Raw genomic sequence first — 56,027 nt, forward strand, 5'->3', positions numbered from 1 at the left:
CACGAACACTCAACCAGCCGCGCAATGCCGAACCTTCGGCGTGACCGACCATCAACCAGGCCTCAGACGTCCTCCAGGCGGGTGGCGTTGGTTCGCGGTCCCAGCACCGCGACGCTGAGGCTCATTGCGATGATCAGTGCGGCGCACAGCAGGTAGAGGATGCCGGGTCCCAGGGCGGTCAGCACGGTGAGCGCGCCGAGCGGGAGGATCGCGGCGACGAGACGGGACAGGGCGTAGGTCCGCCCGAGTATCGTGCTGCGTACGGCCGTGGGGAACAGTTCGGCGCTGTAGGTGCGGGACACCGTCGCCTGGATGACGCTGAGCAGGCTCGTCGCGATGCCGGCGGTGACAACGAGCCATGTCGTGCCGGCGAGTCCGAACACGACACCGAAACCGGCCACGCCGAGCGAGGCCGCGATGGTGAGGGTGCGTCGCTGGACGCGGTCGACGACCAGGGTGAGCAATGCCGCCCCTGCCGGGTAGCCCAACGCGGTCACCGCTGTGTAGCCCAGCGATTCGACTACCGTGAAGCCCTTGTGCAGCAGGGCGAGCGGGGCGATCGAGGCGAAGCCGTAGAACCCGACCGGGCCCAGGGTCTCCAGGAGACAGGTCAGCACCGTGCGGCCGAGCAGCGGAGGTCGAAGAAGGCGGGGAGCCGGCTCTGTCTCCGCAGCAACGGGCACGGACGTGGTGACCGGCGCACCGCTCGCTCCGGTGGCGCGCACCTCGATCGCCGACAGCGCCAGTTCGGCTTCGTCGGCGCGTCCCCGGCTGAGCAGCCATCGCGGTGACTCGGGCAGCCGGCGTCGCAGCAGCCAGATGATCACCGCGCCCGGCGAGCTGAACAACAGTAGCCAGCGCCAGCTCGCCAGGCCGGCCATCGTGTGCGGGAGCAAGGTGGCCAGTGCCCCGGCGGCGGGGACGGCCAGCATCCCGAAGGCGTAGGCGCGGGTGGCCAGGCGGCCGCGGTGCGACGGCGGGAGGAGTTCGGCGAGGTAGGCGTCGGCGAGTGCCAGTTCGGCTCCGAGCCCGACGCCGAGCGCGAAGCGCAGTGCGATCAGCATCGTGGCGTCGGTGGAGAACGCGCACACCACGGCCAGAGCCGCGTAGCCGACGAGGTTGATCTGGAACATCCGGCGCCGGCCGAAGCGGTCCGCGAGCGGGGTGAGCGCAAGCGCCCCCACGAGTTCACCGGCGAAGGTCGAGCCGATGATCAGCGACGTCTTCCACGTCGTGGCCACCCAGCCGGCCGGCAGCAGGGGCACCATGAGGGTGCCGATCGCGACCTCGAAGAAGTTGAAGAAACAGCCGAGTCCCACCACCGCGACCAGTGCGCGGTGCCAGCGCCCCACCGGAAGGCGGTCCAGGCGCGCGGCGATCGTCTGCGCGGAGCCGGTGTGCGAGTCAGATGACGTCTTTGTCATACCAATGTCGCTTCCTCGATCAGGGTGCGGTACAGCGCGCTGCGGTCGCCGGCGCCCAACGGACGGAAGCCGCCGGCATGTGTGTCGAACAACCCGACCAGCACCAGGTCGTGGCCGGGGATGACGGTGACGAACGATCCGCCCATCCCGAGGGCGGAGAAGCTGCCGCGGGGAAGAGCGCCGCTGCCGTCGCTGACCCACCACAGGTGCCCGTGGTGGGAGTGGTCTGGTTCGGCCGGGGTGGGCGAGACGGGCTGCGTACTGGCGGCGGCCCAGCCGGCGGGCACGACCTGCACGCCTGCCCGCCGGCCGTCACGCAGGTACAGGGTGCCGAACCGGTCGAGATCGCGTGCGGAGAAGGCGAGCTGGTAGTTCGGGTAGCGGGTGGTGCCGCCGAGCGGGTCGGCGCGGTATTCGTAGCGGCCGTGCCGGTAGGGGTCCCAGTCGGTCATCCCCAGCGGCCGGGCGAGTTCCCGGTCGAGGCCGAGGAACACGCTGGTGTGGGTGACCCGTTCGTAGATGTTGCCCAGGACGTTGAAGTCCCAGTTGTTGTAGCACCAGTGCGTGCCGGGCGGGTGGGCGCCGCGGACCGGTCTCGGGGGGAGGAGGTGTGCCGCCCCGGGTGGCGGTTCGACGGCCGGCGGGAGGTACACACCGGAGCGGGCCTGCAGCAGATCCTGCACGGTCGCGGACCGTTCCACGGCGGTCAGGGTTGGCGTGTCGTCGATGTCCAGCTCGGCCAGCGTCGTGTCGAGTGCAACCAGCCCGCGTTCGAGGATCTGCCCGAACAGGGCGCCGGCGAAGGACTTGCGGATGGAGTGGACCACGACCGGCCGGGCCTGGTCTCCACAGGCCAGGATCGGTTCGCCGGCACGTGACACCCGCACCGCGTGCATCCCGAACCGCCGGGCGAGCGCGCGAACCCGGTTCATCGGGGCGGCTCGGTGGCGGTCGCCATCCGGGCCAACACTGCGTGGTAGCGGTCGAGCGCGGCGCCCCGCACGGGGTTTCCGTGGGCGAGGCCGACGGCCGTGACATCTCGCGGGAGCCGGGCCAGGCTCGACGGGCGTTGCGCCGGGTCGGCGGCGAGCGCGGCCGGACCGAGGCTCAGGTCGGCGCCCCGGTCGAACAGCGCGTCACCGGCCAGCAGCGTGTTGCCGGGCTCGTAGTGCAGCACGATGTGCCCGGGGGTGTGGCCGGGAGTGTGGATCACCCGCAGGCCACCTGCTCCGGCCACGCTGTCCCCGTCGTGGAGCAGGACATCGGCGGTCACCGGCGTCCAGTGCAGCAGCGGGATCCGGTCGAGCAGGCGACCGGCGGCACCGGAGCGGCCGGCGGGCGGCACCCGTCCGCTCGCGAGCCAACTGGCGTCGGCTTCGTGGACGAACAGGTGCGCACCGGTGCGGGCCACCAGCTCGGCGGCACCCTTCACGTGGTCGGGGTGGGCGTGGGTGAGCACGATGCGGCGGATGTCGGACAGGCGCAGGCGCCGCTGCGCGAGCGCCGCTTCGATCCGGTCGGGTGCCGACGCCCAGCCCACGTCGACCAGGGTGTAGCCGTCGTCGCCGTCGAGCAGGAACGCGTTGTCCCGGCGGGTCGTCGCCACGCACCGGACGCCGGGCGCGATCTCGGTGCTCATGCGCTGGTCCCGCTGTCCACCGGCAGCGCCCCGGATTTGAGGACGTCGAGGAGTTCGATCGGCAGGTATCCCTGTTCGGCCAGCCGGGCCAGCACGCCGCCGCTGGCGAGGATCTCCAGAACGAGCGGCGGCAGCGGAGCGGTGGTGCCGGTGGTGCCGCTCGTTTCGTTGGCGTAGTCGCCGGTGGTGATGTCGAAGCGGCCGTGGTCGCCGTCGGAGAAGAGCGCCGTCGCACCGGGCACGGTGAGCGCTGGGAGCCCGGCGTTGATGGCGTTGCGCAGGAACAGGGAGTTGAACTCTTCCGCGACGAGGGCCGCGATTTTCAACTGCCGGAACAGCGTGGCCACCGGGCGGGAGGAGCCGACGCCGAAGTTCTTGCCCGCTATCACGATGTCGCCCGGCCGTACCTGGTCGGTCCAACCTGGACGGACTTCGTGGAAGACGTGCTTGGCGGCCTCCGGGATCGCCAGCTTCATCGCGAACGCGGGATACATCGCGTCGGTGTCGAGCGAGTCGCCGAAGACCCAGACGCGGCCGCTGATCAGCGTGCTCATGCGGTGACCTCCCGTGGGTCGGTGATGACGCCGGTGACGGCGGACGCGGCGACCGTGGCCGGCGAGGCCATGTAGATTTCGGCTTCGGTGCTGCCCATCCGGCCGGTGAAGTTGCGGGTCGAGGAGGTCAGGCAGACCTCGCCCGGGCCGACGACACCCATGTGGTAGCCGAAGCAGGCGCCGCAGGTCGAGTTGGTCACGACCCCTCCGGCGTCGGCGATGTCCTGCAGGTAGCCCAGGCGCATCGCCTCCCGGTACACCTCCTGCGAAGCCGGGGTGACCAGCAGCCTGACCCCGGCTGCCACCGACTTGCCGCGCAGCACGGACGCCGCAATCCGCAGGTCCTCCAGCTGCCCGTTGGCGCACGAGCCGATGAACGCCTGGTCGATTCGCCGTGCTTCGACCCGCGACACCGGCACTCCGTTGTGGCTGACCGTTCCCGGCCGTGCGACGTAGGGCTCCAGCGCGGACAGCTCGATCTGGCGGACGTCCACATAGGACGCGTCCGGATCGGGATCGGCGGCCGTGTAACCGGTGACGCCACGGTCGCCGAGGAAGTTGTGGAGCACGTCGTCGGCGGCGAAGGTCGCGAAGTCCGCCGACACCTCGGCGGCCTGGGTGGCGATCGTGCGGCGGTCGTTCATCGGGATGCTCGCCAACCCCGGCCCGCCGAACTCGAGGTTCTGGTTGGTGGCGTTCCCGTACTTGTCGGCCAGGTACAGGAACACGTCCTTTCCGCTGACGCCCGCGGGCTTGGTGCCGTTCAGTTCGTAGCGGACCGTGGGCGCGACCTGGAACCAGGTGCTGCCGGTGCACATGATCGAGTACACCTCGGCCGGGCCCAGGCCACGGGCCGCGGTGTTGTAGGCCCCCGCCGCGCAGGTGTGGGAATCGGTGCACGCCAGGACCTCTCCCGGCCGCGCCAGCCCGTTCTCCGCGATCACCTGGTGGCAGATGCCGTGCCGCCCGACATCGAAGAAGCGCGAGATGCCGAAGTCGGCGGCGAACCTGCGGGCTCGCGACCCGCCTTCGGCGTCCTTCAGCGACGGTGCCGGCACGGCGTGATCCATGATCACCGCCAGACGGTCCGGGTCGTGAATGCGTGACGGCGGCAGCCACAAGGTGGCGAACTGCAGGTCGATCAGCACGCACATGTCGACCTCGACGGTCACGGTGTCGCCCGCGCGCACCGACGGCAGTCCCGCCTTCCGCGCCAGCAGTTTCTCGATCATCGTCATGCCCATGGTGTTCACTCCGCGTACTTCTCGCCGATCGCCGACCATTCGGCGAGCCCGACCAGGGTGAAGAACTCCGCCGGGTTGCTGGGCGCGAGTTCCTGTGGGTCCCGTCCGGCCAGGTGCGCCAGGGCGCTCAACATGGCCCAGGCGGCGGCCCCCAACGCCGACGACGGGTGGATTGCGATCGCGAAGCCGAGTTCCTGCAGCCGCTGCGACGACTCGAGCGGTGTCAAGCCGCCGATCACCAGGTTGAGCAGCAGGGGCGCCTTGACCTCGGCGGCGATTCGCTCGATTTCCTCGGTACCTTGTGGAGCTTCGACGAAAAGGACGTCCGCTCCGGCTTCGGCGTAGGCGTTCGCCCGCTCGATCGCCGCGTCCAGCCCCAGTGGCGCCCGCGCGTCGGTGCGCGCGATGAGGACCAGATCCGGGTCGGTGCGGGCGTCCACCGCTGCCCGTAGCTTGCGCACGAAGTCGGCGGTGCCGATCAGCTCCTTGTCCGGCAGGTGCCCGCAGCGCTTGGGGAAAGCCTGGTCTTCCAGCTGGATCGCGGCCACCCCGGCTGCCTCGTACTCCTGCACGGTGCGCACCACGTTCATGGCCGCGCCGTACCCGGTGTCGGCGTCGGCGATCAACGGCACCTCGCCGAGCACGCGGGAGATCATCCGTGCCCGTTCGGTCATCTCGGTTTGCGTGACCAGCCCGATGTCGGGCAGGCCGAAACCCGACGCGGCCACCCCCGCCCCGGTCAGGTATCCCGCGGTGAACCCCAGCTGCCGCACCAGATGTGCCGATATCCCGTCGAACACTCCGGGTGCGACGATCAGCTCGCCGCTGTTCAGTCGCGCGCGTAGGGCCGCGCGCGCCGGTGTCGTGGTCATGGTCGCCTTTCAGTCGAGTACCCGCGCCACCGGCGGCGCGAGCAGGTCAGTCAGCTCATCCAGGTTGTCGAGGGCGTCGAGGCCCAGCACCGCGTCCTCGATCCCCTTCATGCGCGCCGGTGGTACGAGCGGGCCGGCCAGCGTCCGGTACTTGGCGACCAGTTCGTCGTTGGTCACCGGGTCCGCGGGTCCGCCGTGGGGCTGGGCGATCCGCCGGTGCAGCACGGAGCCGTCGGCGAGGGAGATCGTCACCTCGGTGGCGAACCGCTCCTGCGCGGGACCGTTCTGGATGCTCTCGTCCAGCTGGACGTCGACCCGATCCAGCAGCTCCCACACGTCGTCGGCGACCAGCCGCTCATCGGTGAACTGCGGTGGCATGACCGTGCCGTCCAGCAGCGCCACCACGGCCGCGTAGCCGAGGTTCATCTGCGCGCCGATCGAGGTCAGCGGCCGCTCCGGCTGCCACCACCCGTGGTGGTACACCGCGTGCCCCACCCGGATCTCGATGCGCGTCACCGCGGCCGGCTCGATGCCGTGCTCGGCGCGGAGCTCGAGGACCGCCTGGATGGTGCCGTGCAACCCGCCCTGCGCCGCGTAGGACTTCACCATGATGACGTCGGTGTGCCACCACTTGCCCAGCCCGGCCACGACCTGGCCCGGGTCCGGATCGTGGCCTTCGCCGAACACCGCGAGGAACCCACCGTAGGGCCGGTCGAACACCTGCTTGATCCCCGTGTAGCCGGCGGCGGCCAGCCCTGCGGCGTAGAAGCCGTTGCGGGCGGCGAAACCGTGCTGCATGCGCTTGGACATCGCCTCGTACTGCGCGGCCATCAGCCCACCGGACTGCGTGCCGGCCATCCCCAGCGCGTCCTCCAGCGCCGCGGCGTCCAGCCCGCGCAGCTTGCCCGCGGCCATCGCCGCGGTGTGCGTGCCGAACACCGGACCGGAGTGCCAGCCGCGCGAGAGCATCTCCGCCCCGTGCAACGCCAGCCCGACCCGCGGTCCCACCTCGAATCCGGCCACGACGGCCGTCAGTGCGTCGGCGCCCGTGCCGCCGGTGGCCAGCAGGGTCGGCAGGATCAGTGAATTGCTGTGCAGGGGCGCCAGAGGGTGGAAGTCGTCCAGCTCGAATCCCTGGATGAACGTGCTGTTCAGCAGGACGGCGGCGGGTGCGCTGGTCGTCCGGCCCGTGCCGATCACGGCGGTGTCGCCGGTTCCCTCGAGCCCGAGCACCGCCCCGGTGGCCACCCGTGACCAAGGCAGCTGAGCCCCCACGAGCGCGCACCCCACGCCATCGAGCAACAGGTGCTTGGCCCGCGTCCGCGTCGGTCCGGGAATGTCGTCGGCGTGGAGCCCGGCGACCCACCGGGCCAGTGGCACGGTGACGCCGGCACTGGTAGTCGTCATGGTCGCAGTGAAGACCCGGGCACCACCTCGCCCGCCGAACTGCGGGAAACAGACTCCCTAACCCGAACCGATGCGGGAAACCGACAGATCAGCAGTTCTCAGTGAGGTTCACGTGGGTGATCGGGGTCCACGGGTCGGCCGGCACGAGCCCGGTCATGTGCCCGTCACGGTCCAGCAGCCGGCCCCAGGACTTCACCGGCCGCAGGATCACCCGCTCGTCCACGACGGTGACGCTCGGCAACGAAGACCGCAGCCGGACCTGCAGATCGCAGAGTTCCGCCAGCCGGTGCAGCTGCACCATGACGAACAGGTTGGCCACCCCCACCACCGACAGGCAGATCCGCGTCTCCCGCCAGGCCCCGATGGCCAGCCCCGTCTCGTGCAATCCCTCGCCGGGCACCGACAGCCAGAGGACCACCTGCGCGGGCCAGCCGCCCTTCGACCGCGCGAAGTCGGTCCGGAACGCGAGCATGTCCCGTCGCACGAGCCCGGCCAGCCGCCGCCGCACCAGGTGCTCCGGGACTCCCAGCCGCTCCGCCAGATCCCGGTACCGCGCCCGGCCGTCCGGTTGCAACGCCAGGTACAGGGCGTGGTCTTCCGCGCTGTACTCCTGGCCGCGCGACAGCGACGGCCGGACCGGCGTCTCACCGTCCCGGACGGTGCGCTCCTCGCCGACGCTGAGCGCGCCCAGCCGCCAGTGAACGTCGCTGTACCAGGCGAGCCCGACGTGGGTGCGCACGCGAGCCGCGTGCGGGAGCGATCCCGGTATGCCGATCAGCAACGCCGAAAGGTCCGCCATTTCGGCGGCGAACACCAGCGCGACCAAGTCATGCTCGCCGCTGGTCAAGTACACGGACACCACGTGCGGGAGCTCGGTCAGTGCGCGCGCGACGGCTTCCGCCCGTCCCGGCACGGCCCCGATCTCCACCACCGCGCCCACCACCGCGACCTGCGGTCCCGGCACCGACGACACCCACGCCCGCCCCGAGGCCGCCAGCCGCTGCCACCGCCGCGACACCGTCGCCGGCGACAGCCCGAGCGCCGGCCCCAGCTTTTCGAAACTCACCCGCGGGTTGACGTGCATCGCGTCCAAAATCGACACATCGACCTCGTCAAACCCGGACTCGTTCTCCACCCGCACCATCATCGCCCACGAGGGCTGGATCAGCAGAAGTGGTCGAACCAGCCACAGCGTGAACGTCGGCAAGGACGCATACGATTGTTGACCCGCTCGAAACCATGTCCGCATGTTCCGTTGTCGGGTCGTTCGGCGACGTAGCCGGTCCGGTCTCGACACGTGTAGATGACTCAGCGGACAGCGGTGTCTAGATGGAGGCCGACGAGATCGGCGGATTTCGGGTCGTATTCGCGGCGAGTCCGGATTGTTGTGAATGCTGCCCGAACAATCCCGTCCACGCTTCCGCAGTCCACCAAGCGGTCGGCTTTCTCCCCAGCGAGCAGTACAGCGTGGAGCGGCTCCAGCTCGCCGCGCCGGTCGGGACTCACCTGCGACTTCACCCACGACACCGGACGCGGCGACGACTGCCTCGCCGCCTACGTCGAGGCCGCCCGCGACGTCTGCTCGACTGTCCATGCGGGACAGCCATCTCGATCACTTTCCTGCCATCGGCTACATGATCAGCCGCGGCTTGGCCAAGTCAGGTGCGCCAGCGCAGCCACAATCGTTACTGACCGGTCCGCGAGCACGCCGCCCAGACGAGCAGGGCGGGCGGCAAGGACGACAGATGCTGGGCGTCACCGGCTGTGGTGTACTCGCGATTGGCGTCGCAATCGGTGTGCCTGACCGGGCCGGGTGCTCGACGACGATGCCCCCGCAGCGCCACGTCGTGAGCAATCCCTTCGTTCAGTCTTCCGGGGTGGCCGGAGCGGTTTCTGTGCTTGTTCGATCTCGGCGATCGTCGTGGCAGGCGTCCGTCCCGGCACCACGCCTGAGAAGGCCTGGCCGGCTCGACCAGCCGGATCTGCCGGGTGAGGCGCTCGGCAGAACAAGCGCGGGACCGGACCGGGTCAGGGGCCCGACGGAGCAAACGGGGATTGCCCGGGCCGAGGAGGCCCGTGACGTGCATGATGACGAGGTGTCGCATCGTGTCCTGCTCGCTGATGACGACCGGGCCATCCGGGAGTCGCTCGTGCGAGCCCTCGACCTCGAGGGCTACGAGGTGGTGGAGGTGGCCGATGGCGTGGCCGCGCTGGCCACGGCCCGGCGTGAGCGGTTCGATGTGCTGATCGTCGATGTGATGATGCCCGGGGTCGACGGCCTGGGCGTCTGCCGGGTGTTGCGCGCGGACGGGGACGCCACCCCGATCCTGATGCTGACCGCCCGGGTGGAAACCCCCGACCGGGTGGCGGGGCTGGACGCCGGCGCCGACGACTACTTGCCGAAACCGTTCGAACTCGACGAACTGCTCGCCCGGCTGCGGGCGTTGCTGCGGCGTACCTCCGTCGACGCCGGGCCGGTCGCGCAGCGGACGCTCCGGCTGGCCGAACTGTCCCTCGACCCAGCCGCGCGGCGGGTGTGGTGGGGCGGTACGGAGATCGACTTGTCGAAGACCGAGTTCGACCTGCTGGAGCTGCTGGTCCGCAATGCGGGGATCGTGCTCGACCGGACGACGATCTACCATCGGATCTGGGGGTATGAGTTCGGTTCCGACTCGAAGAACCTCGCGGTCTACATCGGGTACCTGCGCCGCAAGCTGGAGAAGGTCGGGGCTGCGGACCTGATCCACACGGTCCGCGGGGTCGGTTACTCGGTGCGGACCTCGTGAACCTGCGCAGCAAGCTCGCTCTCGCGTTCTTCGCCGTCGGGGCCGCGGTATCCGTTCTGGTCGGCTTGTTCAGCTACCGGACCGCGTCCGAGCGGATCAGCGAAGAGCTCGACCGCTCGCTGCTGACGACGTCCGCCGAAGTCGCTGCCGGTGCGACCCAGGTGCTGGCCCCGAACCCGGTTCTGCAGGACTCCGATGACGACCACGACGAGGCCCAGCCCCTGGTGGCGCAGGCGATCGCGGCGGATGGGACGGTGCGGCACATCGGCGGGCGGCGGATTCAGCTCGCGGTCGAGGCGACCGACCGGGACCTCGCCGCCGAAGCCGGTCCGGGTGGGCATCGATTCGACGACCAGACCGTCGCGCCCGACGACTACCGCGTCATCACCGTCGCGCTCGGCAGCGGTCGTGGCGCACTCCAGCTCGGCATCGACGTGGACGAGTCGCGGCACGTCCTCGGCGAGCTCGCGAGGCGCATCACCGGCGTCAGCGCGGTGGTGCTGGTTGCGTCCGCGCTGGCCGGCTGGCTGATCGCGCGTCAGATCACCCGGCGGCTCGTCCGCCTGACCCGGGTGACCGAGCAGGTCAGCGACGGTGGACGGCTGGAGGTCGAGGTCCCGACCGGCGGCCGGGACGAGGTCGGCCGGCTCGCCACCTCGTTCGACCGGATGCTCGGGCGGCTGGCCGGCGCGCGCGAGGACCAGGAACGCCTCGTCCAGGACGCCGCGCACGAGCTGCGGACGCCGTTGACCAGCCTGCGCACCAACGCCAGCGTGCTGCGCCGGATCGAGGAGCTCTCGCCATCGTCCCGCGCCCGGCTGCTCGACGACGTCGACGGCGAGGCTCGCGAGCTGACACACCTGATCGACGAGCTCGTCGACCTCGCCACCAACCGCCACGCCGCCGAGGAGCCGGTCGCGGTGGAGCTGGGCGCGGTCGCCGAGCGCGCCGCCGACCGGGTCCGCCGCCGGTCGGGACGCGTCATCCGGGTCGAGGCCGACGCCACCGTCCTGCACGGACGGGCGAGGGGCCTCGAGCGGGCCGTGGCGAACCTGCTGGAGAACGCCGTGAAGTTCGACGTCGGCGGCGCTGAACCGATCGACGTCGTCGTCCGCGCCGGACGGGTCGAGGTGCTCGACCGCGGCCCCGGGATCGGGCCGCAGGACGCCGCGCACGTCTTCGACCGCTTCCACCGCGCCGACGCAGCCCGCGGCTTGCCGGGATCGGGCCTCGGCCTGGCGATCGTCCGGGAGATCGCCCTCGCCCACGGTGGTGAGGTGTTCGCCGGGCCCCGGCCGGGCGGCGGTGCCTCCGTCGGGTTTGTTGTCGGCGCCGATCTTCTCTTACCGGATTCTCAACCCGGTCAAGCCGGCGCTTAACCGGGCCCGGCCAGAGTGAGGACCGGAACGATCGTCCGTTCCGGACCGCACTCCCAGAAGGACTTCATGACCACCCTCAACGGCCTACCCGCCCATGTCCTGCTCGTGCACGCCATCGTCGTGCTGCTGCCGCTGGCCGCATTGCTGCTGGTGCTGAGCGCGCTCTGGCCCGCCGCGCGCCGCAGGCTGGCCGTGTCCAACGCCCTGCTGTCGGTGGTCGTGGTGATCCTCGTCCCGATCACGACGAACGCGGGGGAATGGCTCGAACGCCGGGTCGCCTCGACGCCCCTCGTGCGCGCGCACACCCAGCTCGGCGACACCGCCCTGTGGGTCGCGATCCCGGTGGCCGTACTCGCGCTCGTCGTGTGGTGGCGCGAACGGGAAAGCGTCCGAGCCGACGAGGAGGCCCTTGCCCGGCGGAGATTTCTCGCCCCGGCGTCGACCGCGGTGACCGCCGTGCTCGCGGTGCTCGCCGTGGTGGCTGCCGGCGCGGCGGTCTACGACGTCTACCGCATCGGCGACTCCGGCGCTCAAGCCAGCTGGCAGGGGCAGTTCAGCGCCACCCCGGCGCCGCGCGGACCCGGCCGCTGACTCGATCGCCGAGACGGAGAAAGGTGATGATCACCCCTACGCGCGCCGATCGGCTGCGGGTACGCCGGCCGAGCCGGGTGCCGGCGTGGTGGCGCGACCTGCAGGGACTGGGCGTGTGGGCGACCACTCTGGTCGTCGTTGCGTTGTGGGTCTCCGGAGGAGGACTGCGGGAGCTGGACACGACCGCCGCGCTGCTCACCTCGACGGGCAGGCTGACCGGCTTGGTCGCGACGGACCTGCTGCTGGTCCAGGTTCTGCTGATGGCGCGTGTTCCCTGGGTGGAGCGCAGCGTCGGACGTGACGAGCTGGTCCGCGGCCACCGGCTCGCCGGGTTCGCGTCGTTCGTGCTGATGATCGCGCACGCCGTGCTGATCAGCGTGGGTTACGCGATGACGGATCGCACCGGCCTCCTGCGTGAGGTATGGGACCTCGTGACCACCTACCCGGGCATGCTTCCGGCCACAGCGGGGACAGCGGCCCTCGCATTGGTGGTGATCACCTCGGTCCGGCTGGCCCGACGCCGGTTCCGTTACGAGGCCTGGCATCTGCTGCACCTTTACGCCTACCTCGGGGTGGGCTCGGCCTTGCCGCACCAGCTGTGGACCGGTGCGGATTTCACGAGCTCGACGGCGGCAACAGTGTTCTGGTGGAGCGCCTACGCGGGGGCGCTCGGCGCGTTGCTGGTCTTCCGGGTGGGCTGGCCGTTGTGGCGCAGCCTGCGGCACCGGCTGGTCGTGGACCACGTCCGTGCCGAGGGACCGGGTGTGGTTTCGGTGGTCCTGCGAGGCCGGCGGCTCGACCGGCTGCCGGTCGCCGCCGGCCAGTTCTTCGTCTGGCGGTTCCTCGACGGTCCGGGCTGGACCCGCGGTCATCCGTTCTCCCTGTCCGCCGCGCCCGATGGCCGGCGGCTGCGGATCACCGCCAAGGACCTCGGTGCGGGGAGCCTGCGGCTCGCGGCGGTGCCGGCCGGCACCCGCGTGCTGATTGAAGGACCGTACGGGGCTATCACCGATTCGGTCCGAAAGGCACCGAAGGTCGCAATGTTCGCCTCCGGCATCGGGATCACACCGTTGCGTGCGCTGCTGGAGGAAATGCCGTACCGGCCCGGAGACGCCGTCCTGTGCTACCGGGCGAGCACGCCGGCGCAGCTGGTGCTTCGCCGGGAGCTCGACACGCTGGCCGCGCGACGCGGAGCCCGGGTGCTGTACCTGCCCGGCCGCAGAGCCTGGGACCGCGCGTCGTGGCTGCCGGCGGGCTACGGCACCACAACGGACGAAGTTGCGCTGCGGCAGTTCGTCCCGGACATCGCCGAGCACGAGGTGTTCGTCTGCGGCCCCGGTGCCTGGACGGACGCGGTGATCGCGTGCGTGCGCCGGGCGGGCGTGCCCGCAGCCCAGGTCCATTCGGAACGGTTCGGCTGGTAGGAGGACGTCCCCTTGCGCAAGATCGCCATCATCGGCGCCGCCACGGTCTCAGTCGTGGTGCTGTTGTTCAGCTACCACACCAGCCGTGGCCCGGATCCGCTCGCCGGCGCCCTGCCGGCCGTCCGCCCGGCGCCGGGCGGCGGAACGCCACCCCCCTTCCCGAACTCGGCGGCACCGCCCGGGCCGGGCTCGGGTGAGGGCACGTTCACCGGCACGGCGGCGGATACCCGGTACGGGCCCGTCCAGGTGCGGATCACCGTCTCCGGCAGCCGGATCATCGCCGCCGACGCGGTCCAGGTGCCGCAAGAGAGCAGCCGTGACGTCCGGATCAACTCGGCCGCCGTGCCGATCCTCGACGATGAGACCGTCTGGGCTCAGAGCGCGCAGATCGACACGGTCAGCGGAGCCACTTACACGTCCGAGGGCTACGCGCAGTCCCTGCAGTCCGCGATCGATGCGGCCCACCGGTGACGCCCGGCGGCGGCATCGATGACGGCTGGTACCTCGACATTGCGGGTTTAGCCCGGGCGACCCCGTGGCTGCACGGGTTCTTCCTGGTCTTCACCGATCTCGGACTCGTCCTGCTCGCGTGCCTGTCGGTCGTGGCGTGGTGGCGGGCGCGCGGCGGGGATGCCGGGCGAATGGCGGCGGCGCTGTGCGTACCGCTCTCCGTCACCGTCGGCGCCGGTCTGAGCAACCTCGTCAAGATCGCGGTCCGGGAGCCGCGGCCCTGCATCCGGTTTCCGGCGGTGCCGACGGTGGCTCCTTGCGACTTCGCGACGGACTACGGCTTCCCGAGCAACCACGTCACGCTCGCGATGGCCGCCGCGGTGGCGCTGCTCCTGGCCGATCGGCGGATCGGGAGCGGCGCGCTCGCCGTGGCCGCGCTCATCGGCTTTTCCCGCGTCTACCTCGGGGCGCACTACGTCCACGACGTGCTGGCAGGCGCCGTGCTCGGGACGCTCGTGGCGCTGGCCGGCCTGCTGGTGAACGGGCCGCTGACCGCGGTCGTCGGCCGGGCGCGAACCGGGCGGTGGCGGCCGTTTCTCGGGCCGGAGTCCGGGCGCTGAGCTCCCGCTTGTCAGGGCCGGCCATCATCGAGGAGCGTTTCGGCCAGCGCTGCCGCGGCGGAGGACGGCGGGAACCGCGCCGGCGTGGCGAGGGCCAGCGTCCAGGTCATCGCCGGTGTGACGGCGACGGCGCGGAGGTCGGGATAGCGGCCGGCCGGGGTGGCGGGGAGGAGGACGACGCCCAGCCGGTTGCGGACGAGCCCGGCCGCGGTGTCGTAGTCGGCCACTTCGTACGGCGTGTCCGAAGTGATACCCGCGGCGATGAAGGCGTCGTCGGCCTGGCGGCGAATGCCCCAGCCCGCGGCGAAGCGGATGACGGTCTCGGTGGCGAGGTCGGGCACGCCCACCCGGTCGCGGGCACCGAGCCGGTGATCGGAACGGCAAAGGAGGACCAGCGGTTCCCGGGCGATCGTGCGCAGGGTGACGTTCGGCGGTGGTGCGGAGGCGGCCACCAAGGCCAGGTCGAGGGTTCCCTCGGCGATGGCGTGGAGGTGCCCGGCGGTACCGGCGACGCTTTGTCGCAGCCGGACCGAAACCAGCGGATACCGGGTGTGGAAGCGGCCGAGCGCGGCCGGCAGATCCAGAGGCCCCGATGACATGAGGGTGCCCAGGTCGACACGGCCGGAGAGCTGTTCGCGGTAGGGCGCCACCACGTTCTTCGCGCGCCGGGCCGCGGTGAGTGTGGTCCGCGCTTCGGCCAGGAACGCGGCACCGGCCGGGGTGAGCGCCACCGGGTACGCGGCTCGGTCGAGGAGCTGGATGTCGAGTTCGCGTTCGAGCTTGGCGACCGCGGTCGAGACGGCCGACTGGACGACGTGGACTCGCTCGGCGCCGCGGGAGAAGCTGCGTTCCTCGGCGACCGCGACGAAGTACTCGAGCTGGCGCAGGTCCATGACCCACTATCTCATATCAAGATGCTGAGTATCGAAACTCTTCGTTAGACGAGATGAGCAGCGTGCGTGATGCTCGGTGCTGAGCCGAACGAAGGAGTCGAACGATGTCGATCGACCTGACCGAGGAAACGATCACCGCCGCGGTGCGGAAGACCTTCGACGACGCCGCGGAACCGCGGGTCCGCGAGATCTTCGTGAGCCTGGTGCAGCACCTGCACGACTTCGCCCGCGAAGTCCGCCTCACGAGCGAAGAATGGTTCGCCGCGGTGGACTTCCTGGAGCGCGTGGGCCGCATTTCCAGCCCGACCCGGCAGGAGTTCGTGTTGCTGTCGGACATTCTCGGATTGAGCGTCCTGGTCGATCAGATCGACCACGGTGCCGGCTCGGCCACCGACTCCACCCTGCTCGGACCGTTCTTCGTGGAGGGCCGCCCACGCGTCGCCGACGGTGCCGACATCTCCGGCGACGTCAGCGGTATGCCGTTGTTCTTCACCGGCCGGGTCGTGGACACCGACGGCCGGCCGATCGACGGTGTCGACGTCGACACCTGGCACAGCGACAGCGAAGGCTTCTACGACGTGCAGCAGGCCGACAAGCTGCACGGCGAACCAGCGATGCGCGCCCTGCTGCGCACCAGCTCCGACGGCCGCTTCTCCTTCCGCTCGATCGTCCCGCGGTACTACCCGGTGCCCACCGACGGCCCGTGCGGAGAGATCCTCCGCGCAGCCGGGCGGTCCCCGATGCGGCCCGAGCACATCCACTTCTGGTTCCACGCACCCGGGCACGAGCCGCTGGTGACCATGCTCTTCCGCGCCGGGGACCCGTACCTGGAAAGCGACGCGGTGTTCGGCGCCAAGCGTTCCCTGGTCGCCGAATTCGTCCAGCACGACGCCGGGGAGACCGCGCCGGACGGCACCGTCATGACCGAGCCGTTCCAGACGGTCGAGTGGATCTTCGTCCTCGCCTGACCCGACCCATCCCGAAAGGACACGTTTGTGCGCGCGCTTCGCTTCGACCGGTTCGGCGGCCCCGACGTCCTGCAGGTGACCGAGGTGCCCGAGCCGGTCGCCGGTGACGGCGCCGCCGTGGTCGCCGTACGCGCCGCCTCGGTCAACCCCTCCGATCTGAAGAACGTTGCCGGCGTGATGGAGGGCACCGTGCTGCCGCGGGTGCCCGGCCGCGACTTCGCCGGCGTCGTCGTCGACGGCCCGGCCGAGTGGCGCGGCGCCGAAGTGTGGGGAACCGGCGGTGACGTGGGGTTCACCCTGGACGGCTCGCACGCGGAGTACCTCCGGGTTCCGGTGACCGCCCTCGCCCGCAAGCCCGCGCGGTTGAGCTTCGAGGAGGCTTCGGCGGTCGGGGTCAACTTCGTGATCGGCTGGCTCGGTGCCGTCGAAATCGCCCAGCTGGACCGCGGCGAAACCGTCGTCGTCTTCGGCGTCTCCGGCGGCGTGGGCGGCGCCGTCGCCCAGATCGCCCGCGCCCGCGGCGCCCGGGTGCTCGGGGTCGACCGGGTCGCGCCGGCCGGCGGAACCCCGGCGGCGGAGATCGTCGACGAGTTCGTGCCGTTCACCGGAGACACCGCCGAGACCGCCGACGGGCTGCTGAAGCACACCGGCGGCCGCGGCGCCGAGGTGGTGTACGACGCGGTCGGGGGCGTCACGACGGCGGCCGCGTTCGCCGCGCTCGCCCAGCGCGGCCGGTGGGTGGTGATCAGCGCCGTCGGCACGCCGGTGGTGGAGCTCAACCTGCCGGACTTCTACCACCGCGAGGCCCGGTTGCTGGGTGCCGACAGCCGCAAGCTCGACGTCACCGAGTCCGCCGAGCGGCTGACCCTGCTCACCCCCTACTTCGAGCGCGGCGAGTTCCGGCCCCTGCCGGTCGCGCACCGGTTCGCCCTCGACGAGGGCCGCGACGCCTACGCCGCGGTGGCGGCCCAGGTGCCCGGCCGCGTCGTCCTCACCCCCGCCCCCCGCTCGTGACCGACCAGAAAGGCGAGACCATGACGCGCTGCGCCGGTGTCCGCATCACCGTCCTCGACGAGAACTTCATCGACATCCTGCTCCCGTCCACCCCCCGCCTGCGCCGGTACAACATGGACCAGCACTTCAGTTCCCGCTACGGCGAGCTGCTCGCCGAGAACGGGCTGTGCTTCCTCGTCGAGACGTTCACCCCGACGGCGTCGACGAAGGTTCTCTTCGACGCCGGGCTGACGGCCCCGGTGGTGCTGCACAACGCGCGGCGTCTCGGCGTGGACCTGTCCGAAGTGGACGCTGTGGTGCTCAGTCACGGCCATCCCGACCACTTCGGCGGGATCAACGGTGTCCTCGAGGCCATCGGCCACCCCACGCCGGTGGTGGTGCACCCCGACGCCTTCGACCCGCGGATGATCGTCAAGCCGCACGTCACGCTGCCCATGATCAACATCGGGCTGACCCGGGACGGGATCCGGCAGGCCGGCGGCCACCTGATCGAGGCGCGCGACCCGGTACCGCTGGGCCCCGGACTGCTGACCTCCGGCGAAATGAAGACCAGCGCCGAATTCGAGTTCGAAGCCCCCACCGGACGGCTGTGCGTGCACGCCGGCGGGCACGTCGAAGCCGACGACATCAACGACCACCAGGTCCTCGGCATCGACGTCGAAGGCCACGGACTGATCGTCATCGACCCGTGCGGGCACCGCGGGGTGGTCAGCTCGATCGAGCACATGCGGACGCTCACCGGCACCGAAACCCTGCACGGGGTCCTCGGCGGCTTCCACACCGGGCACCCCGGCATCAGCGCCAACCGCATCGGCAACACCGCGAAAGCGCTGGCCGCCTGGGAACCCCGGCTGGTGGCCCCCATGCACTGCAGTGGCTTCCCCCTCAAGAAGGCCGTCGCGGACCTGATCCCGGACGCCTTCGAGATCGTCACCGCGGGCACCGTGATCACCGTCGGCGACGTCCCGCCCGACACGCGCACCTGGCGCTGAGAACACCCATCACCGGAGGTCAACGATGACACGTACGCTCATCCGGGGTGGCGCGATCTACAGCGTCGACCCCGGCATCGGTGAATTGCCGCGTGGGGACGTCCTGGTCGACGGGGACACGATTGCGGCGGTGGGCGAGAACCTGCCCGCCGACGGGGCCCGGATCATCGACGCGACCGGCATGATCGTGCTGCCCGGGCTGATCGACACCCACCGTCACCTCTGGCAGGCCTCACTGCGGCAGATCGCGGCCGACTGGACCCTCGACCAGTACGTCGACCGCATGCTGTTCGCCCTCGGGCCCCGTTTCCGTCCGGCCGACGTCTATGCCGCCGAGCTGCTCGGCGCGCTCGAAGCCCTGGACGCCGGCATCACCACGGTCATGGACTGGGCCCACATCATGCGCAGCCCCGACCACGCCGACGAGGCGGTCCGTGGGCTGGCGGACTCCGGGATACGCGCGGTGTTCGGCTACGGCAGCCCCGGCGGGCCACCCGCCGATTGGTACGCTCGCGACGTTTCCCGGATCGCCGAACACTGCCACGGCACCGGGTTGACCGGCTTCGCGCTGGCGAGCATGGGCCCGGAGTTCGGGCCCATCGAGGACACCATCACCGACCTGCGCCTGGCCCGCGAACTCGGCGTCCGCGTCTCCCTGCACGTCGGCGTCGGCCTGCTCGGCCGGCAACGGTCGATCACCGAACTGCACCGGCGGGGCCTGCTCGGTCCCGACCTGATCTACGTCCACTGCAACACCTGCACCGACGCCGAGCTTCGCCTGATCTCCCAAAGCGGCGGGCACGCCTCGATCTCACCGCGGGTGGAGATGCAGATGGGGCACGGCTACCCGGCGACCGGCCGGCTCCGCGCGGCCGGGGTGGACCCCAGCCTCAGCGTCGACGTCGTGTCCGGAGTGGGCGGCAGCCTCTTCGCCGAGATGCGCGGAACCCTCGAAGCCGAACGCGGCTGGCAGAACCACAGCGCTCTCGCCCGCGGGGAAGTGCTGCCGGAGCTGACGATCACCACCCGCGACGTCGTCCGGATGGCGACGATCGAGGGGGCCCGCACGCTCGGCCTCGACGACCGGATCGGGTCGCTCACCCCCGGCAAGCAGGCCGACATCGTCCTGCTGGACACCAACCGCCCGAACTTAGCACCCGTGAACCACCTGCCGGCGGCCATCACCTTGGCGGACAACGAGAACGTCCACACCGTGCTGATCGCCGGGCGCGTGGTCAAGGAAAGCGGGCGGCTGCGGCGACACGACTTGGCAGCCGTGCGGGAGGGGGCCCGTGCCTCCCGGGATCGCCTCCTGGCGTCGTGGCCCGCTCCGGCAGCGGTGTGAAGGGGTGAGTGCGACGAACGCCGACCGCATCTTCGTCAACGGCCTGGTCTGGCCGGGGCGCACCCGCCCGCCGGGTCTGGAGCCGACCGCGCTGCTGGTCCGGAACGGCCGGATCGGCGCCTGCGGCACCGACGCGGAGATCCGGGCGCTCGCGGGGCCCGGCGCGGTGGTGACCGATCTCGGTGGCCGCCGCGTGATCCCCGGACTCATCGACGGCCACATGCACGCCGTGCGAGCCGGTTCGACCTGGGCCGGCGAACTGCGGTGGACCGGCGTCCCCGACCTGCCTGCCGCGCTCGGCGGGATCCGCGCCGCCGCCGGCCGGACGCCCCCGGGCACTTGGCTGCGCGTCGTCGGCGGCTGGCACCCGTCCCAGTTCGCCGAAGGGCGCGAGCCCACCCGTGCCGAACTGGACGCCGCCGCCCCGGAGCACCCGGTCTACGTGCAGGCCCTGTACGAGGTCGCGGTGCTCAACTCGGTGGCGTTGCACGTGACCGGAATCGACGCAACGGCCGCGGACCCACCGGGCGGGCAGATCGACCGGGACCCGGCGACCGGCGAGCCGACGGGACGGATCTTCGGCATGGGCGCGTTCGACCGGGTCCTGAGCGCGGTGCCGCCGGCGACGCCGGAAGAGGAACGCCGCTCGACCGCGGCGATGTGCACCGACCTGCACGCCCTCGGGCTGACCGGGATCGTCGACGCGGGCGGCTTCGGCATGTCGCCGCAGCGGTACGAACCCCTGTTCGCGTTGTGGCGCGACGGCGGCCTTTCCCTGCGGATGCGGCTGTTCCTCTCGGCGACCGACCCCGGGCAGGAGTACGCCCAGCTGGCCACGTGGATGCGGCACACCCCGCCCCGGTTCGGTGACCCGATGCTGCAGTTCCTCGGCATCGGCGAGGTGGTGCACTTCGGCTGTCACGACTTCGAAGGGCTCGAGGACTTCGCCATTTCCGACGACGCCGTGAGCGATCTGTACGACATCTGCCGCCGCGCGGCCGAACGCGGCTGGCCGGTGAACATCCACGCCGTCCTCGACGAGTCCATCGACCGGATCCTCACCTGCTGGGAAGCGATCGACAAGCACGTCCCGCTCCGGCAGCTGCGGTTCACACTGTCGCATGCCGACCGGATCAGCATCCGCAACCTGCGGCGGCTGAAGGCGCTGGGCGCGGGCGTGGTGCTCGACGATCATCACGTGTTCAAGGCCGCGCACGCCGAGCGCGCCTGGGGCAGCGGGTCCATGGCGGACGTACCGCCGATCGCCGATCTGCTGGCCGCCGACATCCCGCTGGCGGCGGGTACGGACGCGACCCGCGCGTGCTCGCACGACCCGTGGCTGGCGCTGTGGTGGCTGATCACCGGCCGCTCCGCAGACGGCCTCACCCGGCGCGCCGGCCGCCACCGGATGACACGGGAGCAGGCACTGGAGTGCTACACCGCCGGCAGTGCCTGGTTGAGCTTCGAAGAGACCACCCGCGGCCGGCTCGTACCCGGCGCCTGGGCGGACTTCGTCGTGCTCAGCGAGGACTACTTCACGGTCCCGGAGCAACGCCTACCGGCGATTCGCTCGAAACTCACCGTGGTGGGCGGGGAACCGGTCCACGACGCGAGGTGAGCCCCCAAGACCATTCCGCCTACCGGTGACGCGACTCGGACGTGCCTGATGATGCCGCCCACGACGTCGTGGTACGACGGGAGGAAGCCGATCATGACGTTCTTCGCCTCGGTCGAGCCGACGTCAGATGCAACGACAACGGAAACCGGATCGGCGCCGGGTTGACCTCACACAGACGCCGATCGAATTGACTCCGTTTGCTGGCGGCGCCGGGCTAGTACTCGGGTTTCTTCATCTGCTCAAGATGAGCGCATCCTGATCTGACATGACAGTCGGTGCCAGGGACTTGTGATGGCGGAGCGTGGTGCGTGGAAGCGGTGTGGGTGTGTCGATCCGGAGACGGGACGTCCGTATGGGCCTCGCTGTCCTCGGCTGGCTGCGCGGGGGCACGGCAGTTGGTACTTGATGGTGGAATTGCCGGGGCAGCGCGACGGCGGGCGGTGCCGGCTGCGGTGTGGTGGGTTTTCGTCTCGGGCGGCGGCGGTGCAGGCTCAGCGATACTGGCGGGGTGAGGATGTCGATCCTGATCTGAGTTTGGTGACGGTGGGGCAGTGGCTGGATATCTGGCTGGCCACTCGTCACGCGATTCGTCCCGCAACGCGGAGGATCTACACCCAGCTCGTGCGGGACTACGTGCAGCCGGGCCTCGGGAACGTCGCGCTGGGGAAGTTGACGATCGGCCGGGTGCAGGCGATGTTCACGGGCCTGCTGCGAGCGAATGCCGCCCGGGTCCGGCCGTTGTCGGCGACGACCTTGCAGCGGATACGTGAGGTGCTGCGTGCGGCGCTGAACGGGGCGATCCGGCGTGGGTTGATCACCAGCAACCCGGCGCGGTGGGTGGAGCTGCCGTCGCTGCGGCGGCCGGGCGCTTGGCTATCCGTGGTGAACTCCGAGTCTTCCGAAGGCGGCGCATGATCGCAACGGGAGCGACTCGACGATATTGTGCGCAACCTCGGCGCCCGCTTCACCGAAGCACGGATCAACGGCTGGCTCTGCGAGGTGGACGGCCCCACTGTCAGCCTGGACGCCGCCACCGCCAAGCTCACCGACCTCGACCGCACGATCGCCCGCGCCAGCGGCCTGGTCAGCATCACTGCTTCGCGCCTGGGCGGTAGGCGGTGTTGCGGCGGTCGATCAGGCGATGATCGACATCGCCATGCCGCTGTTCGAGTCAGAGGACGTCCGGGGAGCCCTGATGTCAGCCGTGAAAGCTCACCAGGCGGGTCAGCCGCGTCCGGTGCTCGACTTCCGGGGGCAGTGACCGGCATGTACCTGCGCCGCCGCAGGCGCCGAGAGGTCGATTTTTGCGACGTTGGCCGGCTGGTGCGGCCGCCCTCGCGCGCTGCCGGCTCAGGTGACCGGGTCGCGCAGGATGGTCCGGAAGCCGTCCTGTGGTGTGGTGCGGTCGAAGGAGTCGAGGTGGATCTCGTGATGTGGTCCGCGGCGGCGGAGGCCGCGCTCTTCGGCGAACGCGCCGAGCCGTTTCAGCGTCTGGTCCTCTCCGGCGAACGGTCCGTGGTGCATGACCTGGACGACGTCACCTTCGGTGTAGGAGAACAGGAACAGCTCCGCGGCGGCGAGCCCGGCGGCGAGCTCGGCGGGGAGGTCGATGTCGTCGGGGACGCGGACGAGCATCCGCCAGCGCAGGTGCCGGAGGGGGATGGTCCAGTAAAGGCCCGGGCTTCCTGGGTGCGCCGCACCCAGGAACCGCGAGTCAGGCGGCTTTCCGGTAGTCGTAGAAGCCGCGGCCCGACTTGCGCCCGTACAGGCCGGCGTCGACCATGCGCAGCAACAACGGCGGCGGAGCGTAGAGCGGCTCCTTGAACTCGGCGTACATCGACTCGGCGACCGCCTTGGTCGTGTCCACCCGATCAGGTCGACCAGGCGCAGCGGGCCCATCGGGTGCGCGCAGCCGTGCACCATCCCGGCGTCGATGTCCTCGGCCGCGGCGAACCCGGACTCCAGCATGCGGATCGCCGACAGCAGGTAGGGGACCAGTAGCGCGTTGACCACAAACCCCGCCCGGTCCTGCGCGTGCACCACCGTCTTGCCCAGCGTGGTCTCCGCGAACGCCGTCACCCGCTCGCGCGTTTCCGGCGAGGTGAGCAGCGACGGGAACCCGGAGTCACCGCTATCACTCGAAGGGAGATATTCGATAGAGGTAGGTGTCCTGCCTGGGGTGCTCGAACGAGCAGGGCTCTCGCCGGCGGAATCACTCGGCTCGGGCATTGTGGCGCGACGGCGGTACTGAGATCGTTCGAAGTCGCGAACCCGGTATTTTGCGCTCGGCTGCGGAGGGAACTTTGGACGACGGCGAGCTCGGTCGCCCGGGCCGGTCGGTGACGAACGGTGCAGCGTCACCCGACTTGTGTCCTGGTACGGGCGTCACCTACACCGCGGGCGGGCGCCGGGACGACGGGCCGGCGCGTCGGCATGGGACGGTCGCGGGCCGGGTGCTCCACGATCGGTTCTTGAACACGAGCTGGGTACCGGTCCGGCCGGATCGCAGCGCCGAAGATATTCCGCCCCAGTGGGTACGCAGTCGTGACATCGTCGCGGTCGACCAGAGACCCGATACCTGAGGCACGACGTCGGCCTTCGGGATTCGGTTCGCGCTGCTCGCTCGTGGGACCGCGACGGGACCACGAAACTCGCGCCAGAGCCAAAAAGTGGCCGCGGCCAGGTATCACCCCTGGTCAGGATCAGTCTGATTCCAGCGAGGTGGCTGAGTGCCCGTTCAAGACCGGCCACCTGGCAGTGAGCCGGGGCGGCCGGGAGGATCTCGACGTGCGCGCGTGTGAGGAGATCCAGGCCGAGCAGGCGGTGCGGGCGTTGCTCCCGGCTCCCGTCGCCGATCAGGATCGTTGCTGACAACCTGTTCGGCCGCTGGCGTGGCAGCTCCCCCTCGCCGAGTTGGACGGCATCGACCCGGTGGACGCCGCCTCCTTCATCGGCTACCCGCTCGATGCCGTTCGGGTCATAGACCATCGGGTTGTGGTCGTCGATCGTCGGCGGCCATCTCGATCTCGTTGTGCAGCGGCACGACGTGCCGCACGCGCGGCACGACACGGTCCGCAATGACTGGGCAATTGCTCGACCACCCAGTTCCTGGCAACTATCGGAAGAAGCCGGTTCCAGTGCTGACTGTGCGAGGTCGCGGCAGTGTTCTTCTTCATCGATTCGGCCGTTGCCCACCCGCACGCTCCGGACGTGAGTGCGCTCATCCGGCAGTGCTGCGTCCACGACGTGCCCCTGGCACTCAATCGACCTACCGCGGAGGCCGTCGTGACCCAGCTCGCGCATGCGGAACGAGGCCGGGTGCCGACGCCGCGCGCGGGTACGAACACGCGGTCAGCTCGTGACGACTATTCCGTGAAGTGCCGAAGAACGACCTGAATACACGAATTCGAGAAGCTGAGATGTTTATCGTGACGAAGACGCCGGTGGCGATCGTCGGGCCCGGAAACGTCGGGACCGACCTGATGTACAAGCTGATGCGCTCGTAAACGTTGGAGCCCCGGTTCGTGATCGGCAGGAATCCCGCACCGGCAGGAATCCCGCACCGGCGGGGCTCAACCACGCGCACGCGGAAGGATTGCAGGTCAGCGCGGAGGACATCGAATGGCTCCTGGACCGCCAGGAGGCTGGTGTTCGAAGCGGCTTCCGCGGTCGTCTACGTGGCCCACGCCCCGCGCTACGCCGATGCCGGGATCACCGCGATCGACCTGACCCCGCCGGGCGTGCCACGGCCGCCCTCGCTGCCGACGACACCGAACCACCGACACCCACGCGGGTCGTCGTCTCCTGCGTCACGGACCCGTCATCAGGTGCCGACATTTCCGCCTTCGTGGCCACGATCGTCGCGGACGTCGCCCGCTACGTCCCCGATTACCCGGCTCACCCGCCCACTTCCACGTCCAGGGCCTTCCTGGCGGTCGGCAGCGGGTCACCGTCGCGCTGGAGATCGAAGGAACCGGCGACTACCTCCCGCGCTACGCCGGCAACCTCGACATCATCAGAGCCGCCGCGGTCGAGACCGGCGAGGTCGTCACCGCGCAAGTCGCCGGATCCATGACCCCGGTCGAACGGCTTACCAGTCGAGTGCGACAGTGCACTACGCCCGCCGGCGATGGGTCCGGTCGGGCGGGGCTGACAGCGAGGCAAGAGGTCATGCTTGACCGGTGATCGCTGAGCGGTGCCGGTGTTCGGCAAAGACGCCACGAAACGGTGATTTCACGACCATGCGCGTGGCTTGGGCTGTTCCGGCACACGCGGATGCGCGATGTTCTTGGCGCGCGGGATCCATCGGGGACCTGTCACCCGCGCCAGTGGGTATCCGGGGCGGGTCGCCGGCGGGGGCATGAACCCGGCCTCGGATACCCGGCTCTCACGATTGTCTCGGTCGTCTTCATCGGTGACCCTGCGACAGCAACGCGATGACGAGTGTTCGGCGCCAGGCACTGGCGTCGCTTCGGGCTACGAGTGCGACGATGCCGTCTCAGGGTTGATGTCCGTGCCCGGCTTCGGACGGACGCGGTGCTGCTGCACCGGGAGGAACCGGCGGCTCGAGCCGGTGGCGGACTGCCCCAACGCGCGGCGAAGTACTTCGAAGAGCAGGTGCGTCGGCCGTTTCGGTCTTCACCGGGCGCGGTCCCGAGCAGGTGCGAGCGAAGCCGGTGGCCTCCGCTGTCGGGACCGAGGGCCGCCGACGGGCCAGGGTCAGGGCGCGGGCGCCCTGCGCTGTGGCCGACGTGATTGACGAGGGCCGCGGCCGCTTCCATGCCGAAGTAGTCCACATTGGTGAGGTCGAGCATTACGGTGGTAGCTCCACTGCGGGTGGCCTCGGCGAGGACAGCGGCGAACAGGCTCGCGTCGAGCGGGCCCCACCCCCGCAGCGTCACCGATTGGCCGGTCAGGGAGGGCTCGCAGCGGGTACCCGCGCCGTGCGCGGACATGCGAGCGACTTCGCTTAACGCGATCATCCGGAACCGCACGAGGTAGTCAGCGGGGGTCTCGTTCGTTCGTGGCGGCGCTGCCGGCTCTCGTCGTCGGCCTGCGAGGCGGCTTTTCACAGTTCCCGCAGGCACCTCGGCCGTGTGCTGAGCCGGTGCGGGTGGACATTCGAGCGAATCAGGGCGCGGCGACCCGACGTCGGCACTTTCGCGGCGGACATCGGCCAGAGCGTCGCCCACCACCTCGGCAAGCTCAAGTTGGCCGACCTGGTCCGGGCTCACCGGGAAGGCAGCCGCCCGGTCCACTACGTCGACGGCCCGCACGCCGCGAAACGGCGGCTCGCCGTCGAACACCAGTGGGCACTCTGGCCGCCGATCCGGCGCACAGGAGCTCGGTGGTGACCGGTGCATGAGAAGCCCGCCGGTTGGGTACCTCTCAGCCCGGCCGACGTGGACACGGAAAAGGAGCGGTCATGGGATTGCTGATCGGGTTGCTGGTCGTCTGGGCGGTATTGGTGGTTTTGGGCGCCGTCGTCAAGGGCCTGTTCTGGCTGATCATCGTGGGGGCCGTGCTGTTCGTGGCCACCGGGGTGATCGGGTTCGTCAAGCGGAAGGCGCTGAGCGGCCGCGGGTGATGTGAGGCTCGCGATCCGCCGTCCGCGGCGGTCGAACGAAACGTGTCACGGCGGGTGCGGTGGTGTGGGCAGGCAGGCGCCGGCACCAGGATGTGCCGGCGGCTCGCGCTACGACGCGTGTGACCGACTTCGACCGCCGTCACTGCCGACCGCAAAGGTGTCCAGCTCCCTGCGTAAGTCTTCGACGCTGCGTCCGGTGAGGACCGACAGTGGCTCAAGTGCTTCTTCGTGGAGTTCGCGGTACGCAGGGCCACCCTGCCGGACCAGGAACCGCGCCCATTGCCGCAACCCCCGGAGAGCCGGTGATCGGTCTGTGCTGACGGCACGCAGGTCGAGGGTGACCGTCCACGCGACTGCCGAGGCCATCCGCCGGCTCACGCGAGCCAGCAGGGTGGGTACATCCTCGCCGAGCGCACCGCAGACTTGGGCGAGCCGGACCACCGAACAATGGCGAGTGCCCAGCTCGTAGGTCGCCAAGGTCTGGACGGCGATCAGCGAGCCGAGCCGATCGACCAGCTGCTGCCGGGTGCAACCACGGCTCCTGCGCAGCAGCCGCAGCTCGTTGCCCAGGCAGCGTCGGTAGGCCTGGTCGAAACCGTCACCGCCGACATCGGCGACGGATCGCGGGACCGGATAGGGGACGGGCATATGGCGAAGACTTCGCCACGTGCCTCCTGTGACGCCATACGGTTTTGATCACCCGAGCGGACTACCCGGCTTCGCCGGGCCGTCCGGCGAAGTTTCCCCTGCCTGGTGATCACACTGGGGCGTTCAGCGTGGCAGGATGTGCCGGATGAGCATGCGGACCAGGAACAACGTCGTCGTCACCGGGCGGGAAGACGGGCCGGTGCTGTTGCTCGCGCACGGGTTCGGCTGTGACCAGAACCTGTGGCGCCTCGTCGTCCCCGCCCTCGCCGAGCAGTACCGCGTGGTGCTGTTCGACCACACCGGCGCCGGGCGCTCGGACCTCTCGGCCTGGACTCCCGAGCGCTACGGCACCCTCGACGGCTACGCCGACGACATCCTCGCCCTGTGCCGCGAACTGGACCTGACCGACGTCGTGCTCGTCGGGCACTCGGTCAGCGCGATGATCGCCGTGCTGGCCGCCAACCACGAGCCGGACCGGTTCGCGAAGCTGGTGCTGCTCACGCCGTCCCCGTGCTACATCGACGACGACGGCTACCGGGGCGGGTTCAGCCGCGAAGACATCGACGAGCTCCTCGAGGCACTGGAGTCGAACTACCTCGGCTGGTCGGCGACGATGGCGCCGGTCATCATGGGCAACCCGGACCGCCCGGAGCTGGGCGAAGAGCTGACGAACAGCTTCTGCCGCACCGACCCCGCGATCGCGCGCGTCTTCGCCCGGGCGACGTTCCTCTCCGACAACCGCGCCGACCTGGCCAAAGTCAGCGTGCCGACGCTCATCCTCCAATGCTCCAACGACGCCATTGCGCCGCCGGAGGTCGGACAATTCACCCACGAGCAGATCAGCGGCAGCGCGCTGGTGACGCTCGACGCGACCGGGCACTGCCCGCAGCTCAGCGCGCCCGAAGCCACTACCGCCGCGATCACCGAGTTCGTGGACAGCCCGTGATCCGCGAGGCGGGAGAGAGCGCCGACCGCGGAAGTGACGCCGATCCCGCGTTCTCGGCTCTGCTCGAAGACAGCGCCGAGGACCTCTACGAGAACGCCCCCTGCGGTTTCGTCTCGACCCTGCTGGACGGCACGATCGCCAAGATCAACGCCACGCTGCTGGGCTGGCTGGGGTGCACCCGCGAGGAGCTGGTCGGCCGGCGGCGGTTTTCCGACCTGTTGACCGTCGGCGGCCGCCTGTACCACGAGACGCACTTCGCGCCGCTGCTGCGCATGCAGGGCGATCTCGGCGGCATCGCCGTCGAGATGAAGACAGCGGACGGCGCGCGGCTGCCTGTGCTGGTGACCTCGAAGGTCAAGACCAGCCCGGACGGCGAGGCCCAGCTGATTCGCACCACGGTGTTCGACGCACGCGACCGGCGTGCCTACGAGCAGGAGCTGCTCCGGGCCCGCAACGAGGCCGAGCGCGAACGCGACCGGGTGGACCGGCTGGCGAAGACCCTGCAGCGCACATTGCTGCCGCCGACGTTGCCGGACGTGCCCGGCATGCAGGTCGCGGCCTACTACCACCCGGCCTCGGAAGACCAGGTCGGCGGCGACTTCTACGACCTGTTCCCGCTGACCGGCGACACGTGGGGCGTCTTCCTCGGCGACGTGTCCGGCAAGGGCGCCGGGGCCGCCGTGGTGACGTCGCTGGCGCGCTACACGCTGCGGGCGGCCGCGGTGCACGACCCGGACCCGGTCACCGCGTTGCAGACGCTCAACGCCGTCCTGCACCAGGAATTCCACGGCCCCGAGCCGCGGTTCTGCACCGTCCTGCACGGCCACGTCCGGCCGCACGACGGCACTGGCGCCACGGTGACCCTGGCCGGCGGCGGCCACCCGCCCGCCTTGCTCATCCGCGCCGACGGGACGACCTCCTTCCTGGAAGCCCGGGGCGGGCAGCTGGTGGGTGCCCTGCCCGTCGCCCGGTTCGCCGCGGTCACCGCCGTGCTACAGCCCGGTGACACCGTGCTTCTGTACACCGACGGGCTGACGGAAGCTCGCACCCTTGGCCGTCGCCGCTACAGCGAAGAACAGCTGCGGGCAGACCTCACCGGCCTGGCACCGACCACCGCGTCCGCGGTGATCCATGCGGTCACCAAGCTCTTGGCCGGCTTCGGGGACGGCGTCGAAGACGACACCGCACTGCTCGCGATGAGCGTCCCGCTTCAACCGTGACCCGCGGCGATCAGCGCTGCCGCAGGTAGACGCGGACGGTGGTGCCGCCGTCGCCGGTGTGGGTGGCACCAAGTCGGCGAAGGCGTGGACTAGCAGTAGCCCGCGGCCTCCCAGCTGACCGGGATCGGCCGGGCGACGGCCCGCCAGCGGGTCGGCCAACCGGCCGGTGTCGGACGGCGTCGGCCGATCCGCGCGATCCTACGACCGTGGAGAACCGCACGAATACGGGTCGCTTTCGATTGATCTCTTTCGAGTGAAAGATGTCGGCCACAAGCACGATTAATCTGCGTCATTCCTGGCGTGACCTGCGAACAAAAGGATGCGGAAGAGGGTCAAAAGAAGCAGGTCGAGAAGGAGGAGCGGAGTGGGAGAAAATGTCGCCAAGGGAGAGGTGGAAGCGCCAGTATGACGAGGCAAAGAAGATCTGTGACTTTGAAATTCGCTTTCCTCTATAGCCACTTCTGACTACGAATAGAGCACGCAGGAACCATCGACGGCCTGATCTCACCGACTTTCAGTTCAGTCGGCCGTGTTCGATGTGGATGAGTACGAGTGCAGCGTTGACGATGGTGCCGATCTTGCGGGGGCTGGTGGTGATGTGGCGGAGTGCGCGCCAGCGGCCGACGAGGAGCGCGAAGGCGCGTTCGCCGAGGCAGCGCAGGCCGCGGAGCAGGGCTTTGTAGGTGCGGTTGTCGGCATCCAGTGCTTGGTTGCCGGCAGGTTGCTTGACCGGGGTGTGCACGCCGATTCCGGTGCCGGCGTAGCCGCCGTCGGCCGACGTGGGCAGGTCGAGATGGGAGTAGGCCCAGTACAGGGCGCTGAGTACATGCTCTCGGGCTGCGGTGATGTCGTGTGCGGAGCCCGGTTCGACCTCCGAGCACCACAGTGGGAACCCGTCGGGCTTCGACGACCACCGGCACGGTGTGGTCATGGCGGTGATCCGGGCTCGCAGCGGACCGCCGCCGTGGAGGTCGGCGTTGGCGGCCGGCTCGTCGACCACCAGCAGCACGTCGGGCAGGTGGTCGGTGCCGAGGTGGGAGCACTGCCCGGTGGCCCAGCGGCGTATCCCCGCGAGCGCGACCGGATCGGTGCCGCGCGGATCCGTGATTCAGCGCGCGGCATCGCCGCTCACGTCCTCATCACGCACCGGTCAGGACCCATGGTGTCGCTCACGGGTGCGCATTTTCCCGGATCATTCGCGTAAACGGCTCGATGGCCACGGGAACCCAGCCGCGTCACAGCTGGAAGTGGACGCGGATGGTGGTGCTGCGGGTGCCGGCGTGGAGCCGCACCAGGTCGGACATGTGGTTGACCAGCAGCAGGCCTCGCTGCCGGTGCTGGCCGGGTGCGGCCGGGTGCCGGCCGGCCAGCGGGTCGGTCAGGGTGCCCTGGTCGTGGACGTCGCAGACGAGGTGTCCGTCGGCGGTCCAGATCCGGAGCCGGCCGGTGCCGCCGCCGTGGTCGATGCTGTTGGTCACCAGTTCGGTGACGACCAGTTCGACGTCGGCGATCCGGTCGTCCGCCAGCCCCGCCTGCAGGGCGTGGGTGCGCGCGAGGAACCGGGCGTGGGCGAGGTTGGTGGCATCGACGGTGAGCTCGGTGGCGTCGGCTGGTTCGGGCAGCGGCTGGTTGTAGCCGTCGATGATCCGCTCGGGGGCGTAGGCGGTGCTGGTTCGCTCGCCGGTGCTGTCGATGAGCAGCGGGTGGGTTGCTTCGGCGTCGGCCAGCACGGCCGGGGTCAGGTTCTGGGTGTCGTAGGGGCAGAGGATGGTGACGTCGCGGCCGGTGAAGGCGAGGTTGATCAGGGCTTCGTGCTGGGCGCAGGCGGGGTATTCGTCGTCGGTGCGGTTCGGCCAGATCGGTTCGCCGATGATGCGGACGGGCCGCTCGGGGTGGGTGTCGGCGAAGGCGCGCAGCACACCGGGGATGATCCGGCCGGGGTTGCGGCCGGCGGTGTTCATGTCCAGGAGCCGGACCTGCTCGGCGTCGGCGCCGAGTTCGGCGCGCAGTAGTGCGAGGTTGGGTCCCGGGACGGCCACGGCGACCGGTTCGCCCGCGGCGAGTCCGGACCGGATGAACGGGACGGTGCCGGCGAGGTACTCGTCGGCACCGTTGTAGAACAGGGCGGGGTGGATGAACGGCTCGGCGCCGGGTGTGTCGACGGGCGTGCTCATGACGCCTCCTGTTCTTCGATCACGATCTGCGCTGGCGCGCCCGGGCACAGCACCGCCAGTACCTTGCGGAGGACCGTCGGTGGGTGGGCGATCGTGAGAGGTGCCGTGCCGGGTTGGCGTTGCGCGGTGGTGAGCAGCATGGATGTGCCGCGGGTGTCGATGAACGACAGTTCGGACAGATCCAGGCGGGTGGGCGAACCGTTCGCGGTCGCCGACTCCAGGGCTTTCCGCCAGACCTCCCGAGTGCTGAGGTCGACCGCGCCGATCACCCGCAGGCCTGTCCCATCGGGTAGCGGGACCACCTGCAACTGGCTGTTGTGCGAGTCGCTCACTCCCGCAGCCTACCGGTTACTGTGGTCTGGTCATGGGTCGAGAGGCTTGCGGCGACCCACCGACCCCCCGCGGCGCGGGACAAGTCCGTTCCTCCCGGCCGACGCGCCTGGCGACCATGCCTCGGTGCCGGCACGGGTGCTCACGGTGAAGATGATCGCCTGACCGACGCCGGGCGGGTCTGCAGCGTGGCCGCCCGGTCCGCCACCGGGACGCCGGCGAGCGCGGTGGTCGGTGACTCGTCCCAGCGGGCAGTTCGCGGGCGGTTCCCTCGGCACCGGTGAGCGGCAGCGGTTCCCGTCGCTGGTCGCCACCCGCGTCAGGTCGTCGGCAACCAGTCTCCGGCAATGCGCATGACTGCGGGTGCGTCCACCTCGGCCGACTTCGCCCGACGGTGGCTTGGCCGCACCGTCAGCCGGGGGAGGGGCCACCGTCACCGGCGAGGAGTGTTTCGCTGTGCTCGGCGTCCTCCGTGCGCAGCCAGCCGAGGAGCGTCTCGTAGACGGCGGTGTCGTGGAGCAGGCTGAAGTGGTTGAGCCCGCCGAGCCAGACGATGTCGGCTTCGTCGGTCAGGTCGCCGGCCTCGACCGGGGGCACGAGGAGGTCGCCGAAGAGGTGGCCCCACCTGCTTCCTTCGGTGCGGGAGAGCGTCGCGGACACGTACAGGCGGCGCACGCCCGTCCCCGACCCGGGCGGCGGTCGCCATCCGGCCTCGCGCCCGGGCGCCCATTGCGCGGGGTGCACGTAGCCGTGGGCGAGGTCCTGGATGCCGTCGCTGCGGGCGGCCAGCAGACGGGTGAAGGGGTTCGTCAGCGGTGACCGGCCCAGCAGGTGCACGAGCTGCGCGACCCGGCGTTCCAGCGGCGCGCCGCTGTGCGGGGTGCCCAGGCAGACCAGCCGCGTCACCCGGGGTAGCCACGCGACGTTTCGTTCTTCCGCGCGGTACAGCGCGCTTCGCGCCACCAGGCCGCCCATCGAGTGCCCGATGAGGACGACGTCGCTGACCGGCACCGGCCACGCGGCGGTCAACCGGGAAAGCAGGGCGACGAGGTCGTCGCCGTTCTCGGACACGTGCCGGCCCGAGTTGTACCGGACGTAGACGGAGGTCGTCCCGAGGTCGGCCGCCAGGCGGGTGCCGAAGCCGTCACCGCGGAACCAGCAGCGTTCGGTCTCCACCAGGCCGTGCAAGAAGATCACGAGCCTGCCGGTCGCCTCGGGAAAGGCGTGCGCCAGCGACCGCCGGGTCAGGTTGACCGGTCTTCGTTCGGAGCGGACGGTCATGTCCTCGCCGGACCCCCGGCCAGCCGCGGGGAAACTCGCCCCGAACATCCCGTGGGCGACACCGGTGGCGTAGTGCCCGGGGGCGGATTCGAGGACCGACGTCGTCCAGTAGTCACGCGCGAGCAGCCCGGGCAGCCGCGTGGCCGCCGAGGCCACCGCGGTCCAGCTGCTCACCAGCTCGCCCGCACCGAGGTTGCCGTCTTGGTCATCCGTGCTTCTTCCGTGCTTCGCCGCCGCAGGACCGGCCGACCTCACGCCGCGAAGACCCTCCGGGAAACCGGCGAACCGGAGCGGCAGACGTGATTTCCGGCGCAGGGACGGCGGTCACCTCATGCCGGCGCGGCGGGGCAGCGGAAAGCCGGTGCCCGCGCAGCCGCGTCCCGGAACCGTGATCGGAGACACGCGGCCGAGGTGGGCGCCCTGGTGTCGGCGACGGCCGCAGTGGACGGCGGCTGAGCTCGTCCCGCCCACGCCGAAACGGCCGGTCCCCTCGACGGTGGAGGGGACCGGCCGTTTCGTGACGCGGTGGCGTTCCCGCGCGCCGGTGGCGGTCCGTGCTAGTTCGCGGTGTGCTGGCCAGGGCGGTCGACGTCGCCGCGCCACGCACCGGTCTCGTGGCCGTCGCGCACCTCGATGAACGTCTTGAACCGGTCGAGGTCACCCTGCACCCGGTGGTCGAGGATGCCGAGCTTGTCGGCGACGTTCTCCACGAAGCCCTCGGGGTCGATGTCCATCTGGACGGTGACGCGGGTGTGGGTGTCGTCGAGGCGGTGCACCGTCACGACCCCGGCGTGGTTCGGTCCGGTGTCGGACTTCCAGGCGACGCGCTCGTCGCGGTTCTGCTCGGTGATCGTGGCGTCGAACTGCTTGGTGACGCCGGCGACGCTGATGGTCCAGTGGGTGTGGGTGTCGTCCACCTGGTCGATGCGGTCGACCCCCTCCATGAAGCGGGGGAACTCGGTGAACTGGGTCCACTGGTTGTAGACGGTGCTCACGTCGGCTTCGACGTCGACGGACTTGGTGATCGTGCTCATGCCGCGGTCGCTCCTTCTCGTTTGGTGTCGGGTTACCGCACTCGCAGAGGCACGGCCACGGGTCGGCTACCCGCCGGGCCCGCCGGTAAACCGGCGGGCCGCGGTGGGGGACGTCATCAGCCGGTCACGCGCCGCGCGTCCGTGCCGGAAGCCGAGGCGGCCGTTTGCCCGCGGCGATCGGGGGTAGGCGGTCGGGAACCGGTCGATCCGCGCCGCCGGACCCGGGCGGATTCGCGCGGTTGCCCGGACCGGGTTCCGGCCGGGCTCCGTTCCCGATCGTCCGACACCACCGACCGAGGAGTCGCCATCGAAGTTTTCACCCGGCAGGGCACCGAAAGCGGCCCAGCGACCGAAGTGCCGGACCCGTGCGTCGGAGAACCGACCGACGCGCTCGAGGACACCTCCACCGCGATCCACCTGGCCGCGCACCGCCGCGACTTGGTCCGCGAGAAGCACGACGGCGGCGTCAAGGTGGTGCTCACCCCGTGACCGGCCGGGTCGTGCTCGTCGTCGGGGCCGGCAGCGGGATCGGGCTGGCCACCGCGGCCGCCTTCGCCGCGCGAGGCGAGGCCCTTGTGCTGGTTTCGCGCAGCGCCGAGGCGCTCGAAGCCGCGGAAGCGGTGTGCCGGGCGGCCGGGACCGGTCCGGTGGACGTGGTCGCCGAGGACATCGGTGAGCCGGCCGCGGCCGCCCGGATCATCGCGCGGGTCCTGGACCGGCACGGCCGGATCGACGTCGTCGTGCACACCGCGACCGTGATGGCCTACGGCACCGTCGAGACGATGCCGGCGGATGTGTTCACCGCCGTCGTCGCCACCTCGGTGCACGGCACGCTCCACCTGGCCCGCGCGGTGCTGCCGGTCTTGCGCCGTCAGCACGTGGGCACGTTCATCGGCGTCAACTCGTTGCTGGGGTCGGTCACGGTTCCGCAGATGGGCGCCTACGCGGCCGCGAAGTGGGGACAGCGTGCCCTCTTGCGCACCCTCCAGCAGGAAACCCGCGACGAACCCGGGGTGCACGTCTGCATCGTGAGCCCCGGCAGCGTCAACACGCCCATCTACTACCAGGCGGCCAACTTCAGCGGGCGCGCCGCTCGCCCGCCGTGGCCGGTCTTGGCACCGGAACGCGTGGCCGCGGTGATCGTGCGCCTGGCCGACCGGCCCCGGCGGCACGTGTCCGTGCCGGTCGGACCGGGAAACCCGGTCGTCATCACCGGATTCCGGCTCCTGCCGCGGATCTACGACCGGCTGGCCGGCCCGCTGTTCAAGCTGGCCGCCCTCACCCGGGCGCGGCTGGCGCCCACGTCGGGCAACGTACACGGCCCGGTCCCGGGGCAAGAGCGGGCGCACGGACATTGGCCGGCCCCTCCTCGAGAACAGGTGACCACGATGAACGAACCCCACCGTGCGACCGGCCGTTCCGTGAGCGGGTCGTGACGGCGCCGGGGCCGGACAGGGTGCCGGGCCTGGAAAAGGCGGCTCGGACACCCCGCCCGACGTCGGGCAGACGTCGGGGCTGTCCCATCCGCAGCCGATGCCGTCGAAGACGATCCCGGTGATCGCGCTGGTGATCATCGGGCTCATCGTGGTGGGTGTGGCGGCGTTCTTCCTGCTGCGGGCCTTCGGCCTGTTCGGCTGAGAGGCGGTTGATCCCGGCGAAGCCCGCGGCTACGGTGGCGTCACGTGGTTGAGCACAGGCACACCACGGTTCCGCCTGGCCCGGACCCCGCCCGCCGGTAACCTCGGATTCGAGTGTGGGGAACCACGATGGCTCGCTCTTTCACCATCAACGCCGACGGCCGATCGTCGCTCGACGTGAAGACCTGGCATCCTCGCCCCGGCGCGGCGGTCGTGACCGTGCGCGGGGAGGTCGACCTGGCCACCGTGCCCCGGCTGGCCGACGAGCTGAACGCGCTGTGCCGGACACCCCACCACCAGGTGCTCGTCGATCTGAGCGGGGTGGGTTTCCTGTCGGCGTGCGGCGTCACCGCACTCCTCGACCTGGAACAGCACTGCCGGCTGGCGTCGACCGGCCTTTCGACGATCGCCTCTCCGGTGGTCCGGCGGCTCTTCGGGCAACTGAATCTCGCCGAGCGGTTCGGCATGGCGGAGAGGTTCCGGATCGTCCCGGCGCGGTTCGGGCCGTTCTAGGAAGGACCCGGACCTGAGAGCGTCGCAGGCGGAATGCGGGCCGCGAGACAGCCGATCCGCTCCGCCGGCAGGCCGAGCCGGCTGACGTCGTCGACGATCAGGCCGTCGTCCTGCGTGTGCGGGCGAGGTGGGCACCGTCCGGGGTTCGGGTGATGATGCCGGTCTCGACACCGTGCCCGAAGACCTCACGGTCGGATCGCCGGAAGGCCGGCGGACCCGGTAGGTGATCAGGGAGGCGAGCGGGGGGCCGCCGGCAGCAGCCCGGCGTGCCCGGCCCACGTCGTGGCGTTCGCGGGCCGGGGCCGGAAAGCACCGGGGCTCAGGGTGCCTCCGCGCGGGATCGGGGCCGGCCGGCGGCCCGGTGGCCGGGGGCGGCGGCGAGGTAGGCCCGGATGGTGTCCGCGGCGACCCGGTCCCACGAATAGCGCGCGTTCGCCCGGTCCTGGCCGGCGGCGCCGTAGGCCCCGCGCAGCGCGGGATCGCCGAGCAGTCGGCGGATCGCGGTCGCCACGTCGTCCGGCCGGAGCCGGACGAGCAGTCCGGTGAAGCCGTCGACGACCGTGTCGATCAGCCCGCCGACCGCGGCGGCGACCACCGGTACCCCGCAGGCCATGGCTTCGAGGGCCACGATCCCGAACGGCTCGTACCGCGGTGTGCACACCACCACGTCCGCCGAGCGCAACAGCGCGGGCATGCCCGCCCGGGGGACCCACCCCGGCCAGCGGACGCGGTCCGCGACACCCAGCCGGCTCGCCAGGTGCCGCAACCGGCGGACTTCGGGATCGTGGACCGCCCGCCCGCCTTCCGGGCCGCCGGCCACGACAAGTTCGGTGTCCGGCAGGTGGGGCAGCGCGGCGATCACGACGTCGAATCCGTTGCGGGGCAGGAGTTTTCCGGCGCTCACGATCCGGTGTTTCGCCGTGCGCCGGGCCCGCAGGCCTTCGCCGGAGAACCAGTCGAGGTCCACGCCGCGGGGCACCACGGAGATCCGGTCGCGGGGCACGCCGAGCCGGACCAGCTCGAGCACCTCGTCCGAGCTGGCGGCGATGATCCGGCCGGCGCGCCGGCCGAGCATCCGCTCGAACCGGATCCGGTCGGCGAGGCCGGCGGGCCGCTCGCCCGGGTGCCGGTGTTCCACGCTGCCGAGCGTGGGAAAGGATTGCGTGAAGGGGATCCCGAGCTCGCCCGCTGCGAGGGCGGTCGCGATCCCGGTGACCCAGGAGTGCGCGTGGACCAGGTCGGGTGGATCCGCCTCCCACCGGTCTCGCACCGAGTCGCTGAACTCGCCGGTGAACGGCAGGAGGTCGGCTTCCGCGGCCCGGCGCGGCGGTCCGGCCGGCACGTGCACCACGCGGTACCCGGCCGCTGTGTCCACTTCGGACCGGACGCTCCGGGACGCGCGCCGGGTGTGGACGATCACCTCGTGGCCGGACTTGGTCATCGCGGAGGCCAGTTCGTCTACGTGGGTGGACCGGCCGCCGGCGGGGGCCTCCCCGGCGGTGGAGGGCGGCCCGGCGTGGTCCGACACCATCGCGATCTTCACGGTCGGCCGGTGCCGAGGTCGGCGCGGTCGACCTTGCGGTGGAACCGCATCCCGGTCAGACCGCCGAGGATCGCTCCGAGCAGGGCAACGACGAGGGCCACCGCCACGCCGATGATCGTCGTGATGGTCGCGGCGTCGTCGCTGACCGGCAGTTTCGGCAGCCCGCCGACGCGGCTCACGACGTCGAACCGGTCACCGGCGATGGCGGCGAGGATCGCGACGACGACGGTGATGACGATCGTCCAGACCCACACGGCGATGCCCTGCTTCACGCCGTTGAACCGGGCCATGCGCCCGGCGACGTAGCCGCCGCAGTAGTACGCGACCAGCAGGACGGCCGCGGCGACGACGGCGCTGACGACCCCCGCGGTCCGCGTCAAGTCGGAATTCTGCGCGGCCTGTCCGGCCACTTGCCCGCTGTCGCCGGTGAGGGACAGGCCGATCAGGCCACCGATGGCGGTGAGCAGGGCGAAGAGCAGGACGGCGGTGCCGATCGCGGTCAGCCAGCCGAAGAACGCCGAGCCCCACTTGATGCCCCCGAAGCGGTCCTTCTGCCGGTGGAGGACATCCCCGCGGGAAGGCCCGGGATCGGTGTCCGCCTCGAGCCGGTCTTGGTGATCGAGGTCGGTCCGGACGTCGTCCGGGTGCTGCCCGGGACTCGCGCGGCCGGTCAGCCGGTTTCGCACCGACGGCTCCCGTCGCGGGGAGTCCTGGGTGGTGGGGTGCGCAGCGCCGCGGCCGCGGGGGTCGTCGCCTTCGCGTTCAGTGGGCATGGTGGCTCCTTCGGTGGTCCGGTGACCGGCCGGGTCGACCGACCGCCCGGTCGGCGGATGACGGCAGGACGGCAGCTCCGAGTGCCGGGACCGGAGGCGAGCGGAAGATTAAAATCGCCGGCGCGGCTTTCGCGGACGTGCTCGAGAAGGCAACACCGGACCTCCGGGTGGCACTCGCCGTCGGACACCGGGGTCTGGGGCGTGTGACCGAGCCAGGAGTGGCTCTATACCGGGCGAATGCCCTCGACCCGCCCCCTCAAACATCGGCCCGGCCAGACCTGACCGCGGCCGCTTCGCCGTTTCCGGCGGCCGTCCCCGGGTAATCGCGCACTCCGGCAGCGAACGGAGAACGCCATGCCCACCCCCATCCGCACCGACCGGCCTTCCGCCGAGCGGCGACGCCGGAGCGGGCTCGTGCAGCTCGCCGCCCTGGTGCTCGGCGTGGTCTACCTCGTGCTCGGCGTTGCCGGGTTCTTCGTGCCCGGCAACGCCGGGTCGACGTCCGCCGGTCCTTTCGGCACCCACGCGACGCAGTACACGCTGCTGATCTTCAGCGTCAGTCCGCTCTTGAACGCCTTGCACACCCTCGTCGGCGTGGCGGGCGTGGTGGCCGCCCGCAAGGTCGGCAGCACCGCGATCTACGCGCTCGCCCTCGCCGTGGGGTTCGCCGGATTCAGCGCGTACAGCGTCCTGGTGCTCGGCTTCGGCACCGGCGACCGGTTCAACCTCAACTGGGCCGATGTGATCCTGCACCTGGTCACCATGGCCGGTGCCGCGGTGCTGGCGTACGCGGCGTTCCGGATCCGGCGGACCGAGGCCGCCGGATCCTGATCACACCGACGATCGCGCCAGGGCGGGCGACCCCCGGCCGGCCGGGCCCCAGGGCCGAAGACAGGAGATGCTCGTGAGCGTGGGTACCGAACGCGAGCCGATGGTCCGCCCGCCCGCACTGCGCACCGGGCAGGAAGCGTCGGCGAGCAACCTCGAACTGTTCTTCGACCTCGCCTACGTCCTGGTCGTGAACGAGCTCGCCGTCGCCTTCCTCAAGCACCTGACGTGGTCCGGGGTCGGCACGTTCGCGGCCCTGTTCATCGCCATCTGGATGTCCTGGGTGGGATTCACCCTCTACGCCAACCGGTTCGACACCGACGACGTCCTGTTCCGGATCGGCAAACTCGCCGCGACCTTGTCCATCGCCGGGTGCGCGGCGAGCGCCGCGACCGCGACCTCGTCGTTCTCCACGCCGTTCGCGGTGTGTTTCCTCGCCGGCCGGGTGATCCTGCTGGTGCTCCACGCCCGGGCGTGGAGGCACGTCCCCGACGCCCGGAGCACCATCAGCGTCTACCTCGTGACCATCGCGGTGAGCTCCCTGCTGTGGACCGTGTCGCTGGCTTTCGACGGACCGGCGCGGTACTGGCTGTGGGGCGCGGCGGTCGCCGTCGACGCCATCGGCCCGGTCATCGCCACCTGGCGCGACAACCACCTCCCGCTGCACATGGAACACCTCCCGGAGCGGTTCGGCCTCTTCGTGATCCTGGTCCTCGGGGAAGCGGTGGGCGGCGCGGCCATCGGCGTGCACGACGCCGAGTGGGGTGCCGCCGCGGTCGCTGTCGGGGTCGCCGGGTTCGTCATCGCGGCCGCGATGTGGTGGATCTACTTCGACACCGCCGCCGCCGTGGGGGCCGCCGCGTTGCGCCGGCGCGACGACGAATCCCGCGACGGCACGCCTGCCGACGAGCGGCACGACCTGTTCGTCTACGGCCACCTGCCGCTCGCCCTGGGCGTCGTCATGGCCGGCGTCGGCGTCGAAGAGCTCGTGCTGCACCCCGGGGCAGCGCTGCCGTCGGGGGGCGGCTGGGCCTTGGCCGCCGGCGTCGCCCTCTTCCTGACCGGAACCGCCCTCGTCCTCGGCGGCAGCAGCCGGTCCTGGCGGGCGATCTGGCCGTGGCCCGTCGCTGCTGTCCCGCTCGCGCCGGCCGCGGCCGCGTTCGGGCACCACCGAGCCCTGCTGCTCGTCGCGGGACTGGCACTGCTGTGTCTCGGCCTGGCCGTGCGAGGAACGGTCGTCCGCCGCAACGGTGGCTCGGACCCGGTGGCGCGGAAGACACCTCGTACCCCGGTCTAGGTCCTGACGATTCGGAGATCCCGAAGTCCTTCGCCACCTGCTTCAACCGGGCCTCGCCGCGGCGGGCTACGGCGACGACGTCCTCACGGAACTCACGGGGGTAGGGCTTGGGCACGGTGACATCCTTCAGGCGAGGCAGAAGCCTCACAGGTGAGGCGTCAACCAAACCCTGAGCAGACCCGGCAGTCTCACAGCCGTCGCAGGCCTCGACCCGTCCCGTCGATCCGCGTAAACCGTTGCGGTGAAACGTGTTTGTTCCTCCGGAAATCGTCAGTAGATGTTGGTGTCGGCGAACGAGCCCTCATGGCTGTTGATCTGGGCTCGGAGCGCGAGCTGGTCGAACACCCGGACCTCACGCACGATCCGGCCGTTCTGGACGAGGAACTGGGACACGCCGAGCAGGTCGACCGGCTGGCCGGTCAGGGGGCCGAACTCGGGGACCCCGCGGTACGAGCCCTTCATCACCCAGCACACCGCGATGCGGAGCCCCGCGTAGCGTTCGGCGTGGTGGGCCTGGACGTCGCGGACCTCGAACCGGGCGTCCGGGAACGGCGCGACCTGGCTGAGCAGGTCCCGCTGGTAACCGTCGGGGCGGAGCACGGTCCGGTCGCCCACCGTGTGCAGGAACAGGTCGCGGTGCATGAAGTCGGTGACCTTGTGCAGGCGCCGCGCGTTCCACACCTCCGCCAGGAACTCGAGCACCATCTCGCACTCGGGCCGGTGGTCGTCGGGGCGGGGCCCGCTGTCGCCGGCGGCCAGGACGTCGGCCGGAGCCGGCTGGGTCATGGAGCCCTCGTACCCGCGGAAGCGCAGCCCGCGCGCGACCTCGGCCGGGTCCAGCCCGAGCTGCAGGCAGTCGGCCAGGTCGTCGCGGACGACCCACTCTTCCACCATGCGGCCTCGCCGGTAGAGGCAGTTGGCGACGGTGCGCTTGCGGATGGGCGTGGGGACACCGCCGACGATGTGGGTGTCGCTGGAGAAGACGAGGTGGGAGCTGAGGAACGCGTCGTCGCCGCGGGCCTCCCAGACGACGTCCTCGGCCTGGCCCACGTGCTGCGGCACCTGGGCGATCCGCATCAGGCTGCCCTCGACGACGCCGTCCCGGCCGACGACCGTGCCGAGGCCGCCGTGGACGATCGAATCGGGTTCGTAGTTGTCGGCGATGTAGGAGATGTCGCGCTGGACCCAGATTCGGTCGGTCACTTCGCGGATGAAGTCGTCCGGGTCCTCGTAGGGCCGGTAGGCGACCGGATCGAGTGGCATGGTCTTCCTTCCGTGGAACAGGTCGGGCTCCGAGCACTGTATCCGTATGCATTTGCGACGGCAAGACGGGCGCGCGACCTGCGTCAGGGCCGGAATTCGGCGCTTGATCTCGGCGAACGGGGCGGAGTTGAAGCTTGACCCCCTGGTCGACGCGACCTACCGTGCCTCCCATACGTATGCAAGCGGGGCTCCCCCGCTGTGGCACAATGGAGGTGTCATGTCCATCGTCGCGCCGACCGCAGCCACGTCCGCCGGTACCGCCGGACGTCGGAAAGTGATCCGCCGCGCGATCGTCGCCGGCAGCATCGGCAACTTCGTCGAGCAGTTCGACTACGGGTTGTACGGCTACATGGCACCGGTCCTCGCCTCGTCGTTCTTCCCGGCGACCGACCGCACCGCGAGCGTGCTGAGCGCGTACGCGGTGATCGCCATCGCCTGCCTCGTGCGGCCGCTGGGCGGGACGCTCCTCGGCCGGTGGGGTGACCGGTTCGGCCGCAAGCGCATCCTCCTGTGGACGATCCTGTTCATGGGGATCTCGACGGCCCTGATCGGGGTCCTGCCCACCTACGGCCAGATCGGGCTGGCCGCGCCGATGATCCTGCTGGTGCTGAGGGTCGTGCAGGGCATGGTGGCGGGCGGCGAGTACGTCGGCGCGGTCGCGTTCGTCGTCGAGTGGGCGGAGCCGCGGCGCCGGGGCTTCTACACCTCGTTCGCGTCCAACAGCTGCTTCCTCGGCATCCTCGCCGGCGCCGGCGTGGCCGCGCTGATGAGCGCCGTGCTCGACGACGCGGCGTTGCACAGCTACGGCTGGCGGATCCCGTTCCTGGCGGTGCTGCCGCTGTGCCTGATCGGGGTCTGGCTGCGGCGCCGCATCGACGAGACGCCGGAGTTCATGGCCGCCACCGAGCACGGGACCAACGTCGTCGCGGCGCCGTTCCGGGAGGCGCTGCGGTCGCAGTGGCGGCCGATCCTCGTCTTCTGCGGCGCTTCGATCATGTTGGCGATCCTGTCCTACACCTGGGTCACCTTCTACCCGGAGTACCTGTCCGACAACCTGGGCCTGCCGAAGTCGGCGGCCTGGCTGTCGAACGCGATCTCGGTCGCCGTGCTCATCCCGCTGCTGCCGCTCGCCGGCGCGATCTCCGACCGCGTCGGCCGCAAGCCGATGCTGGTCGCCGGGGCGCTGTGCTGCATCTTCCTGGTACCGCTGGCGTTCTGGGTGGGCCAGACGGGCACCTTCGGGGGCGCGGTGGCCAGCCAGCTGATCTACATCGTCCCGGAGTTCTTCCTGACCGGCATCGTCACGGTCTGCGCGGCGGAGCTGTTCGCCACCCGGACCCGGTTCAGCGCCAGCTCGATCGCCTACAACAGCTCGTTCTCGATCTTCATGGGCATCACGCCGTTCGTCGCGACACTGCTGGTCTCGACGTTCGGCACGATCTACGCCGTGTGGGTCTACCTCGCGGTGGCCGCGGTGCTGGCGCTCGTGGTGATCACCGTGTTCATGAAGGAGACGTTCCGCAGCGAGCTCTCCGCCGACAAGTTCGCCCGCTGACGGCGTTCGGTCACGGCTCCGGCGGTCCCTGTGCGGGCAGGGGCCGCCGGTGTTCGAGCGTGGAGTTGCGCAGCAGCAGGTCCACGGCGAGCCGGGCGAGCTCCGCGGTGGCGGGGGAGAGCTGCGTGTGCTGCCGCCGGACCAGCGCGAACGTGTTGTGCAGGGGCGGGTCGAAGGTCGTGGTGTGCAGGCGCAGGCCTTCCGTGCGGAGGAGCCGTTCGGCCACCGCGCGGGAGAGGTACGTGTCGCCGACCCCGCGGGCGACCAGGTGCAGCGCGGCCTGGGCCTGCTCGACCTCGATGACCGGCTCGAGCCGCACCCCGGCGAGCTGGGCGCGCTCGGCGAGCTGCAGCCGGTCCGGGTCCGCCCAGCCGGCGTGCGCGTCGTAACAGACCAGCCGGCGCCCGGCCAGGGTGGTGATGTCCACCGGCGCCCCGACGTGGGCCGGATCGGCCGACACGTAGAGGACCTCGTCGCGCGCGAGCGGGGTGATCTCCAGCCCGGCGGGGGTGACCGGCAGGACGACGATGCCCGCCTCCAGGTCGCCGGCCGCGACAGCCTCGGCGACCAGCGCGGCGTTGACCCCGACCAGGCGGACCCGCACGGCCGGGTGCGCGGTGGCGAACCGCTCGCCGAGCTCCGCGAGCAGGTAGAAGTCCGCGTTGCGGAACAGGCCGAACGAGGCCACTCCGCCGGTCAAGCCCCGCACCGCTTTCACCGTGTCCTCGGCGTTCTCCGCCGCGCTCACGGTTTGCTGCGCGTGCGGCAGCAGCTGCACGCCCGCCGGGGTCAGAGCGAGCCGTCGCCCGCCCCGGTGGAACAGCTGCAGGCCGCACTCCTCCTCCAGCCGGCGCACCAGCTCCGAGATCGCCGCCTGGCTGTAGCCGAGCGCGGTTCCCGCGGCCGTGAACGAACCGAGCCGCGCCGTCGCGACCAGCGCTCGCAACTGCGTCAGTGTCACAAGGGAATCCTATAGCTCATCCAACGAAAGACAAGGTGGTCCTGTGGCAGTGACGGAACTAGCTTTCGGGGCATGTACTTCACCGAAGCCATCCAGCGTCGTTTCGCCGGCCGGTTCACGGCCGTCAAGCAGCCCGCGGCCGGGGGAGCCCCGGCCCAGCGCGACCCCGCGGTCATCGAGACGGTGACCCGCATGCTCGGCCGGATCCGCGCCGAGGGACTCGACGCCGTGACCCGGTACGCCGCCGAGCTCGACGGGTACGACGGCCGGCCGCTGGAGATCTCGCGCGAGGAGATGCGCCGCAGCGGCGAGTCGCTGCCCGGAGACCTCCGCGCGGCGATCGAGCTCGGCGCCGCCCGCACCGCCGCGTTCGCGAAGGCGTCCCGTGCCGCGCTGAAGGACCTCGAGGTGGAACTCGAGCCGGGGCTCGTCGCCGGGTACCGCCACGTCCCGGTGCAGCGCGTCGGCGCCTACCTCCCTGCGGGCCGGTTCCCGCTGACCGCGAGCGCGTTCATGACCGTCAACGTCGCCAAGGCCGCCGGGGTCCCCTCGGTCGTGGCGTGCACCCCGCCGCAACCGCACGGCGGCCCCAACCCCGCCGTGCTCTACGCCGCCTACGTGTCCGGAGTGGACCGCGTCTTCCTTCTCGGCGGTGTGCAGGCGCTGGCGGCGATGGCCCACGGCCTGGTCGGCGACGCCCCGGTGGACATGCTCGTCGGCGCGGGCAACGCGTTCGTGGCGGAGGCCAAGCGGCAGCTGTTCGGCACCGTCGCGATCGACCTGCTCGCGGGTCCGTCCGAGGTCGCCGTGATCGCCGACGAGACCGCCGATCCCGAGCTCGTCGCGGCCGACCTGCTCGGACAGGCCGAGCACGGGCCGGACTCGCCCGCGGCGCTCGTCACGACCAGCGCCGAGCTCGCGAGCCGGGTCGCCGCGGAGGTCGACCGTCAGCTCGCGACCCTGGCTACCGCGCCGATCGCGGGCCCGGCATGGCGCGACCACGGCTCGATCACCGTGGCGGCGGACCGGGAGACCGCGGCGGCGCTCATGGACGACCTCGCCCCGGAGCACCTGGAGATCCAGACCGCCGCCGACGACTGGTACCACTCGCACCTGACCGCCTACGGGTCCTTGTTCCTCGGGCCCTGGAGCACCGTCGCGTACTCCGACAAGGGCATGGCCGGGACGAACCACGTGCTGCCCACCGCGGGGGGCGCGCGCCACGGCGCGGGGCTGTCGGTGTCGCGGTTCCTCCGGCCCCTGACCTACCAGCGGGTCGGCCGCGAGGCCACCCCCGCCCTCGCGGACGCCGTCGAGGTCATCTCCGCCTCGGAGGGCATGGCGGCCCACCGTGCCACGGCCACGCTCCGCACGCAGCGGCTGGCCCTGCAGGAGGTCTGATGCCCCGGCCGCTCAGCCTGGCGCTCGCCCAGGTCCCCGGCCGGCCGGCCGGGGAACTCGGTGGGTTCGCCGAGCACGCGACCGCGACGCGGCACCGGTTCCCGGGCACCCGGCTGCTGGCCTACCCGGAGCTGCACCTGACGAGCGAGTCCGATGTGGACAGCGCGGAACCGCTCACGGACGGCCCGCGGCACCGGTGCTTCGCCGCACTCGCCGGGGATCTCGGGCTGTGGCTGTGCCCCGGCAGCGTCGCCGAACTCGGGACCGACGGCCACATTTACGACACCGCCGTCGTGTACTCACCCGAGGGTGCGCTGGCCGCCGCCTACCGGAAGGTCTTCCCGTGGCGTCCGCGCGAAGAGTTCCGGCCCGGCCGGGAGTTCGTGGTGTTCCCGATCCCGGGCGTCGGCCGCGTCGGGTTGTCGGTCTGCTACGACGCGTGGTTCCCCGAAACCACCCGGCACCTGGCCTGGCTGGGCGCCGAGCTGGTGCTCAACGTGGTCCGGACCGACACCGCCGATCGCGGCCAGGAGATCGTGCTCGCCCGCGCCAACGCGACCGTCAACCAGGTGTTCGTCGCGAGCGTCAACGCGAGCGGACCGACCGGGGTCGGGCACTCGGTGCTGGCGGGCCCCGAAGGACAGGTTCTCTTCGAGCTGCCGGGTGCGGGCTCCGGGGTGCTCGCGGCCGAGATCGACCTGGACGCGGTGACGACCGTGCGCCGGCACGGCAGCTTCGGCATCACGCGCGTGTGGAACCAGCTGCGGGAGGACGACCAGCCGATCCCGCTCCCGCTCTACGGGGGCGCCTTGACCCCGGCCGCCTGGGCCGAGGCCGAGCGGCGGCGGAGCGCGCCGGTGTGAGGGCCGGGTTTCACCGCGGCGCGTGCGTCCCCCGGGGCACCAGGGCCGGGGTGAACGTCACGCGGCGCGGCGCGTCCGATGCGGCACCCGAGAGGCGTTCGACCAGCAGGCCCGCGGCGGCCTGGGCCATGCCGTCGAGGTCGTGGCGGACGGTCGTGAGGTCGAACGTCTCCCAGGCGGCCATCGGCAGGTCGTCGAACCCGATGACGGTCAGGTCGCCGGGCACGGTGAGCCCCAGCCGCCGCGCGGCGTTCATCGCGCCGATCGCGATGACGTCGTTGCCGCAGAAGACCGCGGTGGGGCGGGAGCTGTCCGCCATCAGGTCGAGCAGCCCCTGGTACCCCGTGCCGTAGTCGAACGGGCCCCGGCGCACGCCGCGCCGCGGCAGGCCGACCCCGGCCTCGGAGAGGCCGTCGCGGAAGCCGAGCTCCCGGTCCCGGCCGGTGGTGGTGTCCGCCGGCCCGCCGATCAGGCCGACGTCGGTGTGGCCGAGGCGCACGAGCTCCTCGGCGACGAGCCGGCCGCCGGCCTCGTTGTCCACGACCGCGGCGTCGGCCTTGTCGTTGCCGGTCTCCCGGTTGAGGAAGACGAACGGCAGCCCGCGGCGGGTCAGCTCGGCGGGCAGGGTGGAGCCGATCAGCGCGGTCGTGAGCACCACGCCGTCGATCGAGCGGTCGAGCAGCCGCTCGGTCTCCAGCGCGGTCTCGCTGCGCTCGGTCAGCAGCATCATCCGGTACCCGCGCCGCTCGAGCTCGTCGTGCAGGGGGCCGATCAGGTGCGGGTAGAAGGGGTTGGTCAGGTCGGTGACCACCACCCCGATGCGGCGGGTCGAGCGCGTGGACAGGCTGCGGCCCGCCTCGCTCGGCACGTAGCCCAGCGCCTCCGCCGCTTCGCGCACCCGCGCGCGCGTGGCCTCCGAGACCCGGTGATCCCCGCGCAGCGCACGGGAAACCGTGGGCTGGGAGACTCCGGCGAGCCGGGCCACGTCATGGCTCGTGATGGACATCGGCGGCCTTTCCGGCGGTGGGCTGTGCATACGCATCCTAGCTGAACTTCCGCGGAAGAGAGCTTGACACGCGGGTGTTCGCGATGCTGTCATGCATACGTATTAACAACAACTTTCCGGAGGTTGTCATGGTCAGCGGCGAAGGGTGGGTCCCGGCTGAGGAGCTGCAGCGGCGGACGATCCGGCGGAGCGACTTCGTGTCCTGCAACCAGGCGTTCATCGACTGCCGGACGCCGGGCTCGGACCGCAAGGAGAACTATTCGATGATCGGCCCGGGGGTGACCCAGAACCCGAACCAGGTCGTGAACCTGCGCGAGCCGCACGGGTTCAACATCGGCGCCGCCGCGATGCCACAAGGCATCACCAACAACCTGCACCTGCACTTCACCGCCGAGGTGTTCCTCTGCTTCCGCGGCGAGTTCCTGCTCCGCTGGGGCGCCGACGGCGACGAGGGCGAGCTGGTGCTCCGCGAGGGCGACATCGCCTCGATCCCGACGTGGATCTTCCGCGGCTTCACCAACATCGGCCCCGACGACGGGTGGCTGTTCACCGTCCTCGGGCACGACGACACCGGCGGGATCATCTGGGGCCCGTCGGTGCTGCGGGAAGCCGAAGGGCACGGCCTGCACCTCACCGCGGACAACCGGCTCGTCGACACCCAGGCGGGCGACGAGGTGCCGGACCCGGCCGAGCTGGTCCGCCCGATGGCCGCCGACGACATCGCCGCGCTGCCGTCCTACGACGCGGCGAAGCTGCGCCGGCGGGTGGCGACCACCGGCGACCTCCAGTGGTCGGCGCGGGCCCTGCTGGGGAGTGTGCTGCCCGGCGGGCGCGCCGAGCTGGCCCCGGTGATCGGCTTCGGCATGACCGAGGACCGCGACCAGGAACCGCGGATCTACCAGCCGCACGGGCACAACGTGGCCTGGCTGCGCGCCGCGCCGGGGGAGGGCGTGCCGCTCCACCGCCACGACGAGACCCAGGTCCTGCTGGTGAAGGACGGCGAATGGGAGGTCACGCTCAACCGGCACGACGAGGTGAGCGTCCGCCTCGGGCCGTGGGACATGCTGTCCGTGCCGCGCGGGGCGTGGCGCAGTGTCCGCAACGTCTCCGACGACACGGCGAGCCTGCTCGTCGTCAACAGCGGGGACGGGCGCGTGCGCCTGGAGTGGGACGAGGAGGTCGTCAAGGCGGCCGCCGACGCCGGGGTGGGCGTGGACCCCAACGGCTACCTGGCGCCCTTCCACCTGCTGCCGCGGCCGGCCGGGCGGTGACGCCGCCGCCGGTGGTGCTGGTCCCCGGGATGCTCTGCGACGCCGGCCTGTGGGCCGGCGTCGAGCCGCACCTCCCGGGACCGGTGGTGCACGCGGCGATCACCGCCCCGCACCTCGGCGGCATGGCCGAGCAGATCCTCGCCGCGGTGGACGGGCCGTTCGTGCTCGCCGGGCTGAGCCTCGGCGCGATCGCCGGGTTCGAGGTCGCCCGCCGCGCACCCGGAAGGCTGGCCGGGCTCTGCGCCGTGTCGACCAACGCCGGCGCGCCCACCCCGGAGCAGCTGGCCGGCTGGGCGGAGCTCGACCGCCGCACCGCCCGCGGTGACTTCGAAGCGGCCGTGACCGAACGGATCCTGCCGGCGATGTTCGCCGAGCCGGATGCCGTGCCGCACCAAGCTTTCCTGGACATGGCCCGGCGGGTGGGGCCGGCCGTGTTCCGCGCCCAGCTGGCCGCCCAGGCCACCCGGCGCGACGCCCACGACGCGCTCGCGGGTTTGTCATGCCCGGTCCTGGTGCTCTGCGGCGAGCGGGACGCGCTCTGCCCGCCGGCCTTCCACCACACCATCGCCGCGCACGCGCGCGACGCCACCCTCCAGGTGCTCCCGGACGCCGGGCACCTCCTGACGCTCGAGGCACCGGCCGCCGCGGCCACCGTGCTGCGCGACTGGCTCGCACCCATCCACTGAAGGAGATCCCATGCCGAAGGTCCTGAAGTCCGCCGTCCCCGCCGAGCAGGTCGCGGCCGGGCGGGACGACGTCGCCGAGCGCGTCCGCGCGATCATCGCCGACATCCGGGAGCGCGGTGATGCCGCGGTCCGCGACTACTCGGCGAAGTTCGACTCGTGGTCGCCCGAGTCGTTCCGCGTTTCCCCGGAGCAGGTCGAGGAGATCCTCGCCCGGGTGCCCGCCCAGGTGCTGGCGGACATCCGGTTCGTGCAGGACCAGGTGCGCACCTTCGCGCAGCACCAGCGCGACTCGCTCAAGGAGTTCGAAGTCGAAACCCTGCCGGGAGTCCACTTGGGACAGAAGCACGTCCCGGTGGCCGCGGCGGGGGCCTACGTCCCCGGCGGCCGGTACCCGCTCACCGCGTCGGCGCACATGACGATCGTGACCGCGAAGGTCGCCGGCGTGCCCCGGGTGGCCGCGTGCACCCCGCCGATCCGCGGCGAGGTGCCGGACGCCACCGTCGCCGCCATGCACCTGGCGGGCGCCGACGAGATCTACCTGCTCGGCGGGGTGCAGGCCGTGGCCGCCCTCGCCGCCGGCACCGAGACGATCGGGCGGGTCGACCTGATCGCCGGCCCGGGCAACGCCTACGTCGCCGAGGCCAAGCGGCAGCTGTTCGGCGAGGTCGGCATCGACCTGTTCGCCGGGCCGACCGAGGTGCTGATCGTCGCCGACCACACGGCCGACCCGTTCGTCGTCGCGGTGGACCTGCTGTCGCAGGCCGAGCACGGGCCGGACTCGCCGGCGGTGCTGATCACGACGTCCGCCGGCCTCGCGCGGGAGGTGCTCGACCACGTCGAGGCGCTGCTGCCCGGGATGCCCACCCGCGACTTCGCGGAGCCGGCGTGGCGCGACCACGGTGAGATCCACGTGGTCGACTCCGTCGACGAGGCGTTCGCCCTGGCCGACACGTACGCGTCCGAGCACGTCCAGGTGCTCACCGAGCAGCCGCGGCAGGCGCTGGAGAAGATGCGCGACTACGGCGCTCTGTTCCTCGGCCCGGGCACCTGCGTGTCCTACGGCGACAAGGTGATCGGCACCAACCACGTCCTGCCCACGCGGGGCGCCGCCCGGTACACGGGCGGGCTCTGGGTCGGCAAGTACCTGAAGACCGTCACCTACCAGGAGGTCACGAGCAGCGAGTCGAGCGTGCGGCTCGGCGAGGTCTGCGGGCGCGCCGCGCGGGTCGAGCTGTTCGAGGGCCACGCCCGCTCGGGCGACGTCCGTGCGGCCGAGTTCCGCCGGGGCGAGCTGTCGTGGAACCCGGCGTGACGGGTCCGCTCGCGGGCCGCACCGCGCTCGTCACCGGCGGGGGCAACGGCCTGGGCCGCGCCATCGCCGGGGCGCTCTCGGGCGCGGGCGCCCGGGTCGTGGTGACCGGGCGCAACAAGGTGACCCTCGACGAGACGGTGGCGGCGCTGCCGGGGCCGGGCCGGGCCGCGGTGTGCGACGTGGCCGACCCGGACTCGGTGACCGCGCTGGCGGCGGAGCTGGCGGACGAGGAGATTTCGGTGCTGGTCAACAACGCCGGCGTCGCGGGACCGGTCGCGGAGCTGGTCGACGTCGAGCCGGCCGAGTGGGACGAGGTCTTCGCCGTCAACGTGCGCGGGGTGTACCTGGTCTGCCGGGCCTTCCTGCCCGCCATGACCGCGCGGCGCGCGGGCGACGTCGTCAACATCGCGTCGGTGAGCGGGAAGCGGCCACTGCTGCGGCGGACGCCGTACTGCGCGTCCAAGATGGCGGTGCTCGGATTGACGGCCACGCTCGCGGGTGAGGTGGGACCGCTCGGGGTGTCAGTGAACTCGCTGTCGCCGGGGCCGGTCGAGGGGCCGCGGATGGACCGCAACTTCCGGCTGGAGGCCGAGCGCACCGGCGTGACCTACGACGAGGCGGAGCGGGCGTTCACGAGCCGCGCGGCGCTCGGCCGGATGGTGACGGAGTCCGAGGTGGCGGCCGCCGTGCTCGCGATGCTGCAGATGCCGGGGCTGTGCGCCGCCGACATCGACCTGTCGGCGGGGATGGTGGCTCGGTGAGCACGCTGAAACACCGGTTGCGCGCGGGGGAGCGGCTGCTCGGCGGGCTGCTGCGGCTGCCGTCGGAGCCGCTCGTCGAGCTGGCCGGCGTGGCCGGGCTGGACTTCGTGGTGCTCGACTGCGAGCACGGGCCCGCCGATCTGGTGCCGGTGCAGCAGCACGTCGTAGCGGCCCAGGCGCACGGACTCGGCGTGCTGGTCCGGGTCGGGGCGGCCGAGCCCGCGCTGGTGCTCCGGGTGCTCGACCTGGGGGCGGACGGGGTGATCGTGCCGCACGTCGACACCGCGGACCAGGCCCGCTCCGCCGTCTCCGCCGCGCACTACCCGCCCCTGGGCGAGCGGGGTTTCGCAACGTACAGCCGAGCCGGCCGGTTCGGCGCGCGCGGTGTCGCGGACCACCTGGAACACGCCGCGGAGACGACGATCGTCGTGCCGATGATCGAGACACCCGCGGCGTGCGCCGCGGCCCCGGAAATCCTCGCGGTGCCGGGCGTCGACGCGGTCCTCGTGGGGCCGGCCGACCTGTCCGTCGCCATGGGACTCACCGGCGGCGCCTCCGAGCCCCGGGTCGCCCGCGCCGCGGCGGAGGTCGCGCGGGAGGCGGAGCGGGCGGCCAAGCCGATGATGAGCATCGTGGGAACCGTGGACCAGGCCCGGCAGGCCCCGCCGGGCGCGGTGGTCTACAACCTGGCGCACGTGCTGCTTCACACGTTCTCGGGCCTCACCGCAGCGCGGCCCCGCCCGGCGGGACGAGCCTGACGGTTCCTCGTCTCCGGTCGGTGAGCCGTCGGCGACGCAACGCCTCCACCCACCGGGCCCTCGCGTCCAACCGGCTCAACGAACTCAACGACGTTGTGACCAGCACAGGCGATGACCCGGAGCTGGAAGCGGCCGCGGCCGTCGACACCTGTCGCGGGTCGGTGGACTACTGGTTCGCGTGGAACCGGTACTGGGAAGCCGACCGTGGGGCACGTCCACCAGGGTGTAGCGGGCGTGAACGGTGACGTGAAGGTGCCGCTGTTCACCACCGCCGTCCCGGAGAACATCTTCGCCGTCGCGGGCTCCGTCCCCTCGGTCTCGCGCGACGTCACGTCCGCCATCCAGGCGAAGCCGTCCGGGTTCTACACCAACCTGCACACGGCCGACGAACTGCTGGACGTCGGACGTTTGGACGACCTGGTCGGCTTCGGCGTGGGGCTGCTACACGCCGTACCGCGCGGCCGCCCCGGTGCCGGACGCCAATGGCCGACACCGACGACGGCTACTACCGCTGCTCGATCAAGCCGGCCGCAGGGACGGCCGCGACGACGGCGATGAACGTTCGATGTGACGTCGATGGCAACCGCGGCCAACTGCGCGTCGGACCTGTCCTGACCGGAATGCCATGTTGATCGGGTCGGTCACGGACGAAGGAACGCTCAGAACGGCGTTACGCAGCCCGGCTGACAAGGTTGCGACGGCGCGGCCGGTGAGCGGACGATTCCCCCTAACGGTCGTTGAGGAGGATGCAGTGGGGGGGTTCTCGGCGCGTGTGGCCGCGGAACAAGCGCGGGAATACCTTCTCGGCAGTGATGTCGGTCCGGATACGGCTGTGGTCACTGTCGGGCAGTGACTGGATATCTGGTTGGAGATGCGCCATAATCTGAGCTTCTCCACTCGGCGGCGGGTCTGCCCAGACTTCGGTTGACACCGGAGCTGACTATTTCTCAGGCCGCTGACGCGGTCGTGTAGATGGTCTCAAACTCGACCGGGGTGAGCTTGCCCAGCCCTCGTTGCCGGCGTTTGCGGTGGTACTTCGTCTCGATCCAGGACACGATCGCCAACCGGAGCTCCTCGCGGGTGCGCCAGCGCCGTGTGTCGAGAACATTCTTTTGCAGCAACGAAAAGAACGACTCCATCGCGGCGTTGTCACCGCAGGCGCCGACCCGGCCCATCGACCCGGTCAGCCCATGGCTGCGCAGCAGGCGCTGGTAGGCCGCTGACCGGAATTGGGCGCCGCGGTCGGAGTGGACGACCGTGCCGGCTGGGTCGCGGAGCGCGATCGCGTTGCGCAGCGCGCTGGGGGCGAGTGAGGCTCGCATGTGCGAGGCGATGGAGTATCCGACGATCTTGTCGGAGTAGCAGTCCTTGACCGCACACAGGTACAGCTTGCCCTCACCGGTGGGATGCTCGGTGATGTCGGTCAACCACGTCACGTTCGGTGCGTCGGCGGTGAAGTTCCGGCGGATGAGGTCGTCGTGCACCGGCGGCCCCGCCTTACGCCGGCGTGAATCTCGAGCGCGGCGTTGATCAGATACGCGTCGTCGACGTCCCGCTGCGAGACCGGAGCTGCGCACCACTGGTAGTAGGCCTGCCGGGAGATCCCCAGCACCCGGCACGTCACCGCGACCGACACCCGCACGGGGGCGTCGGCCGCGGCCAGGTCACGGACGAGCGGGAAGGCTATTTTCCCGGCAGGTTGCCCTGAGCCAGGTAGGCCGCGGCCTTGCGCAGGACCTCGTTCTCCTGCTCCAGCAGCCGGTTGCGCTTGCGTAGTTCCCGCAGCTCGGCGGACTCTTCGCGGGTCACTCCGGGCCGCTTGCCGTCCTCGACGTCAGCCGCGCGCAACCAGTTCGCCGGACATCCCTCGGAGATCCCGAAGTCCTTGGCGACCTGCTTCAACGGGGCCTCACCACGACGGGCGACGGCGATCACGTCTTCGCGGAACTCACGGGGTAGGGCTTGGGCACGGTGACATCCTCTCAAGCGAGGCCGAAGCCTCACACGTCAGGTGTCAACCAAACCCTGGGCAGACCCGTCCTCGTCGCGGAAGGCCGCCACCACGCATTTGACCGCACTGCTAGCCGTCTTCGGGGCGACGACGACGCTGCCACCGATCGTCATCTCCGGCTTGAGCGGAATCGCTCGGATGCGGGTCGAGCGAATCTCGGCTATCTGGTCGGCCGGTAATACCGTCCAGCTCTGTGGCTCCGAGCCGACTTCGACGATCGTGTCCTGGAGCGTGCCCGTCGGCCGGCCGGCCCTCGGGTGCAGCCCGGTGCTGTGCAAAGCCGAGACCACAGCGTCGTGCAGCAGTGGGTCGTACTCGCGAGCCGGGACGCGCAGCGTGTCGTCGGCCAGCTCGGCCAAGCCGACGGCCTCCTGCTCCGCGGCCGGGTGGTGCCGGGACACCACCGCGAACAGGCGCTCGCTCCACGTCGGCAGCACCTCCAACCCGGGTACGGAACGCACGCCTCGAATCAACGCCAGGTCGAGGTCACCTTGCCCGAGTGCGTCGAGCCGCGCTTCGACCGGTAGATCCACCAGCACGACGTCGAACTCCGGCGCCCGGCCGCGGAGAGCGTCGATTCCACGTTCCAGCCGGGCCGTCATGCCGGCGGCGGTGCCGATGCGCACGGTCGCCATGACCTGCTGCGCCGCGATCCGCACCTGGCCGGCCGCGGCGAGCGTGCCGCGCGCCGCGTCGAGCACGCGTTGCCCGGCCGCGGTGAGCCGGACCCGCCGGGGCGACCGGTCGAGCAGCCGAACCCCGAGTTCCCGCTCCAGCCGGGCGATCTGCTGGCTGACGGCCGGTTGCGCGACGTGCAGACGCTCGGCCGCCCGGCCGAAGTGCAGCTCTTCAGCGACGGCGACGAAATAGCGCAGCGCCCGCAACTCCACGGTCCCGCCCTCGGCCGATCTCGACAATAAGGCGAGCTTATCGCAGCACGTGCCGATTGGCGCTGGTTCGCGCCGCCAACCGATGCTGAAGTCGTGATCATGACAATCGAACTGGGACCGCTCGGCGCCTATCTGACCGCCGCCGAGGCGACCGCGGCGGACGCCGTCGCGCTGGAGGCAGCCGGCTACGACGCCATCTGGGTGGCCGCGTCGCCGACTGCGGATCTCCTCACGGCGGAGCGGCTGCTCGACGCCACC

General features: G+C 71.1%; 54 protein-coding genes and 4 pseudogenes (1 of these 58 running past the window's edge). 32 read left to right on the forward strand and 26 right to left on the reverse strand.

All coding sequences use genetic code 11. From position 1 onward, the window contains the following. Positions 1-62: 62 nt before the first annotated feature. The 8 genes from AB0M83_RS26645 to AB0M83_RS26680 all read right to left on the reverse strand — a co-directional run bounded on the left by AB0M83_RS26645 (position 63) and on the right by AB0M83_RS26680 (position 8,347). Positions 63-1,424, reverse strand: a complete 1,362-nt coding sequence (locus tag AB0M83_RS26645; protein ID WP_364521100.1) for an MFS transporter — start codon at positions 1,422-1,424, stop codon at positions 63-65. Then, complete coding sequence (locus AB0M83_RS26650) at positions 1,421-2,356, reverse strand: serine hydrolase (protein ID WP_364521101.1); 936 nt, start codon at positions 2,354-2,356, stop codon at positions 1,421-1,423. Before AB0M83_RS26650 ends, AB0M83_RS26645 begins: the two co-directional genes overlap by 4 nt. Beyond that, positions 2,353-3,063, reverse strand: coding sequence for an MBL fold metallo-hydrolase (locus AB0M83_RS26655; RefSeq protein WP_364521102.1), 711 nt, complete (start codon positions 3,061-3,063; stop codon positions 2,353-2,355). The genes AB0M83_RS26650 and AB0M83_RS26655 overlap by 4 nt, the downstream gene beginning before the upstream one ends. Beyond that, the gene (locus AB0M83_RS26660; RefSeq protein WP_364521103.1) at positions 3,060-3,617 is read right to left on the reverse strand and encodes a 3-isopropylmalate dehydratase; all 558 of its coding nucleotides are present in this window, start codon (positions 3,615-3,617) and stop codon (positions 3,060-3,062) included. The genes AB0M83_RS26655 and AB0M83_RS26660 overlap by 4 nt, the downstream gene beginning before the upstream one ends. Beyond that, complete coding sequence (locus AB0M83_RS26665) at positions 3,614-4,861, reverse strand: aconitase/3-isopropylmalate dehydratase large subunit family protein (protein ID WP_364521176.1); 1,248 nt, start codon at positions 4,859-4,861, stop codon at positions 3,614-3,616. Before AB0M83_RS26665 ends, AB0M83_RS26660 begins: the two co-directional genes overlap by 4 nt. 5 nt (positions 4,862-4,866) lie before the next feature. Then, positions 4,867-5,733 (reverse strand): isocitrate lyase/PEP mutase family protein, encoded by an 867-nt coding sequence (locus tag AB0M83_RS26670; RefSeq protein ID WP_364521104.1) that lies wholly within the window; start codon positions 5,731-5,733, stop codon positions 4,867-4,869. 9 nt (positions 5,734-5,742) lie between these two features. Beyond that, positions 5,743-7,140 carry an MmgE/PrpD family protein gene (locus AB0M83_RS26675; RefSeq protein ID WP_364521105.1) on the reverse strand — a complete coding sequence of 466 codons (1,398 nt, stop codon included), beginning with the start codon at positions 7,138-7,140 and terminating at the stop codon, positions 5,743-5,745. Between the two features lie 88 nt (positions 7,141-7,228). After that, complete coding sequence (locus AB0M83_RS26680) at positions 7,229-8,347, reverse strand: Lrp/AsnC family transcriptional regulator (protein ID WP_364521106.1); 1,119 nt, start codon at positions 8,345-8,347, stop codon at positions 7,229-7,231. Between the two features lie 889 nt (positions 8,348-9,236). Between AB0M83_RS26680 and AB0M83_RS26685 the strand changes: the two genes are divergently transcribed. From AB0M83_RS26685 to AB0M83_RS26710, 6 genes are all read left to right on the forward strand, one after another. Further along, positions 9,237-9,926: a response regulator transcription factor gene (locus AB0M83_RS26685; protein ID WP_364521177.1), complete on the forward strand. Its 690-nt coding sequence runs from the start codon at positions 9,237-9,239 to the stop codon at positions 9,924-9,926. After that, positions 9,923-11,305 (forward strand): ATP-binding protein, encoded by a 1,383-nt coding sequence (locus AB0M83_RS26690; RefSeq protein WP_364521107.1) that lies wholly within the window; start codon positions 9,923-9,925, stop codon positions 11,303-11,305. The genes AB0M83_RS26685 and AB0M83_RS26690 overlap by 4 nt, the downstream gene beginning before the upstream one ends. Positions 11,306-11,371: 66 nt before the next feature. Further along, positions 11,372-11,896: a DUF2231 domain-containing protein gene (locus AB0M83_RS26695; RefSeq protein ID WP_364521108.1), complete on the forward strand. Its 525-nt coding sequence runs from the start codon at positions 11,372-11,374 to the stop codon at positions 11,894-11,896. Between the two features lie 26 nt (positions 11,897-11,922). Then, positions 11,923-13,320 (forward strand): ferredoxin reductase family protein, encoded by a 1,398-nt coding sequence (locus AB0M83_RS26700; RefSeq protein WP_364521109.1) that lies wholly within the window; start codon positions 11,923-11,925, stop codon positions 13,318-13,320. Between the two features lie 12 nt (positions 13,321-13,332). Then, a complete protein-coding gene (locus AB0M83_RS26705; protein ID WP_364521110.1) occupies positions 13,333-13,791 on the forward strand; it encodes an FMN-binding protein in 459 nt (152 codons plus the stop codon). Continuing rightward, positions 13,788-14,390: a phosphatase PAP2 family protein gene (locus AB0M83_RS26710; protein ID WP_364521111.1), complete on the forward strand. Its 603-nt coding sequence runs from the start codon at positions 13,788-13,790 to the stop codon at positions 14,388-14,390. Before AB0M83_RS26705 ends, AB0M83_RS26710 begins: the two co-directional genes overlap by 4 nt. A gap of 11 nt (positions 14,391-14,401) precedes the next feature. Here the strand turns inward: AB0M83_RS26710 and AB0M83_RS26715 are convergent, their stop codons facing one another. Next, entirely contained in the window at positions 14,402-15,283 is an 882-nt protein-coding gene (locus tag AB0M83_RS26715) for a LysR family transcriptional regulator (protein WP_364521112.1), read from the reverse strand. 104 nt (positions 15,284-15,387) lie between these two features. Here AB0M83_RS26715 and AB0M83_RS26720 point away from each other — a divergent pair, with 104 nt between their 5' ends. From AB0M83_RS26720 to AB0M83_RS26745, 6 genes are all read left to right on the forward strand, one after another. Then, a complete protein-coding gene (locus AB0M83_RS26720; RefSeq protein WP_364521113.1) occupies positions 15,388-16,251 on the forward strand; it encodes a dioxygenase in 864 nt (287 codons plus the stop codon). Between the two features lie 27 nt (positions 16,252-16,278). Continuing rightward, a complete protein-coding gene (locus AB0M83_RS26725; protein WP_364521114.1) occupies positions 16,279-17,265 on the forward strand; it encodes a zinc-binding alcohol dehydrogenase family protein in 987 nt (328 codons plus the stop codon). Positions 17,266-17,285: 20 nt separating this feature from the next. Continuing rightward, positions 17,286-18,257, forward strand: coding sequence for an MBL fold metallo-hydrolase (locus tag AB0M83_RS26730; RefSeq protein ID WP_364521115.1), 972 nt, complete (start codon positions 17,286-17,288; stop codon positions 18,255-18,257). A gap of 25 nt (positions 18,258-18,282) precedes the next feature. Further along, positions 18,283-19,602 carry an amidohydrolase family protein gene (locus AB0M83_RS26735; RefSeq protein WP_364521116.1) on the forward strand — a complete coding sequence of 440 codons (1,320 nt, stop codon included), beginning with the start codon at positions 18,283-18,285 and terminating at the stop codon, positions 19,600-19,602. Positions 19,603-19,606: 4 nt separating this feature from the next. Continuing rightward, a complete protein-coding gene (locus AB0M83_RS26740) occupies positions 19,607-21,220 on the forward strand; it encodes an amidohydrolase (protein ID WP_364521117.1) in 1,614 nt (537 codons plus the stop codon). 537 nt (positions 21,221-21,757) lie between these two features. Next, complete coding sequence (locus AB0M83_RS26745; protein WP_364521118.1) at positions 21,758-22,135, forward strand: hypothetical protein; 378 nt, start codon at positions 21,758-21,760, stop codon at positions 22,133-22,135. Positions 22,136-22,570: 435 nt separating this feature from the next. On the opposite strand, the gene AB0M83_RS26750 is transcribed toward AB0M83_RS26745, so the two are convergent. Further along, on the reverse strand, positions 22,571-22,855 hold the full coding sequence (locus tag AB0M83_RS26750; protein WP_364521119.1) for a hypothetical protein: 285 nt from the start codon (positions 22,853-22,855) through the stop codon (positions 22,571-22,573). Between the two features lie 79 nt (positions 22,856-22,934). Continuing rightward, positions 22,935-23,335 (reverse strand): annotated as a pseudogene (locus tag AB0M83_RS26755) (3-hydroxyacyl-CoA dehydrogenase family protein); the annotation flags it as partial. A gap of 1,262 nt (positions 23,336-24,597) precedes the next feature. On the opposite strand from AB0M83_RS26755, the gene AB0M83_RS26760 reads away from it, so the two are divergent. Next, positions 24,598-24,726, forward strand: a complete 129-nt coding sequence (locus AB0M83_RS26760; protein WP_364521120.1) for a hypothetical protein — start codon at positions 24,598-24,600, stop codon at positions 24,724-24,726. A gap of 391 nt (positions 24,727-25,117) precedes the next feature. Here AB0M83_RS26760 and AB0M83_RS26765 read toward each other — a convergent pair whose 3' ends face one another. After that, positions 25,118-25,279, reverse strand: a complete 162-nt coding sequence (locus AB0M83_RS26765; protein WP_364521121.1) for a hypothetical protein — start codon at positions 25,277-25,279, stop codon at positions 25,118-25,120. Positions 25,280-26,645: 1,366 nt separating this feature from the next. Between AB0M83_RS26765 and AB0M83_RS26770 the strand changes: the two genes are divergently transcribed. Continuing rightward, positions 26,646-26,807 carry a hypothetical protein gene (locus AB0M83_RS26770; RefSeq protein ID WP_329056212.1) on the forward strand — a complete coding sequence of 54 codons (162 nt, stop codon included), beginning with the start codon at positions 26,646-26,648 and terminating at the stop codon, positions 26,805-26,807. Positions 26,808-26,915: 108 nt separating this feature from the next. Here AB0M83_RS26770 and AB0M83_RS26775 read toward each other — a convergent pair whose 3' ends face one another. After that, a complete protein-coding gene (locus AB0M83_RS26775; protein ID WP_364521122.1) occupies positions 26,916-27,455 on the reverse strand; it encodes a helix-turn-helix transcriptional regulator in 540 nt (179 codons plus the stop codon). A gap of 145 nt (positions 27,456-27,600) precedes the next feature. On the opposite strand from AB0M83_RS26775, the gene AB0M83_RS26780 reads away from it, so the two are divergent. Continuing rightward, complete coding sequence (locus AB0M83_RS26780; protein ID WP_364521123.1) at positions 27,601-28,401, forward strand: alpha/beta hydrolase; 801 nt, start codon at positions 27,601-27,603, stop codon at positions 28,399-28,401. After that, on the forward strand, positions 28,398-29,621 hold the full coding sequence (locus AB0M83_RS26785; protein WP_364521124.1) for a SpoIIE family protein phosphatase: 1,224 nt from the start codon (positions 28,398-28,400) through the stop codon (positions 29,619-29,621). Before AB0M83_RS26780 ends, AB0M83_RS26785 begins: the two co-directional genes overlap by 4 nt. Positions 29,622-29,631: 10 nt before the next feature. Here AB0M83_RS26785 and AB0M83_RS26790 read toward each other — a convergent pair. The 6 genes and pseudogenes from AB0M83_RS26790 to AB0M83_RS26815 all read right to left on the reverse strand — a co-directional run. Continuing rightward, positions 29,632-29,792, reverse strand: a pseudogene (locus tag AB0M83_RS26790) (ATP-binding protein); the annotation flags it as partial. Positions 29,793-30,135: 343 nt separating this feature from the next. Further along, positions 30,136-30,630 (reverse strand): transposase family protein, encoded by a 495-nt coding sequence (locus AB0M83_RS26795; RefSeq protein ID WP_364521125.1) that lies wholly within the window; start codon positions 30,628-30,630, stop codon positions 30,136-30,138. A gap of 226 nt (positions 30,631-30,856) precedes the next feature. Continuing rightward, the gene (locus AB0M83_RS26800; protein ID WP_364521126.1) at positions 30,857-31,795 is read right to left on the reverse strand and encodes a sensor histidine kinase; all 939 of its coding nucleotides are present in this window, start codon (positions 31,793-31,795) and stop codon (positions 30,857-30,859) included. Continuing rightward, entirely contained in the window at positions 31,792-32,127 is a 336-nt protein-coding gene (locus AB0M83_RS26805) for an STAS domain-containing protein (protein ID WP_364521127.1), read from the reverse strand. Before AB0M83_RS26805 ends, AB0M83_RS26800 begins: the two co-directional genes overlap by 4 nt. 409 nt (positions 32,128-32,536) lie before the next feature. Next, entirely contained in the window at positions 32,537-33,580 is a 1,044-nt protein-coding gene (locus tag AB0M83_RS26810) for an alpha/beta hydrolase (RefSeq protein WP_364521128.1), read from the reverse strand. A 383-nt stretch (positions 33,581-33,963) separates the two neighbouring features. After that, positions 33,964-34,440: an SRPBCC family protein gene (locus tag AB0M83_RS26815; RefSeq protein ID WP_364521129.1), complete on the reverse strand. Its 477-nt coding sequence runs from the start codon at positions 34,438-34,440 to the stop codon at positions 33,964-33,966. Between the two features lie 354 nt (positions 34,441-34,794). Here AB0M83_RS26815 and AB0M83_RS26820 point away from each other — a divergent pair, with 354 nt between their 5' ends. From AB0M83_RS26820 to AB0M83_RS26835, 4 genes and pseudogenes are all read left to right on the forward strand, one after another. After that, positions 34,795-34,929 carry a hypothetical protein gene (locus tag AB0M83_RS26820; protein WP_364521130.1) on the forward strand — a complete coding sequence of 45 codons (135 nt, stop codon included), beginning with the start codon at positions 34,795-34,797 and terminating at the stop codon, positions 34,927-34,929. Next, a complete protein-coding gene (locus tag AB0M83_RS26825; RefSeq protein ID WP_364521131.1) occupies positions 34,926-35,876 on the forward strand; it encodes an SDR family NAD(P)-dependent oxidoreductase in 951 nt (316 codons plus the stop codon). Before AB0M83_RS26820 ends, AB0M83_RS26825 begins: the two co-directional genes overlap by 4 nt. After that, positions 35,873-36,078: pseudogene (locus tag AB0M83_RS26830) on the forward strand (DUF6480 family protein). Before AB0M83_RS26825 ends, AB0M83_RS26830 begins: the two are co-directional and overlap by 4 nt. A gap of 128 nt (positions 36,079-36,206) precedes the next feature. Beyond that, the gene (locus tag AB0M83_RS26835) at positions 36,207-36,590 is read left to right on the forward strand and encodes an STAS domain-containing protein (RefSeq protein WP_364521132.1); all 384 of its coding nucleotides are present in this window, start codon (positions 36,207-36,209) and stop codon (positions 36,588-36,590) included. Positions 36,591-36,909: 319 nt separating this feature from the next. Here the strand turns inward: AB0M83_RS26835 and AB0M83_RS26840 are convergent, their stop codons facing one another. After that, positions 36,910-38,133, reverse strand: a complete 1,224-nt coding sequence (locus tag AB0M83_RS26840) for a glycosyltransferase (protein WP_364521133.1) — start codon at positions 38,131-38,133, stop codon at positions 36,910-36,912. Next, positions 38,130-38,906: a hypothetical protein gene (locus tag AB0M83_RS26845; RefSeq protein ID WP_364521134.1), complete on the reverse strand. Its 777-nt coding sequence runs from the start codon at positions 38,904-38,906 to the stop codon at positions 38,130-38,132. The genes AB0M83_RS26840 and AB0M83_RS26845 overlap by 4 nt, the downstream gene beginning before the upstream one ends. 354 nt (positions 38,907-39,260) lie before the next feature. Between AB0M83_RS26845 and AB0M83_RS26850 the strand changes: the two genes are divergently transcribed. Continuing rightward, positions 39,261-39,737, forward strand: coding sequence for a DUF4383 domain-containing protein (locus AB0M83_RS26850; RefSeq protein WP_364521135.1), 477 nt, complete (start codon positions 39,261-39,263; stop codon positions 39,735-39,737). Between the two features lie 73 nt (positions 39,738-39,810). Next, positions 39,811-41,031, forward strand: coding sequence for a low temperature requirement protein A (locus AB0M83_RS26855; protein WP_364521136.1), 1,221 nt, complete (start codon positions 39,811-39,813; stop codon positions 41,029-41,031). Positions 41,032-41,301: 270 nt separating this feature from the next. Here AB0M83_RS26855 and AB0M83_RS26860 read toward each other — a convergent pair whose 3' ends face one another. Continuing rightward, on the reverse strand, positions 41,302-42,294 hold the full coding sequence (locus AB0M83_RS26860) for an ester cyclase (RefSeq protein ID WP_364521137.1): 993 nt from the start codon (positions 42,292-42,294) through the stop codon (positions 41,302-41,304). A gap of 217 nt (positions 42,295-42,511) precedes the next feature. On the opposite strand from AB0M83_RS26860, the gene AB0M83_RS26865 reads away from it, so the two are divergent. Further along, positions 42,512-43,849 (forward strand): MFS transporter, encoded by a 1,338-nt coding sequence (locus tag AB0M83_RS26865; protein WP_364521138.1) that lies wholly within the window; start codon positions 42,512-42,514, stop codon positions 43,847-43,849. 10 nt (positions 43,850-43,859) lie between these two features. Here the strand turns inward: AB0M83_RS26865 and AB0M83_RS26870 are convergent, their stop codons facing one another. Then, positions 43,860-44,810, reverse strand: a complete 951-nt coding sequence (locus AB0M83_RS26870) for a LysR family transcriptional regulator (RefSeq protein WP_364521139.1) — start codon at positions 44,808-44,810, stop codon at positions 43,860-43,862. A 72-nt stretch (positions 44,811-44,882) separates the two neighbouring features. On the opposite strand from AB0M83_RS26870, the gene hisD (AB0M83_RS26875) reads away from it, so the two are divergent. Both hisD (AB0M83_RS26875) and AB0M83_RS26880 read left to right on the forward strand, forming a co-directional pair. Continuing rightward, positions 44,883-46,211: a histidinol dehydrogenase gene (gene hisD, locus AB0M83_RS26875; RefSeq protein ID WP_364521140.1), complete on the forward strand. Its 1,329-nt coding sequence runs from the start codon at positions 44,883-44,885 to the stop codon at positions 46,209-46,211. Beyond that, positions 46,211-47,074: a carbon-nitrogen hydrolase family protein gene (locus AB0M83_RS26880; RefSeq protein ID WP_364521141.1), complete on the forward strand. Its 864-nt coding sequence runs from the start codon at positions 46,211-46,213 to the stop codon at positions 47,072-47,074. Before hisD (AB0M83_RS26875) ends, AB0M83_RS26880 begins: the two co-directional genes overlap by 1 nt. A 10-nt stretch (positions 47,075-47,084) precedes the next feature. On the opposite strand, the gene AB0M83_RS26885 is transcribed toward AB0M83_RS26880, so the two are convergent. Next, the gene (locus AB0M83_RS26885; protein ID WP_364521142.1) at positions 47,085-48,080 is read right to left on the reverse strand and encodes a LacI family DNA-binding transcriptional regulator; all 996 of its coding nucleotides are present in this window, start codon (positions 48,078-48,080) and stop codon (positions 47,085-47,087) included. Positions 48,081-48,208: 128 nt separating this feature from the next. Between AB0M83_RS26885 and AB0M83_RS26890 the strand changes: the two genes are divergently transcribed. From AB0M83_RS26890 to AB0M83_RS26915, 6 genes are all read left to right on the forward strand, one after another. Beyond that, positions 48,209-49,351, forward strand: a complete 1,143-nt coding sequence (locus AB0M83_RS26890; protein WP_364521143.1) for a cupin domain-containing protein — start codon at positions 48,209-48,211, stop codon at positions 49,349-49,351. Between the two features lie 11 nt (positions 49,352-49,362). Further along, a complete protein-coding gene (locus AB0M83_RS26895; RefSeq protein ID WP_364521144.1) occupies positions 49,363-50,037 on the forward strand; it encodes an alpha/beta fold hydrolase in 675 nt (224 codons plus the stop codon). A gap of 10 nt (positions 50,038-50,047) precedes the next feature. Beyond that, positions 50,048-51,349, forward strand: a complete 1,302-nt coding sequence (hisD, locus tag AB0M83_RS26900; RefSeq protein ID WP_364521145.1) for a histidinol dehydrogenase — start codon at positions 50,048-50,050, stop codon at positions 51,347-51,349. Then, positions 51,346-52,110, forward strand: a complete 765-nt coding sequence (locus AB0M83_RS26905; protein ID WP_364521146.1) for an SDR family NAD(P)-dependent oxidoreductase — start codon at positions 51,346-51,348, stop codon at positions 52,108-52,110. The genes hisD (AB0M83_RS26900) and AB0M83_RS26905 overlap by 4 nt, the downstream gene beginning before the upstream one ends. After that, the gene (locus AB0M83_RS26910; protein ID WP_364521147.1) at positions 52,107-52,868 is read left to right on the forward strand and encodes an aldolase/citrate lyase family protein; all 762 of its coding nucleotides are present in this window, start codon (positions 52,107-52,109) and stop codon (positions 52,866-52,868) included. Before AB0M83_RS26905 ends, AB0M83_RS26910 begins: the two co-directional genes overlap by 4 nt. A gap of 111 nt (positions 52,869-52,979) precedes the next feature. Beyond that, positions 52,980-53,426, forward strand: coding sequence for a CHRD domain-containing protein (locus AB0M83_RS26915; RefSeq protein ID WP_364521148.1), 447 nt, complete (start codon positions 52,980-52,982; stop codon positions 53,424-53,426). Between the two features lie 389 nt (positions 53,427-53,815). Here AB0M83_RS26915 and AB0M83_RS26920 read toward each other — a convergent pair. Then, positions 53,816-54,854, reverse strand: a pseudogene (locus AB0M83_RS26920) (IS3 family transposase). 21 nt (positions 54,855-54,875) lie between these two features. Then, positions 54,876-55,796, reverse strand: a complete 921-nt coding sequence (locus AB0M83_RS26925; protein WP_364521149.1) for a LysR family transcriptional regulator — start codon at positions 55,794-55,796, stop codon at positions 54,876-54,878. A gap of 72 nt (positions 55,797-55,868) precedes the next feature. On the opposite strand from AB0M83_RS26925, the gene AB0M83_RS26930 reads away from it, so the two are divergent. Beyond that, positions 55,869-56,027, forward strand: partial view of an LLM class F420-dependent oxidoreductase gene (locus AB0M83_RS26930; RefSeq protein WP_364521150.1) — the beginning only. The gene runs 513 nt beyond the window's last position; the window shows 159 of its 672 coding nt (coding positions 1-159); it begins with the start codon at positions 55,869-55,871; its stop codon lies beyond the right edge, outside the window.

This window comes from Amycolatopsis sp. NPDC051106, assembly GCF_040682775.1.
Classification (GTDB): domain Bacteria; phylum Actinomycetota; class Actinomycetes; order Mycobacteriales; family Pseudonocardiaceae; genus Amycolatopsis.

What these genes read in the sequence shown, in the direction of transcription:
- AB0M83_RS26645 (WP_364521100.1), bottom strand. Translation starts at nt 1,424, where the DNA reads ATGACAAAGACGTCATCTGACTCGCACACCGGCTCCGCGCAGACGATC.
- AB0M83_RS26650 (WP_364521101.1), bottom strand. Translation starts at nt 2,356, where the DNA reads ATGAACCGGGTTCGCGCGCTCGCCCGGCGGTTCGGGATGCACGCGGTG.
- AB0M83_RS26655 (WP_364521102.1), bottom strand. Translation starts at nt 3,063, where the DNA reads ATGAGCACCGAGATCGCGCCCGGCGTCCGGTGCGTGGCGACGACCCGC.
- AB0M83_RS26660 (WP_364521103.1), bottom strand. Translation starts at nt 3,617, where the DNA reads ATGAGCACGCTGATCAGCGGCCGCGTCTGGGTCTTCGGCGACTCGCTC.
- AB0M83_RS26665 (WP_364521176.1), bottom strand. Translation starts at nt 4,861, where the DNA reads ATGGGCATGACGATGATCGAGAAACTGCTGGCGCGGAAGGCGGGACTG.
- AB0M83_RS26670 (WP_364521104.1), bottom strand. Translation starts at nt 5,733, where the DNA reads ATGACCACGACACCGGCGCGCGCGGCCCTACGCGCGCGACTGAACAGC.
- AB0M83_RS26675 (WP_364521105.1), bottom strand. Translation starts at nt 7,140, where the DNA reads ATGACGACTACCAGTGCCGGCGTCACCGTGCCACTGGCCCGGTGGGTC.
- AB0M83_RS26695 (WP_364521108.1), top strand. Translation starts at nt 11,372, where the DNA reads ATGACCACCCTCAACGGCCTACCCGCCCATGTCCTGCTCGTGCACGCC.
- AB0M83_RS26700 (WP_364521109.1), top strand. Translation starts at nt 11,923, where the DNA reads ATGATCACCCCTACGCGCGCCGATCGGCTGCGGGTACGCCGGCCGAGC.
- AB0M83_RS26715 (WP_364521112.1), bottom strand. Translation starts at nt 15,283, where the DNA reads ATGGACCTGCGCCAGCTCGAGTACTTCGTCGCGGTCGCCGAGGAACGC.
- AB0M83_RS26720 (WP_364521113.1), top strand. Translation starts at nt 15,388, where the DNA reads ATGTCGATCGACCTGACCGAGGAAACGATCACCGCCGCGGTGCGGAAG.
- AB0M83_RS26730 (WP_364521115.1), top strand. Translation starts at nt 17,286, where the DNA reads ATGACGCGCTGCGCCGGTGTCCGCATCACCGTCCTCGACGAGAACTTC.
- AB0M83_RS26735 (WP_364521116.1), top strand. Translation starts at nt 18,283, where the DNA reads ATGACACGTACGCTCATCCGGGGTGGCGCGATCTACAGCGTCGACCCC.
- AB0M83_RS26750 (WP_364521119.1), bottom strand. Translation starts at nt 22,855, where the DNA reads ATGCTCGTCCGCGTCCCCGACGACATCGACCTCCCCGCCGAGCTCGCC.
- AB0M83_RS26770 (WP_329056212.1), top strand. Translation starts at nt 26,646, where the DNA reads ATGGGATTGCTGATCGGGTTGCTGGTCGTCTGGGCGGTATTGGTGGTT.
- AB0M83_RS26775 (WP_364521122.1), bottom strand. Translation starts at nt 27,455, where the DNA reads ATGCCCGTCCCCTATCCGGTCCCGCGATCCGTCGCCGATGTCGGCGGT.
- AB0M83_RS26780 (WP_364521123.1), top strand. Translation starts at nt 27,601, where the DNA reads ATGAGCATGCGGACCAGGAACAACGTCGTCGTCACCGGGCGGGAAGAC.
- AB0M83_RS26800 (WP_364521126.1), bottom strand. Translation starts at nt 31,795, where the DNA reads ATGAGCACGCCCGTCGACACACCCGGCGCCGAGCCGTTCATCCACCCC.
- AB0M83_RS26815 (WP_364521129.1), bottom strand. Translation starts at nt 34,440, where the DNA reads ATGAGCACGATCACCAAGTCCGTCGACGTCGAAGCCGACGTGAGCACC.
- AB0M83_RS26835 (WP_364521132.1), top strand. Translation starts at nt 36,207, where the DNA reads ATGGCTCGCTCTTTCACCATCAACGCCGACGGCCGATCGTCGCTCGAC.
- AB0M83_RS26845 (WP_364521134.1), bottom strand. Translation starts at nt 38,906, where the DNA reads ATGCCCACTGAACGCGAAGGCGACGACCCCCGCGGCCGCGGCGCTGCG.
- AB0M83_RS26850 (WP_364521135.1), top strand. Translation starts at nt 39,261, where the DNA reads ATGCCCACCCCCATCCGCACCGACCGGCCTTCCGCCGAGCGGCGACGC.
- AB0M83_RS26860 (WP_364521137.1), bottom strand. Translation starts at nt 42,294, where the DNA reads ATGCCACTCGATCCGGTCGCCTACCGGCCCTACGAGGACCCGGACGAC.
- AB0M83_RS26865 (WP_364521138.1), top strand. Translation starts at nt 42,512, where the DNA reads ATGTCCATCGTCGCGCCGACCGCAGCCACGTCCGCCGGTACCGCCGGA.
- hisD (WP_364521140.1), top strand. Translation starts at nt 44,883, where the DNA reads ATGTACTTCACCGAAGCCATCCAGCGTCGTTTCGCCGGCCGGTTCACG.
- AB0M83_RS26880 (WP_364521141.1), top strand. Translation starts at nt 46,211, where the DNA reads ATGCCCCGGCCGCTCAGCCTGGCGCTCGCCCAGGTCCCCGGCCGGCCG.
- AB0M83_RS26885 (WP_364521142.1), bottom strand. Translation starts at nt 48,080, where the DNA reads ATGTCCATCACGAGCCATGACGTGGCCCGGCTCGCCGGAGTCTCCCAG.
- AB0M83_RS26890 (WP_364521143.1), top strand. Translation starts at nt 48,209, where the DNA reads ATGGTCAGCGGCGAAGGGTGGGTCCCGGCTGAGGAGCTGCAGCGGCGG.
- hisD (WP_364521145.1), top strand. Translation starts at nt 50,048, where the DNA reads ATGCCGAAGGTCCTGAAGTCCGCCGTCCCCGCCGAGCAGGTCGCGGCC.
- AB0M83_RS26915 (WP_364521148.1), top strand. Translation starts at nt 52,980, where the DNA reads ATGACCCGGAGCTGGAAGCGGCCGCGGCCGTCGACACCTGTCGCGGGT.